General features: G+C 70.2%; 53 protein-coding genes and 1 pseudogene (2 of these 54 running past the window's edge). 21 read left to right on the forward strand and 33 right to left on the reverse strand.

Annotated features, from left to right (window positions below):
* Positions 1-424, forward strand: the 3' portion of a protein-coding gene (locus tag GCN81_RS29325; protein WP_231627064.1) for an ABC transporter permease. 137 nt of this gene lie to the left of the window's left edge; only the last 424 of its 561 coding nucleotides appear in the window; its start codon lies beyond the left edge, outside the window; the stop codon is at positions 422-424.
* A 215-nt stretch (positions 425-639) separates the two neighbouring features.
* Here GCN81_RS29325 and GCN81_RS29330 read toward each other — a convergent pair whose 3' ends face one another.
* From GCN81_RS29330 to GCN81_RS29340, 3 genes are all read right to left on the reverse strand, one after another.
* Complete coding sequence (locus tag GCN81_RS29330; protein WP_156727574.1) at positions 640-1659, reverse strand: hemolysin family protein; 1020 nt, start codon at positions 1657-1659, stop codon at positions 640-642.
* Positions 1656-3056 carry a hemolysin family protein gene (locus GCN81_RS29335; protein ID WP_156727575.1) on the reverse strand — a complete coding sequence of 467 codons (1401 nt, stop codon included), beginning with the start codon at positions 3054-3056 and terminating at the stop codon, positions 1656-1658. The genes GCN81_RS29330 and GCN81_RS29335 overlap by 4 nt, the downstream gene beginning before the upstream one ends.
* A 265-nt stretch (positions 3057-3321) precedes the next feature.
* A complete protein-coding gene (locus GCN81_RS29340) occupies positions 3322-4515 on the reverse strand; it encodes an acyltransferase family protein (protein WP_156727973.1) in 1194 nt (397 codons plus the stop codon).
* Between the two features lie 337 nt (positions 4516-4852).
* Here GCN81_RS29340 and GCN81_RS29345 point away from each other — a divergent pair, with 337 nt between their 5' ends.
* Entirely contained in the window at positions 4853-5074 is a 222-nt protein-coding gene (locus GCN81_RS29345; protein WP_156727576.1) for a hypothetical protein, read from the forward strand.
* Between the two features lie 52 nt (positions 5075-5126).
* Complete coding sequence (locus GCN81_RS29350) at positions 5127-6176, forward strand: sporulation protein (protein WP_156727577.1); 1050 nt, start codon at positions 5127-5129, stop codon at positions 6174-6176.
* Between the two features lie 41 nt (positions 6177-6217).
* Here the strand turns inward: GCN81_RS29350 and GCN81_RS29355 are convergent.
* Positions 6218-6678, reverse strand: a pseudogene (locus GCN81_RS29355) (histidine phosphatase family protein); the annotation flags it as partial.
* Between the two features lie 21 nt (positions 6679-6699).
* Between GCN81_RS29355 and GCN81_RS29360 the strand changes: the two are divergent.
* Positions 6700-6873, forward strand: a complete 174-nt coding sequence (locus GCN81_RS29360; protein ID WP_156727578.1) for a hypothetical protein — start codon at positions 6700-6702, stop codon at positions 6871-6873.
* Positions 6874-6999: 126 nt separating this feature from the next.
* On the opposite strand, the gene GCN81_RS29365 is transcribed toward GCN81_RS29360, so the two are convergent.
* The 3 genes from GCN81_RS29365 to GCN81_RS29375 form a co-directional block, all read right to left on the reverse strand.
* Complete coding sequence (locus tag GCN81_RS29365) at positions 7000-7782, reverse strand: alpha/beta fold hydrolase (RefSeq protein ID WP_156727974.1); 783 nt, start codon at positions 7780-7782, stop codon at positions 7000-7002.
* 122 nt (positions 7783-7904) lie between these two features.
* Positions 7905-8195 (reverse strand): excalibur calcium-binding domain-containing protein, encoded by a 291-nt coding sequence (locus GCN81_RS32100; protein WP_197287834.1) that lies wholly within the window; start codon positions 8193-8195, stop codon positions 7905-7907.
* A 490-nt stretch (positions 8196-8685) separates the two neighbouring features.
* Positions 8686-8823 (reverse strand): hypothetical protein, encoded by a 138-nt coding sequence (locus GCN81_RS29375; protein ID WP_156727579.1) that lies wholly within the window; start codon positions 8821-8823, stop codon positions 8686-8688.
* A gap of 408 nt (positions 8824-9231) precedes the next feature.
* Between GCN81_RS29375 and GCN81_RS29385 the strand changes: the two genes are divergently transcribed.
* The gene (locus GCN81_RS29385; protein ID WP_156727581.1) at positions 9232-10872 is read left to right on the forward strand and encodes a serine/threonine-protein kinase; all 1641 of its coding nucleotides are present in this window, start codon (positions 9232-9234) and stop codon (positions 10870-10872) included.
* Positions 10873-10912: 40 nt separating this feature from the next.
* Positions 10913-14671, forward strand: coding sequence for a protein kinase domain-containing protein (locus tag GCN81_RS29390; protein WP_156727582.1), 3759 nt, complete (start codon positions 10913-10915; stop codon positions 14669-14671).
* An 81-nt stretch (positions 14672-14752) separates the two neighbouring features.
* On the opposite strand, the gene GCN81_RS29395 is transcribed toward GCN81_RS29390, so the two are convergent.
* Positions 14753-15163 carry a Fur family transcriptional regulator gene (locus tag GCN81_RS29395; protein WP_156727583.1) on the reverse strand — a complete coding sequence of 137 codons (411 nt, stop codon included), beginning with the start codon at positions 15161-15163 and terminating at the stop codon, positions 14753-14755.
* A 308-nt stretch (positions 15164-15471) separates the two neighbouring features.
* Between GCN81_RS29395 and katG the strand changes: the two genes are divergently transcribed.
* Positions 15472-17700, forward strand: a complete 2229-nt coding sequence (katG, locus tag GCN81_RS29400; RefSeq protein WP_156727584.1) for a catalase/peroxidase HPI — start codon at positions 15472-15474, stop codon at positions 17698-17700.
* A 68-nt stretch (positions 17701-17768) separates the two neighbouring features.
* Here katG and GCN81_RS29405 read toward each other — a convergent pair whose 3' ends face one another.
* The 5 genes from GCN81_RS29405 to GCN81_RS29425 form a co-directional block, all read right to left on the reverse strand.
* Positions 17769-18704: a pyridoxamine 5'-phosphate oxidase family protein gene (locus GCN81_RS29405; RefSeq protein WP_156727585.1), complete on the reverse strand. Its 936-nt coding sequence runs from the start codon at positions 18702-18704 to the stop codon at positions 17769-17771.
* 50 nt (positions 18705-18754) lie between these two features.
* On the reverse strand, positions 18755-19225 hold the full coding sequence (locus GCN81_RS29410; protein ID WP_156727586.1) for a VOC family protein: 471 nt from the start codon (positions 19223-19225) through the stop codon (positions 18755-18757).
* A 157-nt stretch (positions 19226-19382) separates the two neighbouring features.
* The gene (locus GCN81_RS29415; protein WP_156727587.1) at positions 19383-20405 is read right to left on the reverse strand and encodes a hemolysin family protein; all 1023 of its coding nucleotides are present in this window, start codon (positions 20403-20405) and stop codon (positions 19383-19385) included.
* Positions 20402-21808, reverse strand: a complete 1407-nt coding sequence (locus GCN81_RS29420) for a hemolysin family protein (RefSeq protein WP_156727588.1) — start codon at positions 21806-21808, stop codon at positions 20402-20404. Before GCN81_RS29420 ends, GCN81_RS29415 begins: the two co-directional genes overlap by 4 nt.
* Before the next feature lie 232 nt (positions 21809-22040).
* On the reverse strand, positions 22041-24110 hold the full coding sequence (locus tag GCN81_RS29425; protein WP_156727589.1) for a TerD family protein: 2070 nt from the start codon (positions 24108-24110) through the stop codon (positions 22041-22043).
* Between the two features lie 219 nt (positions 24111-24329).
* On the opposite strand from GCN81_RS29425, the gene GCN81_RS29430 reads away from it, so the two are divergent.
* The gene (locus GCN81_RS29430; RefSeq protein WP_156727590.1) at positions 24330-24665 is read left to right on the forward strand and encodes a cupin domain-containing protein; all 336 of its coding nucleotides are present in this window, start codon (positions 24330-24332) and stop codon (positions 24663-24665) included.
* 55 nt (positions 24666-24720) lie between these two features.
* Here GCN81_RS29430 and GCN81_RS29435 read toward each other — a convergent pair whose 3' ends face one another.
* Positions 24721-25749, reverse strand: coding sequence for a YhgE/Pip domain-containing protein (locus tag GCN81_RS29435; RefSeq protein WP_156727591.1), 1029 nt, complete (start codon positions 25747-25749; stop codon positions 24721-24723).
* Positions 25750-25927: 178 nt separating this feature from the next.
* Here GCN81_RS29435 and GCN81_RS29440 point away from each other — a divergent pair, with 178 nt between their 5' ends.
* A complete protein-coding gene (locus tag GCN81_RS29440) occupies positions 25928-26965 on the forward strand; it encodes a rod shape-determining protein (RefSeq protein WP_156727592.1) in 1038 nt (345 codons plus the stop codon).
* Positions 26966-26989: 24 nt separating this feature from the next.
* On the opposite strand, the gene GCN81_RS29445 is transcribed toward GCN81_RS29440, so the two are convergent.
* From GCN81_RS29445 to GCN81_RS29455, 3 genes are all read right to left on the reverse strand, one after another.
* Entirely contained in the window at positions 26990-28516 is a 1527-nt protein-coding gene (locus GCN81_RS29445; RefSeq protein ID WP_156727593.1) for an alpha/beta hydrolase, read from the reverse strand.
* A gap of 111 nt (positions 28517-28627) precedes the next feature.
* A complete protein-coding gene (locus tag GCN81_RS29450; protein ID WP_156727594.1) occupies positions 28628-29083 on the reverse strand; it encodes an FxLYD domain-containing protein in 456 nt (151 codons plus the stop codon).
* Between the two features lie 41 nt (positions 29084-29124).
* The gene (locus tag GCN81_RS29455; protein WP_231627065.1) at positions 29125-29604 is read right to left on the reverse strand and encodes a DUF7144 family membrane protein; all 480 of its coding nucleotides are present in this window, start codon (positions 29602-29604) and stop codon (positions 29125-29127) included.
* Positions 29605-29740: 136 nt separating this feature from the next.
* Between GCN81_RS29455 and GCN81_RS29460 the strand changes: the two genes are divergently transcribed.
* Positions 29741-30121 carry a VOC family protein gene (locus GCN81_RS29460; protein ID WP_156727595.1) on the forward strand — a complete coding sequence of 127 codons (381 nt, stop codon included), beginning with the start codon at positions 29741-29743 and terminating at the stop codon, positions 30119-30121.
* Between the two features lie 3 nt (positions 30122-30124).
* Here GCN81_RS29460 and GCN81_RS29465 read toward each other — a convergent pair whose 3' ends face one another.
* Positions 30125-31042: a helix-turn-helix domain-containing protein gene (locus tag GCN81_RS29465; protein WP_156727596.1), complete on the reverse strand. Its 918-nt coding sequence runs from the start codon at positions 31040-31042 to the stop codon at positions 30125-30127.
* Positions 31043-31182: 140 nt separating this feature from the next.
* On the reverse strand, positions 31183-32289 hold the full coding sequence (locus tag GCN81_RS29470) for a helix-turn-helix domain-containing protein (protein WP_156727597.1): 1107 nt from the start codon (positions 32287-32289) through the stop codon (positions 31183-31185).
* Between the two features lie 692 nt (positions 32290-32981).
* Here GCN81_RS29470 and GCN81_RS29475 point away from each other — a divergent pair.
* Entirely contained in the window at positions 32982-33230 is a 249-nt protein-coding gene (locus tag GCN81_RS29475) for an SCO4226 family nickel-binding protein (RefSeq protein WP_156727598.1), read from the forward strand.
* Positions 33231-33443: 213 nt separating this feature from the next.
* Complete coding sequence (locus GCN81_RS29480; RefSeq protein WP_197287835.1) at positions 33444-34148, forward strand: response regulator transcription factor; 705 nt, start codon at positions 33444-33446, stop codon at positions 34146-34148.
* Between the two features lie 13 nt (positions 34149-34161).
* Here GCN81_RS29480 and GCN81_RS29485 read toward each other — a convergent pair whose 3' ends face one another.
* Entirely contained in the window at positions 34162-35001 is an 840-nt protein-coding gene (locus tag GCN81_RS29485; protein WP_156727599.1) for an NAD(P)H-binding protein, read from the reverse strand.
* Between the two features lie 92 nt (positions 35002-35093).
* Here GCN81_RS29485 and GCN81_RS29490 point away from each other — a divergent pair, with 92 nt between their 5' ends.
* The gene (locus GCN81_RS29490; protein ID WP_156727600.1) at positions 35094-35477 is read left to right on the forward strand and encodes a winged helix-turn-helix transcriptional regulator; all 384 of its coding nucleotides are present in this window, start codon (positions 35094-35096) and stop codon (positions 35475-35477) included.
* A 142-nt stretch (positions 35478-35619) separates the two neighbouring features.
* Here GCN81_RS29490 and GCN81_RS29495 read toward each other — a convergent pair whose 3' ends face one another.
* Entirely contained in the window at positions 35620-36459 is an 840-nt protein-coding gene (locus tag GCN81_RS29495) for a PGAP1-like alpha/beta domain-containing protein (protein ID WP_197287836.1), read from the reverse strand.
* Between the two features lie 293 nt (positions 36460-36752).
* Here GCN81_RS29495 and GCN81_RS29500 point away from each other — a divergent pair, with 293 nt between their 5' ends.
* Complete coding sequence (locus tag GCN81_RS29500; RefSeq protein WP_156727602.1) at positions 36753-37520, forward strand: hypothetical protein; 768 nt, start codon at positions 36753-36755, stop codon at positions 37518-37520.
* Between the two features lie 110 nt (positions 37521-37630).
* On the opposite strand, the gene GCN81_RS32800 is transcribed toward GCN81_RS29500, so the two are convergent.
* The 5 genes from GCN81_RS32800 to GCN81_RS29525 all read right to left on the reverse strand — a co-directional run bounded on the left by GCN81_RS32800 (position 37631) and on the right by GCN81_RS29525 (position 42154).
* The gene (locus GCN81_RS32800) at positions 37631-38416 is read right to left on the reverse strand and encodes a hypothetical protein (protein WP_156727603.1); all 786 of its coding nucleotides are present in this window, start codon (positions 38414-38416) and stop codon (positions 37631-37633) included.
* A gap of 111 nt (positions 38417-38527) precedes the next feature.
* Positions 38528-38785 carry a hypothetical protein gene (locus GCN81_RS29510; protein ID WP_156727604.1) on the reverse strand — a complete coding sequence of 86 codons (258 nt, stop codon included), beginning with the start codon at positions 38783-38785 and terminating at the stop codon, positions 38528-38530.
* 363 nt (positions 38786-39148) lie between these two features.
* A complete protein-coding gene (locus tag GCN81_RS29515; protein ID WP_156727605.1) occupies positions 39149-40189 on the reverse strand; it encodes a YncE family protein in 1041 nt (346 codons plus the stop codon).
* A 175-nt stretch (positions 40190-40364) separates the two neighbouring features.
* The gene (locus GCN81_RS29520) at positions 40365-41516 is read right to left on the reverse strand and encodes an NAD(P)H-dependent flavin oxidoreductase (protein ID WP_407698031.1); all 1152 of its coding nucleotides are present in this window, start codon (positions 41514-41516) and stop codon (positions 40365-40367) included.
* Positions 41513-42154, reverse strand: a complete 642-nt coding sequence (locus GCN81_RS29525) for a flavodoxin family protein (protein ID WP_156727606.1) — start codon at positions 42152-42154, stop codon at positions 41513-41515. The genes GCN81_RS29520 and GCN81_RS29525 overlap by 4 nt, the downstream gene beginning before the upstream one ends.
* Before the next feature lie 126 nt (positions 42155-42280).
* Here GCN81_RS29525 and GCN81_RS29530 point away from each other — a divergent pair, with 126 nt between their 5' ends.
* A complete protein-coding gene (locus tag GCN81_RS29530) occupies positions 42281-42883 on the forward strand; it encodes a TetR/AcrR family transcriptional regulator (protein WP_156727607.1) in 603 nt (200 codons plus the stop codon).
* A gap of 107 nt (positions 42884-42990) precedes the next feature.
* Here the strand turns inward: GCN81_RS29530 and GCN81_RS29535 are convergent, their stop codons facing one another.
* Positions 42991-44487, reverse strand: a complete 1497-nt coding sequence (locus GCN81_RS29535; RefSeq protein ID WP_156727608.1) for a SulP family inorganic anion transporter — start codon at positions 44485-44487, stop codon at positions 42991-42993.
* A gap of 429 nt (positions 44488-44916) precedes the next feature.
* Here GCN81_RS29535 and GCN81_RS29540 point away from each other — a divergent pair, with 429 nt between their 5' ends.
* On the forward strand, positions 44917-45324 hold the full coding sequence (locus GCN81_RS29540; protein WP_156727609.1) for a MerR family transcriptional regulator: 408 nt from the start codon (positions 44917-44919) through the stop codon (positions 45322-45324).
* Between the two features lie 50 nt (positions 45325-45374).
* Here the strand turns inward: GCN81_RS29540 and GCN81_RS29545 are convergent, their stop codons facing one another.
* Complete coding sequence (locus GCN81_RS29545) at positions 45375-46988, reverse strand: peptide chain release factor 3 (RefSeq protein WP_156727610.1); 1614 nt, start codon at positions 46986-46988, stop codon at positions 45375-45377.
* Between the two features lie 318 nt (positions 46989-47306).
* Between GCN81_RS29545 and GCN81_RS29550 the strand changes: the two genes are divergently transcribed.
* The 3 genes from GCN81_RS29550 to GCN81_RS29560 all read left to right on the forward strand — a co-directional run bounded on the left by GCN81_RS29550 (position 47307) and on the right by GCN81_RS29560 (position 49732).
* The gene (locus GCN81_RS29550; protein WP_156727611.1) at positions 47307-48338 is read left to right on the forward strand and encodes an Acg family FMN-binding oxidoreductase; all 1032 of its coding nucleotides are present in this window, start codon (positions 47307-47309) and stop codon (positions 48336-48338) included.
* Between the two features lie 246 nt (positions 48339-48584).
* A complete protein-coding gene (locus GCN81_RS29555; protein ID WP_156727977.1) occupies positions 48585-49124 on the forward strand; it encodes a hypothetical protein in 540 nt (179 codons plus the stop codon).
* On the forward strand, positions 49121-49732 hold the full coding sequence (locus tag GCN81_RS29560) for a hypothetical protein (RefSeq protein ID WP_156727612.1): 612 nt from the start codon (positions 49121-49123) through the stop codon (positions 49730-49732). The genes GCN81_RS29555 and GCN81_RS29560 overlap by 4 nt, the downstream gene beginning before the upstream one ends.
* Here the strand turns inward: GCN81_RS29560 and GCN81_RS29565 are convergent.
* Both GCN81_RS29565 and GCN81_RS29570 read right to left on the reverse strand, forming a co-directional pair.
* The gene (locus GCN81_RS29565; RefSeq protein WP_156727613.1) at positions 49725-50594 is read right to left on the reverse strand and encodes a cytochrome c biogenesis CcdA family protein; all 870 of its coding nucleotides are present in this window, start codon (positions 50592-50594) and stop codon (positions 49725-49727) included. The two genes, GCN81_RS29560 and GCN81_RS29565, sit on opposite strands and share 8 nt — an antisense overlap.
* Before the next feature lie 7 nt (positions 50595-50601).
* The gene (locus tag GCN81_RS29570) at positions 50602-51198 is read right to left on the reverse strand and encodes a TlpA family protein disulfide reductase (protein ID WP_156727614.1); all 597 of its coding nucleotides are present in this window, start codon (positions 51196-51198) and stop codon (positions 50602-50604) included.
* Between the two features lie 103 nt (positions 51199-51301).
* Between GCN81_RS29570 and GCN81_RS29575 the strand changes: the two genes are divergently transcribed.
* Positions 51302-51634: a putative quinol monooxygenase gene (locus GCN81_RS29575; RefSeq protein ID WP_156727615.1), complete on the forward strand. Its 333-nt coding sequence runs from the start codon at positions 51302-51304 to the stop codon at positions 51632-51634.
* Between the two features lie 6 nt (positions 51635-51640).
* Here the strand turns inward: GCN81_RS29575 and GCN81_RS29580 are convergent, their stop codons facing one another.
* Complete coding sequence (locus GCN81_RS29580) at positions 51641-52387, reverse strand: DUF4097 family beta strand repeat-containing protein (protein ID WP_156727616.1); 747 nt, start codon at positions 52385-52387, stop codon at positions 51641-51643.
* A 599-nt stretch (positions 52388-52986) separates the two neighbouring features.
* Here GCN81_RS29580 and GCN81_RS29585 point away from each other — a divergent pair.
* Positions 52987-54015: a PucR family transcriptional regulator gene (locus GCN81_RS29585; RefSeq protein WP_231627106.1), complete on the forward strand. Its 1029-nt coding sequence runs from the start codon at positions 52987-52989 to the stop codon at positions 54013-54015.
* A gap of 33 nt (positions 54016-54048) precedes the next feature.
* Here GCN81_RS29585 and GCN81_RS29590 read toward each other — a convergent pair whose 3' ends face one another.
* Both GCN81_RS29590 and GCN81_RS29595 read right to left on the reverse strand, forming a co-directional pair.
* Entirely contained in the window at positions 54049-55335 is a 1287-nt protein-coding gene (locus GCN81_RS29590; protein ID WP_156727979.1) for a CAP domain-containing protein, read from the reverse strand.
* Positions 55336-55378: 43 nt separating this feature from the next.
* Positions 55379-55450, reverse strand: the 3' portion of a protein-coding gene (locus GCN81_RS29595; RefSeq protein WP_156727617.1) for a response regulator. Its footprint extends 675 nt past the window's final position; the window shows 72 of its 747 coding nt (coding positions 676-747); the start codon falls outside the window, past its right edge — the gene reads right to left on this strand; its stop codon occupies positions 55379-55381.

Here is a 55450-nt window from a genome sequence, read left to right on the forward strand (position 1 = left end):
GCTGACGCTGGTGTGGGTGGTCCCGCTTGGCCTGCTGGCGACCCTGCCCGTCGGCGCGATCATCGGCTCGCTCGTCGACAGCCCGCGCACCATCGGGCTGTTGATGCTTCCGGTGATGGGGCTCGTCGTGATCTCCGGGATCTACTTCCCGCTGTCGAAGCTGCCCGAGTGGGTCCAGGTCGTCGGGCAGGTCTTCCCCGTGTACTGGCTCGGCCTCGGCCTGCGGTCCGCGCTGCTGCCGCCCGACGCGGTCGCCGCCGAGATCGGCGAGTCCTGGCGGCAGTTGGAGACGGCGGGGGTGCTGGGTGCCTGGGCGGTCGCCGGGCTGCTCCTCGCTCCGTCCGTCCTGCGCAGGATGGCCCGCCGCGAGTCCGGGTCCGCGATGGCGGAGCACCGCTCGAAGGCGATGCAGCGGGTCGGCTAGTAAGCCGGGCTCGTAAACCGGGCTCCTAAACCAGGCTCGCCGAGCTTCAGTTCCTCGTGCCAGCGGTGCACGACGCCGGTGTACGTCTCGACGCCGGGCACCGCCGCGTTGGCGCGGGCGAGCGCGAGGGCCGTGACGGCGAACCATCTGGCCTGGGCAGTCGCTCGGCGGCGTCCGGCCAGGGGCGGGGCGCCGCGGGCGCCCCTCCCTGATCCCTACGCCGCCTGGGGATGCATCAGTCGGGCCAGCAGGTCGTCGAGGGCGACCATGCCGGTGAACCGGCCGGTGTCGTCCCTGACGACGGCGAGCGAGGCACGGCACTCGCGCAGCCGCTCGATGGCCTGGCCGACCGTGTCCTGCCCGGTCAGTTCCGGCACCGGGCGGGCGAGGTCCCGGGCGGTGACCGCCCGGCCCCGGGCGCGGGCGATCAGTGCGTCGCGGGCATGGACGGATCCGACGACCAGCGGGCCGTCGAGCACCAGCAGGCGGCTGCGGTCGTGCTCGGCCGCTGTGGCGAGGATGGCGTCCACGTCGGCCTGGGCCGACACCGAGGTGATCCGCCCGACGGGCGTCTGGAGGTCGCCGACGGGCGTGTGCGGCTCGGTGAGGGAATTGGTGATCAGGTCGGAGTCGGCCTCGCTGATCAGGCCGAGGCGCTCGGACTCCTCGACGAGGTGCGTGAGCTGCTCGCGGTTGTGGACGGACGTGAGCTCGTCGCGCGGGGTGACCCGGCACATCCGCACCAGGGCGTTGCTGACCTTGTTGAGCAGCCAGATGAGCGGACGTACGACCTTGACCACCGCCCGGAAGGGCGGCGAGAGCAGCATCGCCGAGCGCTCGGGGTGGGCGATCGCCCAGGACTTGGGGGCCATCTCGCCGACCACCATGTGCAGGAACACCACCACGGCCATCGCGAAGGCGAAGGCGACGCCGTAGCTCAGCCCGCTGGGCAGTCCCACCTTGTGCAGCAGCGGGTCGAGTTCGTGCGAGATCGCGGGCTTGGAGATCGAGCCGAGGCCCAGGGTGCAGACGGTGATGCCGAGTTGAGCGCCCGCGAGCATGAGCGACAGCTCGCGCATCCCGGCCAGCGCGGCCTTGGCGCCGCGCTGCCCCTCGGACGCCGCCTTCTCCATGCGATGCCGCTTGGCGGCGACGAGAGCGAACTCGGCGGCCACGAAGAAGCCGCTGGCGATCAGCAGGACGACAGTGACGAAGAGCGCCATCGGGAAACTCATGCCAGCTCCTCCTTGCTCGAAGCGCTCCCGTTCGGAGCGCTCTCACTCCCGGCGCTCTCACTCGCGGCGCTCTCACTCGCATCGCTCTGAGCGGCCTGGCGCTCCAGGCGGATCTTCTTGGGTACGTGGCGGTCCAGGCCGCGTACGTCGATGACGGCCTTGCCGCCGTCGGGCAGTTCGACCGTGACGCGGTCGCCGACTGCCGGGAAGCGGCCAAGCTGGTCGACGATCAGGCCCGCGACGGTGTCGTAGTCCTCTTCCTCGGGCAGCTCGATGCCGGTGGCCTCGGCGACCTCGTCCAGGCGGCGTCCGGCGTCCACCAGCCAGCCGTCCCCGTCAGCGACGGCGAGTTCCACGACTGTGTCGCTTTCGTCGGCGATGTCCCCGACCAGTTCCTCGGCGATGTCCTCGTACGTGACGATGCCTGCCACGCCGCCGTGCTCGTCCAGGACGACGGCGAACTCGTCGCCCCGCTCACGCATCTGCGCCACCGCGTCCGGCAGCTCCAGCGTGTCCGGCAGCAGCAGCGGCCGCCGGGCGAGCGTGCCCGCCGTCGTACTGGTCAGGCTCTCGGCGGGCAGCCGCGTCAGCTCGCGGACGCCCAGCACACCGCCGACGTCGTCCGGGTGGTCGCCGAGGACCGGGTAGTTGGAGTGGCCGTGCTCGGCGATCAGTCTGACCGCGTCGGCCGCGCTCGCGCCCTTGCGGACGAAGACGGCGTCGGCGCGCGGCACCATCACCTCGTCCAGGGTGCGCTCGGAGAACTCCAGGGCGTGATCGAGGAGCGCCGCGGTGTCCTTGGGCAGCTCGCCCTGCTCGTGGGACTCGCCGATGAGGTGACCCAGCTCCTCCAGGGTCGCCCCGTGGTGCAGCTCCTCGACCGGTTCGATCCCGATGCGGCGCAGCAGCCTGTTCGCGGTGCTGTCGAAGATCCGTACGACAGGTCCGACGATCTTCAGATACGCGAGGGTGGAGGAGGCCAGGGACTTGGCGAGCCGGTCGGGCACGGCGAGCGCGAGGTTCTTCGGAGCCAGCTCGCCCAGGACCATCTGTACGACGGTGGCGAGGACGAAGGCGAGGACCACGGAGATGCCGCTGACGGCGCCGTCCGGGACACCCATCCCGTTCAGCACGGGCCTGAGCAGCGCGGACACGGACGGCTCGGCGATGAAGCCGACGACCAGACCGGTGACCGTGATGCCGAGCTGGGCGCCCGACAGCATGAAGGACAGCCGCTCAAGGACCTTCAGGGCGCGGGCGGCACGCTTGTCCCCCGCTTCGGCCTCACGGGCCAGGGCGAGGCGGTCCGCGGAGACGTAGGCGAATTCCTGGGCGACGAAATAGCCCGTACCGGCGGTCAGGACGAAGACGGCCAGCAGGCCCAGCACTGCGCTCATCGGCGCGTCATGGGAGAGCTGGCATCCTGGCGCCTGCCGCGATCACCGAGAGCGTCGAGGGCACGAGCATCGAGAGCGCCCAGGATCTGGCGGGGCGCGCGGAGAGGGCGAGGAGGGTGGGGACTGTGCCCCGGAGGGTCCGTCGGTCTGCCGGACAAGTGCTGGCTCCTTGTGAACTGGATCGGTTTCTGTGGAACGAGTCTCATGGCGGGTGAGTTCCTCCGCCACCGAGAGGCCCGTGCAGGTCAGCGCAGGTCAGCGCGGGTCAGCGCCGGGACGTGGCGCGTTCGCGATCCCTGGCGGGGGTGGCGGCGTCGGGTGTGAAGGCCCACTCCATCTTCGGCTCCATCGCGAAGCGGAACGCCCGCCGCACCGGTGGCGTACACAGCAGCGTGATCACCGTTGCGGCGATGAGCGTCACCACGATCTCGCCGAGCGGCTGGTGCACCCAGGCGGCGTCGTACCAGTCCCAGAAGCGGGAGCCCTTGGCCAGGAAGCCGTGTAGCAGGTAGCCGTACAGTGTGCCGGCGCCGAGCGCGGTGAACCACAGTTTACGGCCCGGGACCCAGGCGAAGAAACAGGCGACGAGAACCAGGGAGCAGCCGAACATCCCCAGCGTCATCACACCGCCCGCCCAGCCGGGCGCTGCGAGCTCCTGGGCGCTGTCGCGGCGGTAGAACCAGGCCGTGTTCATCCGCTCGGTCGCCCAGTACGCGAAGACCAGCGCCGCCGCGAAGACCGGGACCGCCAGGACCCGTACTTCCTTGCGGCGCACCAGCTGGAAGTGCTCCGGCTTCAGGCGGAGCCCGAGGACGAAGAAGGGCAAGAACTGCAGCACCCGTTGCAGGTCGAGGTCGTCGCCGATGTCCGGGGACACGGACGCCAGGACGGCGATGGCGACGGCCAGCGACAGCGGCCAGCGCACCATCTTCCACAGCGGGGTGGTCAGCCGCCAGATGAACAGCGCGGCCAGGAACCAGGTCAGGTACCAGGGGTCGAGCAGGCTGATCGGATACGTCGGGTCGTCATCCGCCCACCGTTTGAAGAAGGTGTACGCGACCTCGAAGATCACGTACGGCACCGCGATCCCGGTGACCAGGCGCTTGAGGCGGTCCGGGCTCGCGTCGAAGCTGCGCGAGAAGTAGCCGGAGATGACGATGAACGCCGGCATGTGGAAGGTGTACACGGTGATGTACAGCGCGGCCGCGGCCCGGCTGTCGTCGCGCAGCGGCTCCCACGCGTGCCCCAGCGCCACCAGGACGATCGCGAGGTACTTGGCGTTGTCGAAGAACGCGTCCCGCTGCTTGACCGGCCTGTCGGCACCCGTCGCTCGGTCGGCACCCGCCGCCGACTCGCCCTGGGCTGCCCAGTCCTGAGCCGCCCCGCCACCGGAGTCCGTGTCGGGGGCAGGCCACTGCCGGGGAAGCGGCGGCGCGTGGCGGCGTGTCAGCCGCAGCATGTTGCTCACGATTGCTCCTGTGGGGAACCTCGGCGCGGCCGTCCTCGTCTTACACGGGTTACGGAGTCGCGTCGCAGCAGAACATCCCCAGCACCCTAGCCACACACCTACAGCCCCGTAAAACCCCCCTCCCGGTCATCACAAATGACCGGCAAAGCTTCCAGGTCAAGCCCGCTGGCGGCCTGAATGGCGACGGTTTTCGGACGTTCCCGCGGCAGCTTCTGGAGGAGGGCCTGGACCGGCCCCGGCAGCTCTAAGCTGCTAATCGCCTGGGGAGAAACCGGTCCCTTTCCCCTCCACCTTCACCACCTCACCTCACCTCACCTGGAGCAGACGCATGGCTTCGATCGACCTGGACAAGGTGCTCGACAAGGCGTGGGCGGACAAGAGCCTGCCCGAGATACTGGCGGCTCCGGCCTCGGCCCTGAAAGGGGTGTCCGACCGCGATGGAGAGCTGCTTCAGGAGGCGTTCGGGGTCAAGACTGTGGCCGATCTTGCCGAGTTGAAGTACGTCCGATGGGCCCAGGCACTGGCTGCCCTGGACACGTCAGCGAAGTAACCGAACCAGCCCAGTCACAAGAACCACACGCACGTAAGGGGTGAACGCCACGATGGTGTTCAAACGGCTGCTCGGCTCGCTCGGCGTCGGCGCACCCACGGTCGACACGGTCCTCGACCCGGGTGCGGCCCTGCCCGGCGGCACGCTCTCAGGGCAGGTCCGCCTCAAGGGCGGCAGTGCCGACTTCGACATCGAGCACATCACCTTGGAGCTGGTCGCCCGGGTCGAGGTCGAGCACGAGGACGGGGAGGGCGAAGGCGCCGTCGCCTTCGAGCGGTTCGTCGTCGGCGGCGGGTTCCGGCTCGCCGAAGGCGAGGAGCGCGGCATCCCGTTCGGTGTGACGCTGCCGTGGGAGACCCCGGTCACCGAGCTGTACGGCCAGGGCCTCGGCGTCGTCCTCGGCGTGCGCACCGAGCTGTCGGTGGCGGGCGCCAAGGACAAGGGCGACCTCGACCCGCTCACCGTGCGTCCCCTGCCGGTGCAGGAGGCGATCCTGGAGGCCCTGGGCCAGCTCGGCTTCGGCTTCACGTCCGCCGACCTCGAGTACGGCCGTATCGGCGGCACCGGCCAGCAGCTCCCCTTCTACCAGGAGATCGAGCTCGCCCCGGCCCCGCAGTACGCCCACGCGGTGAACGAGATCGAGGTGTCCTTCCTCGCCCACCCCGGCGGCATGGAGGTGGTTCTGGAGGCCGACAAGCGCGGCGGATTCCTCTCCTCCGGCCACGACGCGGTCACCCGATTCACGGTCACCCATGAGGAGGCGGGGCGCCCGGACTGGTACGCGGTGGTCGAGGGCTGGGTCCAGGCTCTGGTCGAGCACCGCGCGTCGGACGGCTCGTACGGCTCGTATGGCTCGTATGGCTCGCACGACGCGTACGGCCATGGCGGTCCCTACGCCGCGGGGCACGACCACCACGGGCACCACGACCACCACGGGCACGAGGGCCACCACCGCTCTGGCCCCGGTATGGGCACCGTGGTCGCCGCGGGCGCGGCCGGGCTCGCCGTCGGTGTCGTCGGCGGCATGGTCGCTGGCGAAGTAGTCGACGAGGTCGGCGACTACTTCGAGGGAGACGAAGGGGACGAAGGGGATGAAGAGTAAGCAACGGGCCGCCACGAACCCCCCGCTCTGTGACTGAGCCCTCAGTTCAGGTGGTGGGTGTCGTTGAGGGTCCGCACCGTGGCGGTGCCGTCCTCGTCGTACGTCACCGTCGACAGGGAGGCCGCCCCGGCCTCCATGCGGAATAACGTGTGCGGTGGGGCCTGGAGGGCGAGGCGGAGCACGCCTCCAGGTCGTCCGGGTAGCGTGCGCGGATTTCGGCGAAGGTCAGACCATCCCAGGCGCCGAAGTCCGCTTCCCGCAGGTCCCGGTCGATCTGGACGCTCAGGCCGAGGCGTGCGGCCACGGCCTGAGCGGTCTCCCGGCAGCGACGCATCGGTGACGTGACGACCGCCTCGATGTCGCCGCGGTGGGCGACGGCGTCCGCTGCCGCCTGGGCTTGGCGGCGTCCGACCGGCGAGAGGCCCGGGTTGGAGCCGCCGCTGCCGGAGAGCCGCCGCCCAGGCGTGAGCAGGGTCTCGCCGTGCCGCAGCAGAACGAGCGTCGTCACGTCGCTCCTCACTTCGTGGTCGTCGCGAAGTGGTCCCGTACGGCGTCGGTCTGCTTCTCCATGACGTCGATGATGGCCTCAACCACCTTCAGGTCCGCGTCGTCGGCGATCTCCAGGATCCGGGACCACTCGAAGAAGCTGCGGGCCGGGTCGTTGGTGGTGGGGCGTACCCGGATGGTGGCCTCGTAGCTCTGGACTCCGCTGGTGGGGGCAATGGCCCGGTAGGACTGGGCGTGACCTTGGAGGCTCTGGTAGGGCAGGGACTCCCACAGGGCGTCGGCGAGTGCCGGGTTGCGGTCGTCAAGGTCGGCGGGCTCAGGAGTGGGCGTGACAGAAGGCGCGCACGGCGCGGTTGAACTCCTCGGGCCGTTCCAGGTTGCTGAGGTGTCCCGCGCCCGGGATCACGACCAACTCGGCGTGCGGGATCGCGTCCTGGAACTGCCGTGCGACGGCCAGTGGCGAGCGCACATCCTGTTCGCCCCAGAGCAACAGGGTGGGCACCGACACAGTGGGCAGCAGATCCCGCTGATCGGTCTCGGCCATCAGCGCCAGCTGCTTCCGCATGGCCTCCGGGCGTACGACGGCCGCCATCGCGTCCAGTAGCGGTACGTACGCCGCGGGCGGCTCGCCAGCGAACAGTCCGGGCAGGGTCGGATCGAACTCACCGCGCGGCGCGTCCAGCATCTGGCGCGCGCCCTCGACCCGGGCTCGTACCTCCTCCGGGGGCAGGGAGCCCTTCCAGCCCGCGTAGGAGTCAGCGAGAATCAACGTCCGTACCAAGTCCGGATGCCGACGGTAGAACTCCAGGGCGAGGGTGCCGCCCCACGAGAGACCGGCGATGTGCGCCGGACCAAGTCGCAGCGAGTCCACGACCTCGGCGAGACAGCGCGCGTAGTCCACGAGGCCGAACGACTCGGGGACATCGGCGGAACGGCCCGCTCCTGGCTCATCCCAGGCCACGGCCGTGAACTCATCTGACAGCACGTCACATTGCGTCCGCCAGACGCGGGCGTCCTCCCCCGCGCCGTGCAGGAACACCACGGGCGGCCCCTCGCCAACCCGGTCGTAGACGATCTCCAGACCGTTGACTCGCACCATCGCCACGACTCCAGGCTAGGTCCGCCCACCGCCGCTGTCGCGGTGGCAGCGGGCACACCGGCCCGGGCAGGCGGGCTCCCAGGGAGGGCCGGGTAGCCGCACTGGTTGGTTGCGGCGCGCTCTCAATTCCCTTCGCAGCCGATGCCGTCACCATCGGCGTCGAGGTTGTGAGGGTCGCCGCCGCTGACATCGACGGGGCCGGGCAGGTCCGAGCAGTCGACGTCGGGAACGCCTGCGGGCGGTCCCGGTGGGTAGCTCTGGCGGGGCTCCGGCGCCGGGCTGTCCACACGTCGAATATCGGCGTCGACTATGACCCCACTCTCGACCGTGTATGTGCCGGCGAAGGAGTGCACGGTCCCGTCTGTTTGCAAGGCGTCGAGCGTGACCATCACGACGCTGCCGCGGACATCCACGATCTGGACGGTGTCATGGACGGTATCGGCGAATCCTGCCGCGAAGGACGCGTAGGAGCGCTCAAGGTTCTTTCCTCCCAGGTCCCACGCCCGACGGTAGTCACCTGCGTTGATCGCCGCGAAATACCTCTCGACGGTGGTGGCGGCATCAGCGGTAGGTGCGGGCGGCGGCTTGGGCGTCGGGGACGTCCTGGGTGTCGCGGGCTCCGCAGGCTCCGCAGGCTTCGTGGGCGCCTTCGGTGTGGTGGGAGCGGGCGTCGGCTCGACAGTGAAGGTTTCGGTACTGGTGACGGTCGGACCCGGCCTGTTCGGCCCCGGCTCACCGGAACCGCCACAAGCGGCGGCTCCCCCCCCAGCGCCATGGCTCCCGCTAGGAGAACAACAGCAGCCTTGGAGAGAACCTGCATCATCGGGCATCACCTCGCCGATTTCCCCCTCACTCAAGTGTGCGACGCAGCGAGACTGGCGAACAAACGCCTCCGGTGACGTCTCAGCCGACGAACGTGGAGTGGCTGGGGGTGAGGTTCAGGTAGCCGGCGCCGGTGCTGAAGCGGCGCATCGCGGAGGCGAAGACGCGCCCGGCCGTGATCGTCTGCTCGTCGTCGGACGGGTCCGCCAGGACTGCCATGCCCAGGACCGGTCGGCCGCGCAGTTCTCGGGTGCGGCGTCGGCGCAGTCCCGCCAGCCGCGCAGCACCTCGGCGCCACGTTGCATCGGGAACATCGCCAGCCCCGCGAGGACCGTCGGGCCGAGGGACGCAGCCGGAACTCGAACTCGGTGACGTACGGCCTGGCGGGAATGAGGGAACGAGTGGCCCTGCTGTCAGCAGCGCGACCGCCAAGACCTATGTGACCCGGCTGCTCGCCAAGGTGGACTCCCGTGACCGCGTACAACTGGTGATCATCGCCTACGAGGCGGGCCTGGTGTCCCCTCGTCTGCACCCGCCCGCTTAGGCTGTTTCCCCTGGTCACCTCATCAGTTGAGCACGGATTCAAGGGTGCGGGGGGGTGCAGGGGATTCAGGGGGAGACGGGGCGATGAACCACGCGACTGAGGTGTTCCAGCCACTGCAGGCGGACGATCCGCCGCAGGTGGCTGGCTACCGCCTCGCCGCCAGGGTTGGCGCGGGTGGCATGGGCCGGGTCTACCTGTCGCACACGCAGGGCGGCCGACCGGTCGCGATCAAGGTGGTACGGGCGGAGCTGGCCGACGACCCGGACTTCCGGCGGCGGTTCCGCCGTGAGGTGGAGGCGGCCCGGCGGGTCCGGGGCGCGTACACCGCCGAGTTGATCGACGCCGACGCGGATGGCGTACCGCCCTGGCTGACCACGCTGTACGTACCCGGGCCATCCCTGGCGGAGGCCGTCGCCCGGCGCGGGCCCCTGCCGGTGCCCGCCGTGCTGTGGCTGATGGCGGGCGTGGCCGAGGCGCTACAGGCGATCCATGGCGCGGGCATCGTGCACCGTGACCTGAAGCCGTCGAACGTCCTGCTGGCCGCCGACGGGCCGCGGGTCATCGACTTCGGTATCGCCCTGGCCTCTGACGTCACCTCACACACCGCCACGGGCGCTGCCGTCGGCACGCCGTCGTTCATGGCTCCGGAACAGGCGTCCGCGGGTGAGATCACCGCGGCGACCGACGTCTTCGCGCTGGGCCAGACGGCGGCGTTCGCGGCGCTGGGCAAGCCGCTGTACGGGGACGGCTCCGCGGTCGGCGTGCTGTACCGGATCGTGCACTCCACACCTGACCTGTCCCCGCTGGCCGCCGAGCTCCGCCCGCTGATCGCCCGATGCCTGGCCTCCGATCCAGCGGAGCGGGCCACCCTGGCGGAGGTCGTCGAGTGGTGCCGTCAGCGACTGGGGCGGGACGCCGACGCGGGTGCGGGCCCGGCCGTTTGGAGGGAGGTGGCTGGACCTGAGGTGACTGTCCCGCCTCCGGTCCCCGACCCGATCCCGGTCCACACGCTGCCGTTGGTCGCACGGCCGCGGCCCGAAGCGCCCGAAGCGCCCGAAGCGCGGCGCAAGCGAAGACGGCGTACCGCACTGGTCACGGGCGCGGTCGTGACCGCGGCGACGCTGCTCCTGACCGGCCTGACGTGGAGCGTGATGGACGCGGCGAGCCGACTCCGCGACTGGAGTACGGCCAGGACATCGACGCCTGACCCGACAACGTCCACGCGGCCGTCGGCACCGTCATCGTCATCCGCCCCGGCCTCGGGGACCGAAGGTCAGGCACAGGGGACCCCGAAGACGTCCGGGCCGTCCGCTTCCGGACCCACGGCACCCACGGCACCCGCGGCTCCGCAACCCGTCCCCTACCCCCTCGTGTGGCTGGACGAGAAGAACTCGATCAACGTCAAGGAACCGATCCGACGCGAAGACCACAAGGGAGACATCCGCTTCGCCTGCACGGACAAAGGCTGTGCGCTGGAGAGCGACACTAGCGTGATCACCATGCTGTACGGCAAGCCGGGGGCGTCCCTCGACGGGTGCCGTATCGCCCTCAAGGGCGCCGACAGCCGCCGCCTCCCGCTGGCCGCCGCGGCGGCCGGCAGTGAGATCTGCGTCAAGCACCCGTCCGGCGACATCGCGCTGCTCGTGGTCCAAGTGAAGTCGACCGCGCTACCGGACAGCGGGGTCAGCTTTGTGTACGCGGACATGACGGTGTGGCGGGCATAGGATCTTGCGGACGGCGGGTTCGAACCGGGGGGCGTGATACGTGAGTTCGGTGCTGACGGCTGACGATCCGGAACGGATAGCGGGATACTGGCTCGCGGCTCGGCTCGGGGCCGGTGGGCAGGGTGTGGTCTACGAGGCGTACGACGCGTCCGGTGACCGATACGCGCTCAAGACGCTGCACCGGGGCACCGACCCCGCGGACACGTTCCTCCGGGAACGGTTCGCGCGGGAGGCCGAGGCGGCGCGGCGGGTGGCGGCGTTCTGCACCGCGCGCATCCTCGACTCCGGCGTCGACGGGGATGTTGCCTATCTGGTCAGCGAGTACGTTCCCGGGCCGACCCTGTCCTCCCGGCTGCGGGCTCAGGGGCCGCTGGAGCCCGGCGCCGTACTGCGGCTGGCGACCGGCGTGGCGACCGCGCTGGCCGCCGTCCACCAGGCGGACGTCGTACACCGTGACCTGAAGCCGTCGAACGTCCTGCTGGGGCCGGACGGGCCCCGGATCATCGACTTCGGCATCGCCCGCGCCTCCGGCATGTCGCTGACCGAGACCGGCGCGATTATGGGGACCTTCGGCTATATGGCACCGGAGGTACTGTCCGGGCAGCGGGCCACCGAGGCATCGGACATATTCGCCTGGGCGGCGGTCGTCCTGTACGCGGCGACCGGCACCGAGCCCTTCCGTGGGGAGAACATCGGCGAGGTGGCCCATCGCACCGCCTCGGTCGACCCGGATCTCAGTGCGCTTCCCGCGCGGGTACGGCCCCTCATGGCCGCCGCTCTGGCCAAGGACCCGCGGCATCGGCCGACGGCGGGCGATCTGCTACTGGGGCTGCTGGGCGCTCCCGTACAGGCCGCCGACCCTCGCACCGCGCTGATGAAGGCGGGCGCGCGCAAGGCGGCGGAACCGGACCCGGACCCGGACCCGGAGTCGGGGTCCGGCCCCGACGCGGACCCGGACGGCGCGACACCGGGCCACCCGCCCACCGTCGTCGAGCCACCCCTCGGCGAGCGCGCCGAGACCGCGTTCGCGGCGCTCACCCCAGCGGCCCAACTGGCCGCCCACGAGCTCCTGCTCCGGCTCACCGTGCCCGGCTCCGCGGCCGACGGTTCGCAGGACTCCGTCCGTACCGCCTCACCCGCCGAGGTGTTCGCCGGGCGGCCCGACAGCGAGACGGCGGCCCTCACCGAAGCCGCCACGTCGCTCACGGCGGCCGGGGTCCTGATCACCGACGCCGACGGCTCGCTCCGGCCGGTCAGCGCGGCCCTCGTACCCGCCTGGCGGCGGCTGCGCGCCTGGGTCGACGCCGACCGCACCGGCATCACGCGCCTCCAGCGGATCAGCGCCGCCGCCCGGCTGTGGGAGGCGCACGGCGAACGGGCCGAGGACCTGCCGCGCGGCACCGAGCTGCGTACGGGCCTGGAGTGGCTGCCCACGGCTCCGTACCACCTGCGGCCGAGCCCGCTGGAGCTGCGGTTCCTCACGGCGGGCCGCACGGCGGCCGCCCGCAGCACGCGCAGACGCCGTCAGCTGCTGGCGGGCCTCGCCGGTGTGACGGTGCTCGCGCTGCTCGCGGGCGGCGTGGCCTGGACCCAGAACCAGGCGGCCGAGCTGCGCCGTTCCCAGGCGACGGCCCGCGCCGTCGCACAGGCGGCGACGGCTCTGCCCGGTACGGAGCCGGAGACGGCGATGCTGCTCGGACTCGCCGCGTGGCGGATCGCCGAGGTCCCGGAAGCGCGGGCTGCGCTCACCGCGGCGGCGGTCCAGCCGGAGCGCGCGGTGCTCGACCTGCCCCCGTACAGCGGCGACCAGAACGGCGGCGAGCAGGACGACGGCATCCTCACCCCGGACGGGCGCCGTCTGATCACGCACTCGGCACGGGGAGTGCACACCTGGGACCTGACCAAGGGACGCGGGGGTTTGAAGAAGCCGCTGGCGGCACTGTCGCCCGACGACTTCGACCTGGGCGACAGCCGCCGCGTCTTCAGCCCGGACGGTCAGCTCGTACTCCTGAAGGGCAAGGACCAGACCTTCCGCCTCATCAACACCAAGGACGGCACCCCGGCCGCGCCCCCGATCGACGCGCCCGGCCACACCTGGGGATCGAGCATCTCGAACCGCGGTCACCTAGTGCTGACCAAGACCGAGACCAAGAACAGGGTGAGCACCGTGTTCGACCGCTCGGGGCGCGAACTCGACTCCCTGCCCTCGCAGTCCTTCATGCGGCAGTACGCGCTGTCGTCTGACGGCACGTACCTCGCCCAGTGCGTCGGCGACCGGCTGGTCGTCGGAGCCGTACGGCCCGCGAAGGAACCAGCGCGGCCCGTCGTCGACGACACCGGCGTCAGCGACCGCCTCAGCGAGTGCCAGTTCCAGTTCAGCCCGGACGGTACGCACCTGGCCGTCGACGCCCGCCCCATGTCCAAAGACAGCACGGTCACCCATGTCTACGACCTGGCCCGCGGCAAGAAGGTGGCGTACCTGGAGCACGGAGGTTCCGCCCTCCGGTTCAGCTCGGGCGGCCGGTTCCTCGTCGGCTGGTCCGCCGGCCGTGACGTGGTCGAGGTCTGGGATCGCGCCGGTGCCAGGAAGCCGCTCTTCGAAGTGGCCGTCCCCACCGACAAGGGCCAGCAGGACCGCACCGGTGCCGCACGCGTCAGCCTGGACGAGGACGGCGAAGTCCTCCGGTACGTGGCGGACGGCACCGGGCAGTTCTACGAGATCGACCTCGCGGGCGCCCTCACCCGCAGGGCGACCGACCCCGCGACCGCCGCGATCTCGCCCAACGGGGACTTCGGGGTCGTCCGCGACGAGATCACCGAGACACGGAAGTACCCACGCCTCCAGCCGGTCGACCTGCGCGCCGACACCGACAAGCCCGTAGGCCCCTCGGTCACCCAACGCACCATCGACGGGGCGGACATGGGCACGGACCGCTACAGCGCCATCGACAACGCGGGCCGGATACTGGCGTATTCACACAGCGAGGGTGTGACGCGCGGGCCGGAGCAACAGGTCCGCAAGGTCGTGGTGCGCGACCTCAAGAGCGGCAAGGACGTCCACGAGGTCCCCGTACGCGGCGGCTACCACGTCCGCCATCTCGGCGTCTCCCCGGACGGCCGCCAGCTGTCAATAACCACGGCGGAGTCCCTGCCGACCGACGGTCCTGACTGCTACGTCGAGATCTGGGACCTCCGGCAGCGCGAGAAGGTCCGGCAACTCGACGGCAACTGCGGCAGCGGCGTGTTCAGCCAGGACAGCCGACGTCTGCTGACCACCACGGGCGTGGAGGTCGACCTGGACACCGGCACCGTACGCAAGGACCTGTTCGGCCCGGGGCCCAACGCCGACCTGGCCTTTTCTCCCGACGGCCGGTTCGTCGCGGTCCTCAAGGCGTCCGGCTGGGTGGAGCTCTGGGACGGTGCGGTGCGCGAGCGCGCGGCGCTGATGCCCAGCGGCCTGGTGCCGGGAGCGGCACGCTTCGGCGAGCGGCTGGGGGCGATGACGTTCTCCGACGACGGGAGCCTGCTCGCCGTGGTCGTGAACGACGACTCCGTCCAACTCTGGGACACGGCGGCCCGGTTGCCTCTCGGGGAGCCCGTGGCCTTCACCGGGCACCGGCTCGACGCGTTGTCCTTCGACGGCAGGACCCTGCGGACCGTCACCAGCGGGCGGGTCCACACCCTCGACCTCTCGACGGAGCGACTCGCGGCGGCCGTATGTCGACGGGCTGGTCGCGACATCACCCCGCGGGAGTGGCGCACGTATATCCCCGACGCGCCCTACCGCAGCTTGTGTTGAGGCCGCCCGGACCTCACGGCAAGGCACAGCCGGTCACGGCCCGGCACGGCCCGGCACGGTTCGCCAGCCCGGCACGGTTCGCTAGGCGCAGTCGGGGCACAGCCCGCGGTAGGTGACTTCGGCCTCGGTGAGGGTGAAGCCGAACTGTTCCGCTGGTGGGAGGTCGGCCAGTGGGTCGCCGGTCGGGTGGACGTCGCGGACCGTGCCGCAGCGGGAGCACACCAGGTGCTGGTGCGGGTGGTGTGCGTTGGGGTCGTAGCGCTTGGCGCGGCCGATCGTGGAGACCTCGGCGATCTCGCCGAGTGCGGCCAGCTCGCCCAGGGTGTTGTAGACGGTCGCCCGGGAGATCTCGGGCAGCCGCTCGGCCGCGCGGGCGTGCACCTCGTCTGCCGTGAGATGTACATGGTCGCCGTCGAGGACCTCCGCGACGACCCGGCGCTGCGACGTCATCCGCCAGCCACGGCCGCGCAGGCGGTGCAGGAGGTCACTCATATCGGTTCACCTGGTCACGTTCCGTTCCGCTCGATGGCATGCCGCAGCGCGCCAGAAGTTCACCTGTCGATGTTTCGCGTACTTCTTGACTTGGACTGTGTCCATCGTAGGATCAGTTCCTGTAGTAGCCAAGGGACAGGAAGACTCCAGCAGGGCAGGAAACAGAACCGTGACGAGCGACGTCGCGGTGATCGCCTCGCATGGACAGGCTGCGAGCCCCTGCCTGCCCCGGCTGTTCCACACCCCCCAGTACCGGGGCACCGTCCAGTACCGGGGCACCGTGATCCGCTTAGTCCGGAAGGATTCCCATGGCTGAGAACCATGACGCGATCGTCACCGACGCCAAGACGGAGGGCGCCGAAGGCTGCCCCGTCGCGCACGGGCGCGCCGCGCACCCGACGCAGGGCGGCGGAAACCGCCAGTGGTGGCCGGATCGCCTCAACGTGAAGATCCTCGCCAAGAACCCCGCCGTGGCCAACCCTCTCGGCGAGGAGTTCGACTACGCCGAGGCGTTCAAAGCCCTCGACCTCCCGGCCGTGAAGCAGGACATCGCGGAGGTACTGACCACCTCGCAGGACTGGTGGCCCGCCGACTTCGGCCACTACGGCCCGTTCATGATCCGCATGGCCTGGCACAGCGCGGGCACCTACCGGATCAGCGACGGCCGCGGCGGCGCCGGAGCCGGCCAGCAGCGCTTCGCGCCCCTCAACAGCTGGCCGGACAACGGCAACCTCGACAAGGCCCGCCGCCTGCTGTGGCCGGTCAAGAAGAAGTACGGCCAGTCGCTGTCCTGGGCCGACCTGATGATCCTCGCCGGAAACGTCGCCCTGGAGTCGATGGGCTTCGAGACCTTCGGCTTCGCCGGCGGGCGCGCGGACGTCTGGGAGCCCGACGAGGACGTCTACTGGGGCCCCGAGACCACCTGGCTCGGCGACGAGCGCTACACCGGCGACCGCGAGCTGGAGAACCCGCTCGGCGCGGTCCAGATGGGCCTCATCTACGTCAACCCGGAGGGCCCGAACGGCACCCCGGACCCGCTCGCCGCGGCCCGCGACATTCGCGAGACCTTCCGCCGGATGGCGATGAACGACGAGGAGACCGTCGCCCTGATCGCGGGCGGCCACACCTTCGGCAAGACCCACGGCGCGGGCCCCGCGGAGAGCGTCGGCGCCGACCCCGAGGCGGCCTCCATGGAGGAGCAGGGCCTCGGCTGGAAGAACAGCTACGGCACCGGCAAGGGCGCGGACGCCATCACCTCCGGCCTGGAGGTCACCTGGACCACCACGCCCACCCAGTGGAGCAACAACTTCTTCCAGAACCTCTTCGGCTACGAGTGGGAGCTGACCCAGAGCCCGGCCGGCGCCCACCAGTGGAAGCCGAAGGACGGCGCGGGCGAGGGCACGGTGCCGCACGCCCACGACGCATCGAAGAAGATCGCTCCGTCGATGCTCACCACGGACCTGTCGCTGCGCTTCGACCCGGTCTACGGGCCGATCTCGCGCCGCTTCTACGAGAACCCCGACCAGTTCGCGGACGCCTTCGCCCGCGCCTGGTACAAGCTGACCCACCGTGACCTGGGCCCGAAGTCACTGTTCCTCGGCCCGGAGGTCCCGGCCGAGACGCTGTCGTGGCAGGACCCGCTGCCGCAGGCCGAGGGCGAGACCATCGACGCCACGGACATCGCGGCGCTCAAGGCCAAGCTGCTCGACTCCGGCCTGACCGTCTCGCAGCTGGTCTCCACCGCGTGGGCGTCGGCCTCGACGTTCCGCGGCAGCGACAAGCGCGGCGGCGCCAACGGCGCGCGTATCCGCCTGGAGCCGCAGCGCGGCTGGGACGTCAACGACCCCGCGCAGCTCGCGACGGTGCTGCGCACCCTGGAGAGCATCCAGCGGGAGTTCAACGCGGGCTCCGGTGCCAAGAAGGTGTCGTTGGCCGACCTGATCGTGCTCGGCGGCGGCGCGGCCGTGGAGAAGGCCGCCAAGGACGCCGGTCACGACATTGAGGTGCCCTTCACGCCGGGTCGCGTCGACGCGACCGATGAGCACACCGACGTGGAGTCCTTCGCGGCGCTCGAGCCGTCCGCCGACGGGTTCCGCAACTACCTCGGGAAGGGCAACCGGCTGCCGGCCGAGTACCTGCTGCTCGACCGGGCGAACCTGCTGACCCTGAGCGCTCCGGAGATGACAGTCCTGGTGGGCGGCCTGCGCGTACTGGGCGCGAACCACCAGCAGTCGGCACTCGGCGCCTTCACCCAGGCTCCCGGGACGCTGACCAACGACTTCTTCGTCAACCTGCTCGACCTGGGTACGACGTGGAAGTCGACGTCGGAGGACCAGAACACCTTCGAGGGCCGCGACGCCGCCACGGGCGAGGTCACCTGGACCGGCACCCGTGCCGACCTGGTCTTCGGATCGAACTCCGAGCTGCGCGCGCTCGCCGAGGTCTACGCGAGCGACGACGCGAAGGGGAAGTTCGTGACGGACTTCGTCGCGGCGTGGGACAAGGTCATGAACCTCGACCGGTTCGACGTGGCCTGACCCTTTCGATCTCGCCTGATCATGATGCCCAGGTCGGCCGATACCGGCTGACCTGGGCATCTTCGCGTCTAGGCGTTCACGGGTGGGTTGAAGCGCGAGTACTCGGGTGCGGCCCAGCGCAGCGGCGAGGCGTGCGGGATCTCCACGACGTGGTCGACGGCGAACTCGACGAAGCGCTCCGCGCCGGGTACGGCGGCCGCGTGGTCGGCGTCCCAGTCGATGGCCGCGGTGCCGGTGAGCTGGAGGGTGGTGCCGGTGGTCCAGTCGGGCAGCAGCAGGCCAGCCCGGGGATTGACCTCGATGTTGCCGAGCGTGTTGAACATCGCGTTGCCGACGTAGTCGGGCCAGCGGAGCCGGGTGGGGCTGAGGAGCTCGACGAAGCCTGGGTTGCCGCCGCGGTGGGAGGCGTCGGCGTTGCCGTCGCGGTCGGCGGTGGCGACGAAGAACGTGTCCGTCTGGGTGATGAAGCGCTGCTGGTCGGCGGTGAGTTCGGCGCTGTGCTGGGGGGCCGCGGGCTGGGTGGGCTCGATGGACTCGGTGGGCTCGATGGCGTACTCCCGCTTCTGGATGTACTTCGGGCAGTTGGCGTAGACCTGGTCCAGGTCGACGTCCCAGCCGTGGGGCCGTCGGCGGGCGATGCCGTTCATCCGCATACGGCGCCGGGCGGCGGGATCAATGGCGATCATGCCGAGACGGGCGGGGCTGATGGGGCTGACGGGGCTGGTGAGCGTCTCGTACAGGGGGTCGCCGGGTGACGGGGCCGCGTCGATGGAGAGCGAGTCGGGCCCGGTGGCGGTGAGGAAGCCCGGGGCGCCGGTCAGCAGGGAGGCCCAGATGTCCCCGCGCGCGTCGGTGGCGCCGATGACGAGCATGGGCTGTCGGGCCAGGAAGTCGGCGGCGACGCGGGGCATTTCGGCTCTGATGGCCGCCGACGTGTGGGCGGCCTGCTCGGACACGCCAGCTCGCCGCTGCACGCTGAGCTCACCGCTGTGGTAGACGGCCATGTCCGGCTCCTTTCGGGGTGGTTGAGGGGCGGGCTACCGGAGGGCCGTCCTTAGAAGAAGCCGCAGGTCGGGGCGGCGCCGCTCGGCGCGGGCGCTTCCTCGGCTCCGGTGGGGGCGTAGATCTCCAGGCGGATGCCGTCCGGGTCGGCGAAGTAGATGCCGCCCGACCCGGCGCCTTCGCCGTGCGCGACAACGCCCTCGTAGGCGAAGTCCGCGCCGCGTTCCCGCAGTACGGCCTCGACGGCCCGCACGTCGTCCTGCGAGTCCACCTGGAACGACAGGTGGTGCAGGCCCGCGGTCGCGGTGGAGAAGGAGCTGTCGCTCTGCCGCCAGAGGGTGATCACCAGCTTGCCGTCGCGGGCGAGGAAGGCCCAGCGCTGGTGGTCGTCCTTGCCTTCGGCGGCGATGTCGAACCCGAAGACCTCGCGGTAGAAGGGCAGCGACTTCTCGATGTCGGTGACATTCAGGCCGACGTGGCCGGTCTGCAGGGACGTGGCGGCGAGGGTCTGAGACTGCGTCATCGGAATGCCTCCGTCTTACGGAGCCGGGCACCTCCCGGCCTAACCGTTGTCCTGAACTTTAGTGGTTGAGGCGAGGCGCGTCAACCACTCAAGTGACTTTAGGAGGTTAGAGGTTAGGGGCGGGAGGTGAGAGGTGACCTTTAGGTGGAGCTGACCCTCAGGCGGTCGCCGGAGACGGGCCGACCAGCTCGCTCAGTACGTCCTCCATCGTGACGAACCCGAGTACGACCCCCTTGTCGCCGGTCACCGCGGCCAGATGCGTCCCGGCAGCCCGCAGCGCGGTCAGGGTGTCGTCCAGCGGCGTGTCCAGGCGGACCTGGGTGACGGGGTGCAGGGCGCCGCGCGGGAAGGGCTGGTCGCGGTCGGTGGCACCAAGGGTGTCCTTGATGTGCAGATAACCGAGCAGCGCCCCGCCCGCGCCGGTGACCGGGAACCGCGAGAAGCCCGCCTCGGCGGCCATACGCTCCAGCCGCGCGGGCGTGATGGTGTGGTCGACGGTACGCATCCGCTGCGCGGGCACGAGGATCTCGCCGACCGGGCGGGTGCCCAGTTCCAGGGCGTCGCGCAACCGCTCGCTGTCCGCGGGCGAGAGCAGCCCGGCCGCGCTGGAGTCGACGACCATGCGGGCCAGTTGGTCGTCGGTGAAGACGGACTCCACCTCGTCCTTAGGCTCCACCCGAAGCAGCTTCAGCAGGGCGTTGGCGAAGGCGTTGATCCCGAAGATCACCGGGCGCAGGGCGCGGGTCAGGGCGACGAGCGGCGGTCCCAGCAGCAGCGCGGTCTTCTCTGGCGCCGCGAGCGCGATGTTCTTCGGGATCATCTCGCCGATCAGCATGTGCAGATACGTGGCGACCGCGAGCGCGATGACGAAGGCGATCGGGTGCACCAGGCCATGCGGGACATGCGCCGCTTCGAAGCCGGGCTCCAGCAGATGGGCGATGGCCGGTTCGGCGACCGCGCCGAGCACCAGCGAGGAGGCGGTGATGCCGAGTTGGGCGGTGGCCATCATCGCGGAGATGTGCTCGATGCCCCACAGGGTGCTGCGGGCTCGCTTGTCGCCCTCGCGGGCGCGGGGTTCGATCTGGCTGCGGCGTACCGAGATCAGGGCGAACTCGGCGCCGACGAAGAAGGCGTTGGTCAGGAGCGTCAGGGCACCGATGACCAGTTGCAGCGCGGTCACCGGCTCGCCTCCTGCCGTACCTGCACGCGGTCCTGCACGCGTTCCCGCTCCTGCTCCCGCACCTGCTCCCGCTCGCGCTCCCGCTCCTGCCGCGGCAGCGCGGCGGCGGGCTCGGTCAGGCGGATGCGGTCGGCCCGGTGGTGCGCCACCTCCAGGACGTCCAGCCGCCAGCCGTCGAGGGTGAGCGTGTCGCCCTTGGCGGGGATACGGGCCAGGCGGTTGGCGACGAGTCCGGCGACGGTCTCGTACGGGCCTTCCGGAGCCCGTAGCCCTATCGCGGCGAGCTGGTCGATACGGACGCTGCCGTCGGCGTCCCAGGCGGTGCGCCCGTCGTCATCCGCGGCGACCGGCAACAGATCGGGGACCTCGACGGGGTCGTGCTCGTCCCGTACCTCGCCGACGACCTCTTCCACGATGTCCTCCACGCTGGCGACGCCCGCCGTACCGCCGTACTCGTCGATGATCACCGCCATCGTGCGGGTGGCCCGCATCCGCTCCAGGAGCCGGTCGGCGGGCAGGGTGTCGGGCACCAGCAGGGGTTCGGTGGCCAGTTCGGTGACCGGTGTACGGCCGCGCTGCTCGGGGGCCAGGGCGAGGACGTCGCGGATATGGACGGTGCCGATGACCTCGTCCAGCGTGTCCCGGTACACCGGGAAGCGGGACAGGCCGGTGGCATGCGTCAGGTTGGCGGCGTCCGCGGCGGTGGCGTGCGCCTCCAGGCCGCGTACGTCCACGCGGGGCGTCATCACGTTCTCGGCGGTCAGCTCGCTCAGGTGCAGGGTCCGGACGAACAGTTCGGCGGAGTCCCGCTCGATGGCGCCCTCGGCCGCCGAGTGCCGGGCCAGCGCCACCAGCTCCTCGGGGCTACGGGCCGAGGCCAGCTCCTCGGCGGGCTCCAGGCCGATACGGCGGACGAACCGGTTCGCGGCGTTGTTCAGATGCCGGATGAACGGCCCGAAGGCGGCGGTGAAGCCGCGCTGCGGACCCGCGACCACCTTGGCGACGGCCAGCGGCCGGGAGATCGCCCAGTTCTTCGGCACCAGCTCACCGACGACCATCAGGATGACCGTGGACAGCACCACCCCCAGCACCGTCGCCACCGACGAGGCGGCCCCGCCGAACCCGACCGCCCGCAGCGGGCCACGCAGCAGCACCGCGAGCGACGGCTCGGCGAGCATGCCGATCACCAGTGAGGCGACGGTGATGCCCAGCTGAGCACCGGAGAGCTGGAACGTCAGCTTCCGCACGGCCCGCAGGGCGCCGGCCGCACCACGCTCCCCCGCCTGCGCGGCGCGCTCCAGCTCGGCGCGCTCGACCGTCGTCAGGGAGAACTCGGCCGCGACGAAGACCGCGCAGGCCAGAGTGAGGAGCAGGGCGAGAAGCAGCAACAGGACTTCGGTCACCGTGCCACCCCCGTTCCCTCACTCGCTGAAGGCCATCGGGGCGTGGCACGGCTGGTACTGGGAGGCTCACCCATCGGGGGTCCGTCGCTCCTTCTCGTACGCGTACCGGTACGCGTACACAGACAGTGGGTCACACAGGGTCGCTGCGTTCCCCGCCACTGTAAACGAGCCGCAAACACCATGACCAGGTACGCCCGGCGCCCGACCACCGCCCCGTAACGCCGCTGCCCGGCTAGCCGACGGTCGCTGGGGCGGCCTGCTGCCGACGCGACGACGCGCTGTCCAGGTGGGCGACGACGTCGGTGTGGAAGCGGTCCACGGCCTCGTCGACGCTGCGGATGAAGCCGGTCTCGGCCTTGCCGCGACCGCCGCCCATGCCCTTGAAGAGCGACAGGCGGAAGCCGGTGATCTCCGCCCCGTCCTTGGGCAGGATGTCGGCGGGTTCGGGACGCAGCCGCTCCAGCGTGCCGCGCGGGCCCCCGCCCTCGCCTGCGACGAGCGTCTCTACGTGGAGGTCCGCCGGAGCCGCGGCGAGCTGCCGGATCAGCCGCTTGACCCGGGTGAGGGGATGGCCGCCGTTCTCCGCGGCCGGGAGCTCGATCGACGTACGCAGTTTCCCGGTCCGCAGATCCGCGGTGATGGCCAGCACTCCGGGGGTCGCCTCGATCCGCAGTTCCGCGTGCAGACGGCCGTCCGCGCAGAGCTGGTCGGCCAGCGCGGCGCGGCGCTGGGACGGGTCCGCTCCCCGCTTGGCGCGTAGCACGGGCAGCACTTTCTGCCCGAGCTCTCCGCCGAGTCGCAGACAGACCTGCCGCATCAGCCGCTCCCAGCTCTCGACCACGTCCACAGCCCGCCGGTCCCCCTGGGACAGGGTCTCGTCGTCGATGCCGTTACGCACCGGGACCCAGGCGGGGCCCATGTTCTGGAAGCCGTGACAGCCGGAGTTCTCGTGCTGGAGGTAGTGCAGCAGCTCCTGGAGCAGCCAGGCGTGGGCGGCGTTACCGACGCCTTCGTGGCGGATCAGCATCTTCGCCTGGTGTGTCACCTCGGCCCAGGACAGCGACCTGAGGGCGACCTTGTGCTTACGACGGCCGTCGATCCTGACGTCGACCAGCGGGGTGCCCTCCAGGGCCACGTCGTTGGACAGCGTGATCACGGCCTCGTAGCCGCGCCGGGCCGCGATGTCCATGTAGTCCTGGACCTGTTCCGCCTTGAGCGGGTTGCCGTTGGTCTTCGTCTCGACGAGCGCGGTCCAGAGCTTTCCCGCCCGCTCGACGCGGATGACGCCGTCGGGGCGCTTGGGGGAGTCACCGTGCGGGAGGGACACCTCGGTGTACGTCTCCATGCGGCCTGCGGGTGCGCCGAAGGCCGCGGTGAGTCGGCGGCCGAACTCCGGGACCTGCGCCATGACCGACAGGAGCACCGATGTGGCGCGCACTTCGCGCTCCCTGTCGCTCTTGAGCACCGGCACCGGGAACAGCCTCGCCGTCCGCCAGTTGTCGTTCTCGGCGAGGGACCTCTTCGGGGCCTTGGGCAGCTTGACCTTCTTCCTGGCCGTACGGGGCCGGGTGCGGGGGCCCGTACGGGGCACGGGGGTTGCCTCGCCGTCGCCCTCGCCCTCGCCGGTGGCCTGGGCGGGGATCGCCGTCTGGGCCGCCTGGGCCGCCTGGGGTGCGGCGGCTTGGGGCGCGCTGGGCTGGCCCTGCTCGCTGGCGGGGGCCGCGCCCTGTTCGCCCGCCGCGTCCTCGTCGCCCGCCGCGTCGTCATCGATCTCGACGCCGAAGTCCGTGGCCAGTCCCGCGAGCCCGGTCTCGTACCCCTGGCCGATGGCACGGAACTTCCATTCCCCGCCGCGCCGGTACAGCTCACCGAAGATGAACGCGCCCACGTCTCCGGCGTCCTCGGTGGAGAACTGGAGCAGGCTCTCGCCGGTCCCGTCGGCGAGGGTCATACAGAGGTCGTTCAGCTCCCCGAACCGGCATCCGTACCGGCTCGCCGCGACAACGATCCGGTCGACATCGGACGGCATCGCGGTGAGATCGAAGCCGATGCGGTCCTCGTTGCCGTCAGCCGTCGGCGTCTTGCCAAGGAGCTGGACACTCCCGTCCGGCGCGACGGGGTTGTTGTAGAAGTAGAAGTCGGCGTCGCTCCGTACCTTGCCCTTGGCGTCGAGGAGCAGTACGGAGACATCGGCGTCCCCCTCCCCCGTAGGACTGCTCCAGCTCAGGCTGACAAGTACGGACCCGGCATCGTCCAGCAGCTCTGCCAGGCCGATATTGGCGCCCTTGACCAGTTCCTGCATACGGCCCCCAGCGTGAAGTGATGTGACGCAGTGCACATTTTGTGCGTCTGGGAACCCTAGTAGCCGAGGTCACCCACCCGCGGGGAAGTGCGAGAAGTGACGTTTGAGCGAGAGCCCGATGCGACCCGGAGTTGCGCCTGGGCGGACAAGCGGGACGCTTGATAGGGGTTGGTTCCGAGTGTGCCGAGTGTGCCGAGGTCGCGGTCAAGGGAGCAGGACATGGGAGACCCCATCGAATACCTCACGGCCGTCGTCGACGAGCACCTGGCCAACGCCCGGCTTGCCGAGCACGGGCGCAGTGCGCAGCTGCTCGTGCACGACGACGCCCTGCGGCAGAGCGTGATCGCGCTGACGGCGGGTACCGCGCTCGACGAGCACAACGCCCCGCTGGCCGCGAGCCTGCTGGTGCTGCGCGGCCGGGTGCGGCTGACCCCGGCCAGCGGCGAGGGGGCGGAGCTGTCGGCCGGGGAGCTCTGTCCCCTGCCGAAGGAGCGGCACGGGCTGACGGCCCTGGAGGACTCCGCCGTACTGCTGACGGCGGTCACCGCCGTATAGCCACCACGGGGCGCCCCTCCTAGCCACCACAGGGGGCGCCCCTACTGACTACTGGCTACTGGCGCACTTCGCTCGCCTCGACCGCCTCCCGGCCTCTGCGCAGCGAGGAGAACAGCAACGTCAGCAGCGCGCCGCCCACGCACCAGGCCGCCAGGACCAGCAGCGGCCCGGTGATCGCGTGGCCGCCGAAGTACGCGATGGAGCGTGCCGTCCAGGTGCCCGCGCCCGGTGGCAGGGCGGGCCCGATCTCCCGCCAGAACGGGGGCAGCAGCGGGTACTGGTAGGGGCCGCCCGCGCTGGGGTTGCCCGCGACCACTAGGACCAGCACGGTCAGGCCGATACCGACGATCCCGGCCAGCCCCTGGAGGGCGAACGTGGTGGCCCCGGCCGCGAACACCACCAGCGCGCCCAGGCCCCCCAGACCCAGCACGCTGCCCGGCAGCGCGCCCAGGACCGGGCCGATGACGACCGCCCCCAGCAGCCCGAGAGCCACCGAGAACACGCCGAGGGCGAGCAGCCGGATCGTCGCCCGCATCCGGTTGGCGGGCCGCGCCCCGTAGCTGATCGCGAGGATCGCGGCGCACAGATAGCCGCCCACGGACCAGCCGACCACCAGGTAGAACGCCGAGAGCCCCCGCGAGTCGCTCGCCTCCATGGGGAACACGTCCTCGGTCTCGACGGTCCGCTGCTGTGCCGCCTCGGCCTCGTCGACGATCTCGGTGAGCGCGTCGGCTACCGCCGCGCCGCCGCCGCTCGCGAGCAGCAGCCGGTCGGTGGTGGAGTTCGGGTCGATCACCAGCGCGCCGTAGATCTCGCGGTCCTTGAGCTGCTCGCGGGCGGCGTCCTCGGAGATCAGGGCGCGCGGGTCGAGCGGTGAGCCCGGCAGTTGCTCCAACTGGCGGATCGTCTGCGCGCGCGTCTGCTCGGGGGCCACCACGCCGAGGGCGATGTCCTTGGGCTGCTGCTGGTGGAACGCCCCGGCGTACGAGGCGATGAACAGGACGCCGAGTGCCAGCACTCCCAGCATCAGCAGCGCGGCGCGCGGCCGTACCGCGTCCTTGATCTCTCCCAGGAACAGGTGCATACGGCCAGCATCGGCGGGACCGCGCGGACGCGCTGGCTGGACACGGCCGATCGGTGCGCCACTCCAAAGCACCTCAGCGCTCGCCGAGGTGATCGCGGGGTGCCAGGATCGATCCGGGGCGGGGACGTGAACCAGCGGGGGGGACGTGAACCAGCGGGGGCAGGAAAGGGAGCGGCCCATGCGCCGAATACAGCGGATCTTCGCACTGGACCTGGGCAGCTCGGTCCTGCGCCTGTGCGTCGACGGCGAGGAGCAGGTGACCTCGGTGCCGTCGGTGGCCGCCGTGAACAGTTCCGGGGCCGTGGTGGCCCGGGGCGCCAGGGCCCACTCGATGCGCGGCCGCGCTCCCGCCCATGTGGACATCGTGCATCCGATAGCCCGCGGGGCCGTGGTCCACCAGCAGCTCGCCACCCGGCTGCTGTACGCCAGCCTCCGCGACAGCGGCCCACGACACGCCCTGAAGGACTGCTACGCCGCCGTGTGCGTGCCGGACGAGGCAACGCCTCTACAGCGGCGGGCGCTGGCCGAGGTCTGCCACGAGGCGGGACTCAGCCGGGTACGGCTGATACCCAAGTCCCTGGCCGACCTGGTGGGCCTGGGCCTTCCGATACACGAACCCACCGGGGCGCTGCTGGTCGACGTGGGCGTCGACCGGGCCTCGGTGTCCATGATGAGCATGGGACACGCGACCCTGACCCGTACGGGCGAATGCGGCGGCCGGTCGGTGAACCTGGCGCTCATCCGCCATCTGCGCACCGCCCACGGCCTCACCGTCGGCGACGAGGCCGCGGAGGACGCCAAGATCCGGCTCCGCGCCCTGACCAGCGCGGACGAGCACATCCTCGTACGCGGCAAGGATCTGACCGACCGGGCGCCGCGCTCCCAGCTGCTGCCGCTCGACGAGGTCGCCGTGGTGACCGGAGCCGTCTGCGACGAGGTGGCCCGGCTCGTCCAGTCGGCCCTGGAGGACAGCCCGTCCGAGCTGGCCCACGACGTACTGGACCGGGGCATCCTGCTCATCGGCCGCGGCGCCCTGCTGCCCGGCCTCGCGGGGCGGCTCCGCGAGGCCATCGACATCCCCGTACACCAGGTCGGCCTGGACGGGACGACCGGTGTACTGGGTGCCCACCGACTGGCCCAGGGAGCGGCCCAACACGAACGCGAACGCGGACACGCGGACGAACCCTCCGACTACGTCCCGCTGGCCCTGACCTGAGAGCCTGCGCCGCGCGGAACCAGGTCAGGCGCAGTGCTGATCCCTCGCCGGTCGCCGCCCCTCGGTGAGGAACTCCGTCACCGCGCGGTCCCCACAGGCGTTCCCCTCGCCCAGATAGACACCGTGCCCGCCCGGCCCGACGGTGACCATGCGCGCCCGCTGCCCGAACGCCTCACGCATCTTCAACGCCCCGAAGTACGGCGTAGCGGGATCCCGCAGGCTCTGGATCATCAGCACGTTGGACGGGCCGTCGGAGGTGATCCGGGTGGGCTTCTCGGACGGCGCGCCCTTCCAGAAGGCGCACGGCGTGATGTTCACCGACATCCCGGCCGTCAACGGATACCGCGCACGGTCGGCGGCGACAGCCCGCGCGTAACCGGGCACGGCCCGAGGCCAGCGCGCGTCGTTGCAGACGACGGCCATGGTGACGGCCGCGTCCTGGTCACTCATCGGCCCGGCCAGCGCACCGGGCAGCACCGGCTTCCTGTCCAGGTCCGGGTCCAGGTCCGGGTCCTGGGCCGCCCGCACGAGCCTGGCCAGCTCAGGAAACGCTGCATCGCTGTACAGGGCGTTCTGGACCGCCTGCCGCAGCACGTTCCCGGTCAGCGGAACACCCGCCGTGGTCGTCTCCTTCGGCGCGCGATCCAGCCGCGCCGCCAGCGCCAGCACCAACGGCCGTACATCCGCCGCTCGTTCCGCCAGCCGCAGCCGCTCGCCCTCCGCGTCACGGGCCGGGTCGGCCGCCCAGGCCGCGAAGTCCGGGAACCGCTCCTCGGCCCCCGCCGACATGTTCGCCAGCCACCCACGCGCCACCCGCTCCGGGTCAGGGTCACCGCTGCTGTCCAGCACCCAACGATCCGTGTGCTGCGGATACTTCTGCGCGTACACGGCCCCGACATACGTCCCGTACGAGATGCCCCAGGCCGACAGTTTCTCCTCACCCAGCGCCTGCCGGAAGCGGTCGATGTCGCGGACCTCGTTCGCGGTCGAAAGGCTGCGCAGCACCGCTCCCCCGTGCCGCGCACAGGACCTGGCGACCCGCTGCGACCGGGCGACGTTCTCGCCGATCTGACCGTCAGCCCCTGGCCAGGGCCGCAGGTTCACCAGCATCCGGTCATCCGCACGCAGCCCGCAGCGCGCCTTCGTACTACCGCCCACACCACGCGGGTCAAAGCTGACGATGTCGTACGCGCCCCCCATCTCCGCCCGCAGTGCCGCCCCTTTCTGGCGCAGCTTCTGTATCCCCGAACCGCCCGGCCCACCGGGGATCACCAGCAGCGTCCCGCGCCGCGCGTCGGGCCGATCGCTGCGCAGCCGGGTCACGGCGAGGGTGACGTGCGGGCCATCGGGGTCGCGGTAGTCGAGCGGTACGGGCAGGTCCGCGCACTCCTGTCCGTCGAGGCCGCCGCCCGGCTGAGCGCAATCGCGCCAGTCGAGGCGCGGGACGCCGCTTTCCGTCGTACGGGACGCTGGGGCGGCGCCGGTCAGGGTCGCGGCGACGGCTGCGGCGGACAGTGTGGCGAGGAGGGCCTTGGAGGCGTAAGTACGCATGAGCCAAGGGTGGTTGACCCAGCCCCGCCCGCCCATCCGGCGCACACGAGTGACGAAGGTAGGGCTACCCCCCGCCCGAAACCACGCTCACCACCGCGCTCACCACCACGTTCAGTACCGCACGACCCTCCCCACCTCCGCCTGCACCTCACCCGACAACGAGCGCGAACTACGCGCCGTGCCCTCACCCGACTGCCCCGCAGGCACGTCCGAGACGGTCACGACGACCACGTCCAGCAGGTTTCCGCCTTCGTCGCGGAAGTTGACCCGCACCGCGAACGACTTCTCGGACCCCTCGGTGTTCTCGACCGTCACCGGCACGGTGGCCCGTCCGTCGTCGTCGGTGGTCGTACTCCCAAGCCGTGCCGCGTCCTTGACGTTGACGCCGTCCGTAAGCTCATCCAGCTTCCGGTCCGCACTGGAAGCGGCGTCCGACGCGGCCGACGCCACTCTGCTCGCCAGGTCCGACGGGCTGACCCCGTCCTCGTCCGTGCAGCCGACCACCCCCAGACCGACAACCGCCGCCAGAGCAACGGCCGCCGCCCCACGCCTGACGTCCTCCCGCATCACACACCTCCGCAGTTGCGCCCTCAGCCCCAACCGCCCCATCACATATGGGGCGATGCCTGGGCGCCGGTACCAGTACCGGTGTCCGTACCCGTACCCGTTCCCGTGCCCGCACCGCCGCGATCCGAGGTATCAGTGCACAGCGCCCAGATGACGAAGACGCCGATGGCCACCGAGATGAGCGCCCAGATCGGCTGATACGGCAGCCAGATGAAGTTGATGATCACCAGGAGAGACGCGATACCGACGCCGACTCCCCTCGCCCAGTCCGCTCCCTTGAGGATGCCCCAGCCGACAAGGGCGACCAAGACGCCGAGGACGAGGTGAATCCAGCCCCATGAGGTCAGATTGAACTTGTAGACGTAGTCGCCCAGCCGTGCGTACACATCGTCCTTGGCGATGGCCGCGATGCCGTGCAGCACGCCCAGCACACCGTTCACCATCATCAGCACACCGGCGAACAACGTCCCACCGGACGCCCAAGCCGCCTCGCCGCCACCACCGGTTGCCTTGTCCGCCATGACCACGCACCCTTCACTCGCAGAGAACACCGAGCCTGCGGCCATACGCGACACGAGGCGACCAGAGCCCATCCATTCGAGTGACCAACCGTCGCCCCACACCCCACACCCACGCCTCACGGAGAGCCCCACCACGATGCGCATCGACCGACTCGACCACCTCGTCCTCACCGTGGCGGACATCGACCGCACCATCGACTTCTACACACGCGTCCTCGGCATGACGCCAGTGACCTTCAAGGGCGGCCGCCGCGCCCTCGCCTTCGGCCAGAGCAAAATCAACCTGCACCAGGCAGGTCACGAGTTCGAGCCCAAGGCAGACCGCCCCACACCGGGCAGCGCGGACCTCTGCCTGATCGTCACAGACCCGCTGACCACCGTCCTGACCGAACTGGCCGAACACGGAGTCCCGGTGCTCGAGGGCCCAGTCCCCCGAACCGGCGCGCAGGGCCCGATCACCAGCGTCTACCTCCGCGACCCGGACGCCAACCTGATCGAACTCAGCAACGAGACGTAACCCTCAGGCCCCCGATGCCCCGAAGGCTGCGGCGACAGACACACGCCCACCCCGCACCAGAGCCTCCCGTACGCGCGCGGCTCCAGCGGCGGCGATGGAGTGCCCCCCGTCCGGCGACTGCGAAGGCACACCCGCACAGGCCGCACAGAGACCCGTGAGCTGGCCACGCGGGAGCGGACCACAGCAGTCCGCGCACTCGACCAGCGGCTGGACCGGCTCTCGGGGCGCGGGAATCCGGTTGGTCAGCCGGTACGAGAGCAGGGCCGCCGGGGCACGTACGGGCTGGGGAAGATCAGCAGTCAGAGCCTGCCGGAGATCCGCCTCCGTCGCCCCCAACTCCAGCCACCAGGCGGCCAGCGGCGCCAGCCGCACGATCTCGGGCACACCGAGCCGCAGCGCGGGCGCCCGATCCCCGATGCGACCGAGGAACGCGGTCGCACGCCCCAACGCGCCGTCCAAAGCTGTCGGGTTGGGGGTGTCGCCCCCCATCTTCTCCCCCTTGGGGGATGCGCCGACGGCCTGACCGTCCTGCTCTCCGGCGGCCGGGATGCGGTCACTCGGGGGCGGCTGCTCGCCCCCGCGCCCGCATCCGCCCCCGAAGGCTGCGGCGATTTCATCCTCGGTCGTCAACGCCACGTTGGAGACCAACACTTGCGTGGTCCAGCGCCCAGTCTCCGGCGCCTGGGCACGACGGGTGTGCAGGTACCCCTCCCGCTCCAGCTGCTGCCGCGCCTTCCTCACCGCCATCCTCCCTTCGGGCATCTTCTCGCCGATGGACGGGATGGTGTCCCTCGACCCGTCGGGGAGGGACAGCGCCCACTGGAGGAGGCGTACGGCGGTGCCGTTCAGGCGGGGGTGCCGAATGATGTCGTTCGGCGTCTGGGAGAAGAAGCGGGTGGGCGAGATAGCATGCTTGAGCATCGCGGGTGGAGGCCTAACCACTCGTAGGTGAAGGCCCTCAGTCGGTGGTTGCACACCACTGGGGGCCGCTCCGTAGTTGCATACGAAGCGTGATGACACGACTACTGTACCGGTGTACGACCCTGGGGTTGGGCGCTGCGTCAGGACTGCTCTACCTCGGCCATCAGCAAGCGCAGCGTCAGCGAGTGCTTCTCGGGCGGCAGCGCGTCCAGCGCGGCCCGCGCGTAGGCCACCCCGCCGGACACGTCCCCTGAACGGGCCAGCATGAGCCCCCTGTGCATCTCCAAATGGGTGGCGAACCGGGGGAGTTCGCTGGGCAGCTCTCGCCGCGCCGCGTCCTGTGCGGCTACCGCCGCGCTCTCGTCTCCCAGGCGAGCGGCCAACAGTGAGGCGAAGACGTTCACGCGCCACCACGGCACGGCGTAGTCGCTGGTCTGTTCATGTGATCCGGCCTTGTCGAAGACGCGCCGCCCGTCGTTCATGAGCTTCCGTGCCGTGTCAACGTCACCCCGGATCGCTGCCGCGTGCGCCTTGCCGAAGATCGCGTTCAGCAGCCCCAGCGACGGCTTGTCGCTGATCGCCATCGCCTGATCGGCAAGCACATCAGCAACACCGAGTGATGCCCCCTCGTACCCCAGCGCGATAGCCGCCCGCCCCCGAACCCACACCCGAGCGTCGTCGTCACCGGACTCGTCCGCCGCCTGCGCTGCCAGGCGGTACCAGTGCACCGCCTTCGCCCCGTCCGACCCGGGAAACGTCTTCGCGTACAGGGTCATGAGCCGGGCCGCCACCGACCAGAGCTGGGCATTACCCAACTGCTGTTGCACCAGCACGAGTTCGCCACTCACGCGCCGCTGAATGTCGGCAGCGCCAAGGCTCATGTACTCCGTGCCGTACGTGGCCAGCTTGGCTTCCCACGCGTCCACGGACGGGCCACCCTGTAGCCGTGCGGCGAATCCCGCACTGAGGAGGTCAGAGGCGACCACGGGCGCTATCGCCGCCCCGGCTGCGTCGGTCAAGAACGTACGGCGCTTCACTTCACCCTCTAGAGCGGCTAGGGGCACGTCCAGGACGGCCGACAGGCACCGGAGGTAGAACGGCCCCGGCGTCACCTTGGAACGCTCCCAGCGGCTGAGGTACTCCCGGTCGAGATTCATCCCGAAGGCGTTGTTGATCTCCGACGCTAACCGCCCCTGACTCCAACCGCGAGCGTTGCGCAGATCCCTGATCAGTGCCCCGATGGCCATGGGCCCATCATGCCCCTACCTCTGCCACTGGGCAGGCCAAGATACCTCTGCCACTGGGCAGGCCAAGAAAGGTCAATCAAGGGCAACTTGCCCCTACCGATGCCCCTACGCCACACCACCACCAGGCGAGACGCTCCCTGAACGACCACGCGAGGGGACGCCTGGACATGATGGCAAACGAAACTGAGACGGTCGCGGAAGCGTGGGAGTACGTGACCTACGCGCCCGCTGGTAGCCGCTGCTCCGCGTGCACGCAGCCGATCAAGACCCTTGAAACCGTGCGCCGGGGCTCTATGAAACGCGCGTCGGATGCGCCTGCGGTGATCTACCGGCACACCAACAACTGCCCGAAGGCAACGCGGTGAGCACGCGGAGCGCCGCTGAGTACTCGCTGATGACGATCCAGGTCTCCCGGGACAGCGGGCGCACCTTCACCCCTGAGCGGACCATCCTCAGCTCAGACAACCTGCCCCCACTGCTGTCGTCCGAGTGGCCCCCGTGCCGGTGCGCCCGTTGCGGCGCCGCCCGAAGCCCGGCCCGGCAATCTGGATCTTTCGGGCGCGAGCGACTGGTACGAGATTGAGGAAATCCACCCACCCGTCGACCGGTTGCACGGGGGCGGTGCCGGGCGGACGATGGTGGAAGCAAGACTCCCACGACCTCGACAAAACCGGACCGGAGGTGGCGGGGCTATGACCATGTTCATGGACGTCCACCACAACATGCAGGGCATCACGGCCGAGCAGCTCTCTGAGTCGCACCGGGCGGATCTGGCGATCGAGGCGGAGGAAGGAGTCCACTTCGAACGGGCCTGGGCCGACCCCGACGCGGGAGTCGTGTACTGCCTGTCCGAGGCCCCCTCCGCAGACGCCGTGCAGCGCATTCACGAGCGCGCGGGTCACCCGGCCAACGAGATCCACCCCGTGCCGATCTCCGTCTGACCGGCACACGGACTCGCCGCAGCCTCACTGCCGGGTCCGTTGACTCTTGGCTGATGAAGCTGATGAAGCTGATGAAGTGGAGGAGTCGGTACGGGGTGGCGCCCTCTTCTTGAAAATTGCAGTAAAGGCCCGTCCTGCTACCTGCCAGTACATGTCAGGATGCCGGTGCAAGGGGGAAGCAACGTTCCCGACAGGCACTAAAAGGCACAGGACATGACCACCCCCGCCGCTGTATCCCCTTCCCTGCTCGTCGTGGACGACGAGACGGGTGTCCGCGAGATGCTGACCATGGCCCTGGAGTTCGTGGGCTTCGATGTGAGGAGCGCGGCGACGGGCAGTCAGGCCCTGGAATGTGCCACCCGTTATGCGCCCGATCTGGTGCTGATGGACGTCAACCTTCCCGATCTGGATGGGTTCGAGGTGTGCCGCATGATGCGCGAGCGCGGCATGGCCATCCCGGTGATGTTCCTCAGCGCCCGCTCGGGGCTCGACGACCGGGTGCGCGGACTCGATCTCGGTGGCGATGATTTCGTCACCAAGCCCTTCGAGCTGAAGGAAGTGACGGCCCGCGTCCGGGCGATACTGCGGCGCTGCGACGACGGGGGGCGGACCGCGGCCAAGCGGCGGCGGTTCACCGTCGGGGACATACGGCTCGACCCCGACAGCCACCAGGTGTGGGCCGCCGAGGTCCCCGTACACCTGACCAACACCGAGTTCGCGCTGCTGCGGTACCTGATGGAGAACCCGGGGCGCGTGCTCACCCGCGCGCAGATCCAGGAGCGGGTCTGGAACCACCAGGTCGACGCGTCCGGGAGCGTTGACACCTACATCTACTATCTGCGGCGCAAGCTGGGTGACCAGCGGCAGTCGCCGATCCGCACGGTCCGCGGCGTGGGCTACCTGTTGTGCGCCGACTGATCTGAGTTGTGCCTCAGCGAAAAGCGGCGATGTTCCGGCCGACCCAGTCGTTGAAGGGGCGCGGGGCGCGGCCGAGGACGCGTTCCACGTCCGAGCTGATCCGTAGTTCGGCCGGGTTCGGTGCAGCGATGATGTCCAGGGTGTCGTCGGCGAGCTCCGGCGGCACGAACTGGACCATCGCGGCCTTGGCCTCCTCGCGGGTGAGTTCGCGGAACCGTACCGGCGAGCCGAGCGCGGCGGCGATGGCCTCCGCCTGCTGACGCGGCGTGATCACCTCGGGTCCGGTCAGCTCGAAGACTTCCCTGGTGTGCCGGTCGTCCAGCAGGCAGGCCGCCGCGACCTCGGCGATGTCCACCGGGTCGACGATCGGAACCCCGACGTCGCCGAAGGGTGCGGCGACGGTCCCTTGCGTGCGGACGGACTCCGCCCAGGCCAAAGCGTTGGAGGCGAAGCCGCCCGGTCGCAGGACGGTCCAGTCCAGGCCGGACTCTTTCAGCGCGTCCTCCACCGCGCGCATCGCGATCCGCGACGGGCCGAGCGGCCTGGTCGCCACGCCCTGCGAAGACAGCAGGACGACCCGGCGGACCCCACTGGCCGCGGCCATGTCGATGATGTCGGTCGGCCTGGCCTCGGGGGCGTGCAGGTCGCCGGACAGCAGGAAGAACAGCGCCTTCGCCCCGTCCAACGCGGGGGTGAGGCTTGTCGGCTCGGCCAGGTCGGCCGCCACATGCCGGACTCCGTCCGGCACCGTCGCCGCGTGCCGTGACACCGCCGTCACCTGCCCGCCCGCCCCGGCCAGCGCCTGCGTCAAAGGCCGGCCCACATTCCCGGTAGCCCCGGTCACCACGATCATGTTCAGCTCCTAGTCCGTTGTGCACTACGGCAATTGACGCTAGGAGGTGGGCTTACTTTTCGTAAGAACATACCTAAAGGTAAGCTCCGGACATGAGGGAAGGCTCGCAGCTGACACAGGCCGAGGCGGGCCGTCGGTATGAGGTGTTTCACACCGACTGCCCCGCGCGTGACATGGTCGACCATGTGACCAGCAGATGGGGTATCTGGGTGCTGATCTCGCTGCGGAGCAACGACCTTCGGTTTTACGAGCTGCGCGACAGCATCCAGGGCATCAGCGAGAAGATGCTCGCTCAGACACTGCGCGCACTGGTCCAGGACGGGTTGGTCTGGCGGCAGGTCGAGCCGACGACGCCACCCCAAGTCACCTACGGGCTCACGGAGTTCGGCCAGGACATCGGTGAGCCGCTGACGGACCTGTTCGACCGGATCACACAGCGGCTGGCGGCCGACGGCCGCGGCACGTCCGCCACGTAGCGGCTGAACGCGACAGGCCGGCGCCGCCGGGACGGAGGGGTCCCGACGGCGCCGGAGTCAGTGGTGATGGGGCAGCTGAGGTGATGGGTCAGCTGAGGTGATGGGTCAGCTGAGGTGATGGGTCAGCCGAGGTGAGGGGCCGTCACCACGACGAGTGGTAGTACAACGAGGAGGCGGTCCAGACGACGGGCGAGTTTCGCTTCTTCCAACTGCTCGCCTTGGAGGGCGAGTTGCGGTACTGCATCTTGTAGGTTCCCGTCCGGACCTTCTTGAGTGCCGCGTGGTCGTCCACCCCCTTGAGATTGTCGTAGCGCACCCAGTGCTTGAAGCCGCCCGCGGTCGCCGACGTCTCCGAGACGATGGCGTCGCTGTTGCTGCCGATCGCCGTCCAGTCGGTGCCCTGGGTGGACTGCGGGTTGTTCCTGAGCCACTTGATCAGGGAAGACTTCTTCCGCATGTCCTTGGTCTGCTGGTAGGAGTGGCCCCAGCCCCAGTTCGTGCCGGCGTGCGGCGTTCCCAGCGTCACCACGTCCTCGACGAACAGCTTCTTCGGGAACCCGGACTCCTTCTTGGCGACGCCGGTCAGTGCGGCCTGGATGATGAGCCCGCCCATGGAGTGCCCGACGAGGTCGACGGACTTCCCCTTGGAGGTGTAGTCCTTGTAGATCTTGTTGGCGAGGGCCTTCCCCAACGTCTTGAGGCCGGTGTCTCGACTGCCCTTGGAGATCCTGAAGTCGCAGTTCCAGTCATCCTTGTAGAAGGCGACCCCGCGGATCTTCCCCTTCCAGTTGGCCTTCTTGAGACCCGTGATGACGTCCTTGAAGTAGTCCTTGCAGTCGAACTTGGCCGCCCATACCGGGTCGTAGCCGTGGACCAGCAGCACGTCTTCGTTCTTGCTGTTGTTCCGGCTCGGCGTTGACGCCGCCTGTGCCGGCGCCACCGCGCCGAACAGGATGGCCCCCGCCGTGAGCGCTGACACCACCAGCGCTTTCCCCCGCTGTCCTCTTCCCACTTGCTCCTCTTCCCCGTGCGTCAAGTTGGTTACTGCTGACGCAGAGAGTCCCACCACGAAGCGCCAAAGGGTCCCTGGAACATTGCAGGGTAGGCGCCTGGGGCCCTGAGGAAGTCTGATCCGATCCTGTCGCCTCTCTGAGCGAATCCTGATCTTCGGGTGGTCCAATCGGACCCGATGACCAGCAAGTTCACTCTTCAACTACTGGGGGTTCGGGTTCAGTGATATCCCGCTCTACGATCCAGCGTGCAGGGGTCGCCACGGTGCTGAGTTTCGCCGCGGTGATGGTGTCCGGCACATCGGCGAGTGCCGCGACCAACATCCGCGGCGCGGAGCCGTTCAACACCGACCGTCTGCTGATGACCCTGTGCAACGGGAACACCGGTACGCAGGACAAGCTCATCAACATCGACACCGGCGAAGTCAGGAATCACAACAACTGGAACGACATCCGGGGCAAGTGGGAGCGCGTCAGGGGCCACTGCTCCTACCCCAAGGCGTCCAGCTGGACCTGGACCGGTCCCGAGAGGACCGTCAGTGACGAGGAGCTCGTCAACTGCGGCACGCGGTCCACGCTGAGACAAGACATCACGTCGAGCGGCAGCACGACCAGCACCACGTCCCACAGCGTCAGCGGCTCGGTCGGCGTCAACTGGACGGCCATCAAGGACGTGTTGTCGTTCCAGGCGGGGGCCGAGTACTCGCACTCCTGGTCGTACGCGAAGACGCGCGGCTGGGCCAAGACGAGCAGCCTCTCGGTTCCGCCTCGCGCGGTGGGGTGGATGGCTCAGCGCCCGAAGATGCGTACGGTGCGCAGCAACCCGGTCTTCCACGTCGAGTCCTACACCTGGAACACGCTCCCCTTCGCGAAGTGGACGACCGTCAACAGTTGGCGTGGCCGCGGCTACCGCGACATCAAGTCGCACGGCGCCTACTACGACGCCAAGGCCAACGTGACGGACAGCAGCGGCGCGCCGACCGGTCAGATCGTGGCCCGCGACCGCGCGGTGAACAGCAGCGACGACTGCTGAGGCCACCACCGCAGAGCCAGCCCACTCCCGCCCCGGCCCCCTCCGGCGGGAGTGGGCTTCCGCGCGTCACCTGGGCCCTCAGCCGTTCCCGTATTCAGCCGCTCAGCCGTTCAGCCGTTCAGCCGCGCTGCCGGGTCCGTGGTCAGCCAGCCCTGCGCGCCCCAGAAGGCCACGGCCCGGCAGATCGTGCCGAGGGCCCGCTGCGCGGCGTCCGTGCCACGGTCGGGCCAGTGGCCGTCGCACCACTCGGCTAGGCGGTCGGCGGCGCCGGGCTCGTCCAGTACGCCGAGGCGGTTGTGCGAGCCGAGATGGGTGCCGAGCAGCAGCATCGCGGTGGAGTCGGCCTGCCCGGAGGCCTCGCCGAGGAACGCGGCGATGGCCTGACGGACGGTCGGCACGGTGGTCGGCGTCGGTGTCGCCTTCTGGGTCGCCTTCGGTGTGGGCTGGGGACGGGTGCGGCGGGGGCGCGGAGGCGCGGGCTTGGCCTCCTGCACAGGTGCGGGCGTGGGCGCGGGCGCGGGCGTGGGCACCGGAGTCGCGGCGGCGGGCGACGTACGGACGGGGCCCTCCCCGTCGCCGTACAGGCATACGGAGACGTAGTCGCCCGGCACGGGGACGTTCTCGTCGATCGACGTTGTGACGGCGTCGGCGTCGCAGACGCGGCACAGCGGGGTCTGGCGCCAGCCGATGATGGAGAGTTGTGTACCGCGTGAATGGCGGGTCATCGCCTGTGGGCGCTCCACGATGTCGTCGCCGCCGCAGCCCGCGCAGCGCGTTGCGCCGCGCATCCACTGGGCGCCGCAGCTCAGGCAGCTGACCCGGATGTCACCGCCTTGCGGCTCCCCGCGCAGTTCGTCCCGCTCCCCACACGACGGGCACCGCGTCACGTTCGCCATCGACGCTCACTCCTCACCGGCGAAACCTTCCCTGGCGTCAGGGTAGGTCGCACGCGGGGCGGCGCGCCGTCGAACAGCGCGCCGCCCCTGCGGAGATCTGGCCCTTACGGCTCAGAAAGTTCCCTGTGACACAGACCCCCAGCTGAATGAGGGGACATCGACGGGCGAGTTATCCCCGGACGTGTTGTTGGTCGAAATGTGGGTGATGTACACGGGCTTGAGCTCGAACATCATCTCCGCGCCTCTGGCGTCTTCGACCACGATGTTGTTGATCTGCTGGTTAATGACCACCACCGGCGCATCGTCCGAGCCAGCCGCCGAAGCAGGTGAGGCGGCACCCAGCAGCACCGCGCCTCCCACCGCCGCCACACCCGCCAGACCTCGGAGCCGCCGACGCCACGCGGGCGAACCCTGCCGCGCACCTGGGACTGCGTACATCGCACCTCCTGTTCGGCCCGCCGCGCCCTGTAGCGGCGGGCTGCCTCGGCACGATCCTGGGCGACCCGCGCGCCGGGCCCTGGCGGGCGCGCCGGGCGCCCCACGCGCCACCACCCGACCGGATCAGTAGTTCATCGCACCGGATGCATCGGATGCACCGGATGCACCGGATGCGCGGCTCGGCCGCCCGGTCCCGGTACGCACGGCGGCGGCGCACCTGCCGGGTGCGCCGCCGTTCCTGTTCCTGTTCCTGTTCCCGTTCCTGTTTCCTGTTTCCTGTCTTCAGGCGTTACGTCACAGCCTGGCCACCGCGATGGAGACCGGCCCGTCACCGGCGGGGATGGTGGCGATCACGTTGTGGGTCTGGGGGTTGACCACCGACACATCGTCCGAGGTCGCGTTGCCCACGTAGACGCGATCGCGGAACGGGTCCACCCCCACCGCGCGAGGCCCGTCCCCCACCGGGACCTGGGACACAGTGCCGGTCGCATCGTTGATGATCGAAATGTCATCCGAGTTCTGGTTCGCCGAAAAGACCTGCCGCCCCTTCGGGCCCACAGCCACATCCCGTGGGAACTCGCCCACGGGGACCGTGGCGACCACGGTGTTGGATTTCGTGTCGAGCACGGAGACGCTGTCGGGACCACTGCTGGTCACATACGCACGGGCCCGGGTCGGGGACTCCGCCACCCCGAAGGCGCCGGGCGGCACGGCGACGGTGGTGACGACCGTGTGCGTGTTGAGGTTGATCACCGATACGGCGGCCGAGCCGAGGTTCACCACCGTGGCCCGAGCACGGGAGGGATCGACATCGACCCTGATCGGACCGTTGCCGACCGGGATGGTGTCGATCACCGAGTTGTCTTCGAAGTCGATCACCGACACCGTGTTGTCGTCGAAGTTGGTCACGTAACCGCGGTCGCGGGTCGGGTCCACCGCCACCCCTCGGGGCACATTGCCCACGTCAATGGTGTCGATCACGGTGTTGGTGGTGGTGTCGATCACCGACACATCGTCGTCATCGGCGTTGGCGACCAGCGCACGGTTGCGTACCGAGTTCACCGCTACGCCGCTGGGTTGGGCACCTACCGCGATGGTGTCCACCACGGAGTTGTTGGCGGCGTTGATGACCGTCACCGTGCCCGATTCGAGATTGGCCACGTAGACCCGGGTGGGCGGCGGGGGATGCGCCTTGCCCGCTGCCGCTTCCTCCGCCGGTTCCTCCGCCGCTGCCGCCGCCGCTGCCTGCGGGACGGCGCCGAGCAGCAGGGCGGCGCACGCCACCAGCGCGCCGATGAGGGATCTGGCCCGCCGCGTCCATGGGGCAGAGTGCATCGCAGCTCCTGACCGCCCGCCACGGCCGCGCTCGGCGGGCTCACGCCGTACCGGCCGCGCGCCGGGCTCACCCGGTACGGCCGACCTGTCGACACGATCATCAGGCTCGGGGCTCCGCGCTCCCCGCAGCTCCGCCGCCCCCCAGCGGGGGGTTCACCCGTCAGTGGGAGCCCTTTCAGGCCATCTGGTGCTTGTGGAAGTCGTCCATCAGCCAGGTGAGGTAGTCCTGCGCGCCACGGGAGCCGACGGTGAGCGCTGCGGCCTGACCGGCCCACAGGCTGCTGAGATCCGCCTGCTCTCGCGCGTTGGCTTCGCGGCGGATGGGCTGCATCAGGGCGCTCTGCACGGGGTACGGGGGCACGGTTTCCTCGTACGGGTTCAGGTCACGGACGAACCGGTTGGCGATGCCGCGAGCGGTGCGGCCCGAGAAGAGGCGGGTGAGGACGGTGGTGCGTGCCTCGGGGGAGCTCAGCGCCCGTTTGTGGGCCGCGCTCGCCCCCGATTCGCGGGTGGCGAGGAAGGCGGAGCCGATCTGGACGGCGTCCGCGCCCAGGGTCAGGGCGGCGGCCATCCCCCGGCCGTCGGCGATCCCGCCCGCGGCGATGACGGGGATGCTCACGGCGTCGGCGACCTGGGGGACCAGGGAGAAGGTTCCGACGAGCGACTCCCGTACGGGCCGCAGGAAGGCGCCCCGGTGGCCACCCGCATCGGCGCCGGAGGCCACGACGGCGTCGATGCCCGCGGTCTCCAGTGCGACGGCCTCGTCCACGGTGGTCGCCGTGCCGATCACCGGAATGCCTCGGCGGCGGGCCTGGTCCATCACCCTCTTCGGCGGGAGTCCCATGACGACGCTGATGACCGGGGGTGCGGCTGCCAGCAGCGCGTCCACCTGGGCGTCGAAGTCCGGCCCCGGCGTGACGTCGTCGGCTTGCGGCGCGGGCAGCCCGAGTTCGTCGTAGTAGGGGCGAAGTCGCTGGATGTGCGGGGCCAGTTCGGCGGCGCCCGGCCACGGTCGGGCCTCGTCCTCCAGGGGGACCCAGAGGTTCACGGCGAACGGGTGGCTGGTGCGGGCCTTCAGCTCGCCGACGAGATCCGTGATCTCTTCCGGGGTCAGGATGTGTGCCCCGTACGAGCCCAGTCCGCCTCCGTCGGACACGGCGGCCGTCAGCGCGACGGAGGACAGACCCCCGCCGAACGGCCCCTGCACGACGGGGCGGGAGATACCCAGCAGATCGCCCAGGCGCCCCGCGCTCATGCCGCTCATGTCGTTGATGGCGTTCATGCCGCTCATGCCGCTCATGCCGTTCACGCCGTCGCCGCCGCTCACGCCGTCACCGCCAGGTCCGCCGCGACCTCGCGCCCGTACACGAACTGCAGCGCGGTCCGCGCGACATGCTCGCCCAGATGCCGCGCGGTACGCAGGTCGGCGTCCGTGGGCGCCTGCTCCGGTCCGAGATCGGAAGGCGACTGCGCCATGGCCCCCACGAACGAGCCCAGCCGGTTCAGGTCCTCAGAGCTGCCGCCGGAGCGGTAGATCCAGCCGGGCAGCAGGCCGAGCGGCACCCAGTTCATGCCGTGCTGGGCCGCCAGGACGGTCATCGAAAGCAGTGCGTTGTCCTTGTTGCCGTTCACTCCGGCCGAGTTGGTGAACCCGGCCGCGAGCTTGCCCTGCCAGCCGCGCGCGGCCCAGACCGGGGCACTGGCCTCCGCGAAGCGCTGGAACACCGCCGAGGTGGCGCCCATGTAGGTGGGGGAACCGAAGACGATCGCATCCGCATCGGCCAGGGCCGTCCACAGGCCGTCGTCCAGCGTGGAGACATCCCGCAGATCAGCCTGGACACCGGGCACCGAGACGGCACCCTCCACCACGGCCGCTGCCTGGCGGGCCGTATGCCCGTAGCCACTGTGGTAGGCGATGACGACGGAGATCGAGGGGGTGAGCGAGGGGGAGCGCGGTACGGACACGGGAGGCCTCCAGAAAGGGGTGTACACCGGAACGAGGGTCACACTAGACGACCGGTCAACTAACGCGCTACCCACGTACCCCGCACGTCACTCCCGGATTAGTTGACCGACCGTATACTCATGCCCATGGGACGGACCAGCACCGCACGCGAGCGGCTCCTGCACGCCACCGGCACCCTGATGCAGCACCGGGGGTACAGCAGTCTGGGAGTGGCGGAGATCTGCGCCGCGGCGGAGGTCAAGAAGGGCAGCTTCTACCACTTCTTCGCCTCGAAGCAGGACCTCACGCTCCAGGCGATCAACGCCTACTGGGCAGAGCAGCATCGCTCCTGGACCGCCGAACTGGACGGCCCAGGACCCGCCCTGGCCCGGCTGCGCCGACTGCTGGAGGGCATGGCGCTGATCCAGCGACGCGGGAAGGAGACCTGCGGCACGGTCGACGGCTGCCTGCTCGGGAACCTCACCCTCGAACTCAGCACCCAGGAACCGGAGGTCCGCGCCAGGCTGGAGGAGATCTTCGATGAGCAGATCGCGCTGGTCGCCAGGGTGCTCGACGAGGCCGCGGCCGACGGCGCCATCCCCCGTGCGCACGCCGAACCGTCGGTCGCGCGCACGGTGATCGCTCAGCTGGAGGGGCTAGTCCTGTTCGCCAAGCTCAAGAACGACCCCGCGGTCCTCGACACGCTCTGGCCCCACACGCTGCTCCTCCTCGGCGCCGAACGGCCATAGGCCAGTCGCAGGCCAGTCGTAGGCCAGCCGGAGGCCATGGGCCGGTCGCAGGCCATAGGCCGGTCGCAGGCCATAGGCCGGTCGCAGGCCATAGGCCGGTCGCGTGCTCAGTGGCCCGCCGTGAGCTGGCCCGCCAGTTTGTCGTGCATCTCGGCACTGGGCTCGTTCAGGCCGATGATGGTGACCTTCTTGCCCCGGGCCTCGTACTTGGTCTCTATGGCGTCCAGCGCGGCGACCGAGGAGGCGTCCCAGATGTGGGCGTCGGTGAGGTCGATGACGACGTCGTCCGGGTCGTCCTTGTAGTTGAACTGGTAGACGAGGTCGTTGGAGGAGGCGAAGAAGAGTTCGCCGGTGACCGCGTAGACGACCTGGTTGCCATCCGGGTCGACGACACCCGTCACCTGGGCCATGTGCGCCACCCGCTTGGCGAAGATCACCATCGCGGTGATGCAGCCGACTACCACGCCGATCGCCAGGTTGTGCGTGGCCACCACGAACGCGACGGTCACGACCATCACCGTGGTCTCCCCGATCGGCATCCGCTTGAGCGTCTTCGGCTGGATGGAGTGCCAGTCGAAGGTGGCGACCGAGACCAGGATCATCACGGCGACCAGCGCGGCCATCGGGATGTCGGAGACGACCGGCCCGAAGGCGATGCAGAGCACCATCAGGAACGTACCGGCGAGGAAGGTGGACAGCCGGGTGCGGGCGCCGGACGTCTTCACGTTGATCATCGTCTGGCCGATCATCGCGCAGCCGCCCATGCCGCCGAAGAAACCGGTGATGACGTTGGCGATGCCCTGACCCAGGGACTCGCGGGTCTTGTTGGAGTGGGTGTCGGTGATGTCGTCCACCAGCTTGGCGGTCATCAGCGACTCCATCAGACCCACCAGCGCGAACGCGAAGGCGTACGGGGCGATGGTGGTCAGCGTGTCCATCGTGAACGGCACATCCGGCAGGCCCGGCACCGGCAGCGAGGACGGCAGCTCACCCTTGTCACCGACCGTCGGCACCGCGAGCCCCGCCGCCACCGTGATCACGGTCAGGATCACGATCGACACCAGCGGGGCCGGGATCACCGTGGTGATCTTCGGGAAGAAGACCATCAGCGCCAGGCCACCCACGATCAGCGGGTAGACCGGCCACGGGACCTTCCACATCTCCTCGATCTGCGCCATGAAGATCAGGATGGCGAGAGCGTTGACGAAGCCGACCATCACGCTGCGCGGCACGAACCGCATCAGCTTGGCCACCCCGAGGGCGCCCAGGATGATCTGGAAGATGCCGCCCAGGATGACGGCGGCGATCAGGTATCCGAGGCCGTGGTCGTGGTTGAGGGGGGCGATGACCAAGGCCATCGCGCCGGTCGCGGCGGAGATCATGGCCTTGCGGCCACCCACGATGGAGATCACCACGGCCATCGTGAACGACGCGAACAGACCGACCGCCGGGTCGACCCCGGCGATGATCGAGAACGAGATGGCCTCGGGGATCAGCGCGAGGGCGACCACCAGACCCGCCAGCACCTCGGTACGGAAGATCTTCGGCGAGGCCAGCCAGTCAGGGCGTGACAGGCGCGGGGACAAAGACAGCGGTGAAGACATGCAACCGTTTCCGTTCAGGCGCACACGTCACCCCACTCAGGCACGCACACGCGCAAGTACACGACTCTCAGCCCACTGGCGGGTGGAGTCCCCGGCGGCCCGGCCACATCGGGGGCCCTGCCGGATACCCGGCGGCCCCAACGGGCCACCGATCGGGCATCATTGCCCGAAAGTTCTCGATCGCCGCCGGGCCCGATCGGGGCCCTCTGTGCGGCGGTGCCGCCGCTGCCAGAGCCTTACGGCGGAGGCGAATACGTCAATACTTTACCCTGACGTGAGGGCAGGGTGCGGCGTACAGCTTGTGAAATGCAGGTAAAGAGGCCTCAAGATCCTGTGATTCATCTCACGCGCACCGACGTCCGGCACGGATTTGAAAAAGCTGTGGAAACCAGAAGAACCCAAAAAAGGCCCAAGGGAGACGACCAGGCGATGGCTGACCAGCGGCAGATGCAGATCGGCGAAGTGGCCGAGCGGACCAGTTTGTCGCTGCGCACCATCCGCCACTACGAGGAGGTCGGCCTCGTCATCCCCTCCGCCCGCAGCAAGGGCGGCTTCCGGCTCTACACCGAAGCCGACGTCGAACGCCTGACGGTGATCCGTCGGATGAAACCCCTGGACTTCTCCCTCGAGGAGATGCGGGACCTGCTGGAGATCACCGATCAGCTGGCGGCGACGGGCGACGAGGCTCCCACGGGTGCGGAGCTGGCCCGGCTGCGGGAGCGCCTGGACGCGTACCGCAAGGTGACGGACGCGCGGTGCGAGAAGCTGCGGGCGCAGTTGCACGCGGCGGAGGATTTCGCGGCGACGCTGCGGACGCGCCTCGGCGCTGACGTGTAGGGGCGCGCTGGGCGCCCCTACACGTCAGCGCGGGCTAGCTAGCTGTCTGTCTACTCGTGCGCGGCCAGCAGCGGGTCGAGCCGGGCGTCGGGGAACGCCCGCTCGAACGACGCCGCCTGCCAGCGGTCCGGGAACACCGCGAGGAGTTCCTTGTCGCGGACCCGGGTCAGGACCTCGCCCCGGATGATCCGGGAGCGTCCAAGCCCCTCGGCTCCGGCCGCGTCCGTGGCCCGCGCCAGGTGGTACGGCAGCATCTCCAGCCGTACGGGCGCGGAGAACTCGCCCGCCATCCGGTGGCTGACCACGTCGAACTGCATCGGCCCCACCGCCGCGAGCACCGGCGCCTGGTCCCCGCGCAGGTCGGAGACCAGGACCTGGACCACGCCCTCCTCGTCCAGTTGCGCGATGCCGCGCCGGAACTGCTTGGAGCGGCCGATGTCAGCGGGGCGTACGACCGCGAAGTGCTCCGGCGCGAACGTCGGCATCGGCGGGAAGACGGCCGGGGTCCCGGCGTAGAGGGTGTCGCCGACCCGCAGCGCGCCCGCGTTGCCCAGCCCGACCACGTCGCCCGGGTAGGCGATGTCGACCGACGAACGGTCCTGGCCGAAGACGCTGTTGGCGTACTTGGTAGCGAAGGGCTTGCCGTTGACCGCCCGGGTGACCGTGGAGCCGCGCTCGAAGACGCCCGAGCACACGCGCAGGAACGCGGTCCGGTCGCGGTGCGAGGGGTCCATGTTCGCCTGCACCTTGAACACCAGCCCCGAGAACGGCGCGTCGACCGGCCGCGCGCCCCCGCCCTCAAGCTCACGCGCGCCGGGCGCCGGAGCCAGCTGCACGACGGCGTCGAGCAGCAGCCGTACGCCGATGTTGGAGACGGCCGCGCCGAAGAACACCGGCGTCGACTTGCCCGCCAGGAACGACTCCTCGTCGTACTCGGCGCCGTCGGCCTGGAGCAGCTCCAGCTCCTCGGTGGCCCGCTCCCAGTCGGCGCTTTCCTCGTTCGCCGCCTGCTCGGCGGTCAGTACCTCCTCGATGGCCTCGTGGGCGCCGCCCGGCGTACGGGTGTAGCGCAGCATCCGTTCCGGCTCCCGCGCGTCGACCAGGCCGCGCAGATAGCCCGCCTCACCGACCGGCCAGGTCACGGGCGTCGGCTTGAGCCGGAACTCGGTCTCGATCTCGTCGAGCAGCTCCAGGGCCTCGCGCCCGGGCCGGTCCCACTTGTTGATGAAGGTGATCACCGGGATACCACGGTGGCGACAGACATCGAACAGCTTCCGCGTCTGCTCCTCCAGCCCCTTGGCCGCGTCGATCAGCATCACCGCGCAGTCCACCGCCGCCAGCACCCGGTAAGTGTCCTCGGAGAAGTCCGCGTGACCCGGGGTGTCCAGCAGATTCAGCACACACTCCTGGTGCTCGAACTGGAGCACCGCCGAGGTGACGGAGATCCCCCGCGCCTTCTCCATCTCCATCCAGTCCGACGCCACCCCACGCCGACCGGACTTCCCATGCACCGCACCCGCCTCGGTCAGCGCGTGCGCGTGCAGCGCCAGCGCCTCAGTCAGCGTCGACTTACCCGCGTCAGGGTGGCTGATCACCGCGAACGTACGCCGCCGCGCCGCCTCCGCAGCCGCCGTCGTGGCCGCCGTCGAGCTCGCCGCGCTCATCGAGCCGCCAGCCCTTCGGCCCGCACCCTGTACTCCCGCACCTTCGCCACCGTTCGTCGCCTCGTCGTCGCCTGCCCCACCGGCGCGATACACGCCGACTCCTCATGATGGCTGATCATCCGGTGGGCCCTTCCCACTGCCCAACCCTACCGTGACGTGAGAGTAGGTGTCAGCTGGCCCAGACCCCGCTGGCCCTCGTCCCGATGGCCGCCGTCCAGCTGGCCGCCTACCGTGGAATCCCGGGACCGGGACCTGGGGCCTGGGACCTGAGACCTGAGACCTGAGACCTGGGAACCGGGCCCCCGAGAGGGGACGCGCATGCCACAGCCACCGGTCATCGACGCGACGCTCGCCACGGCTCTCGTCGCGGACGCCACCACCGCGCCGTCCCTGCACAACGCCCAGCCCTGGCGTTTCCGGTACGTGACCCGGACCGCCACCCTCGAGCTGTACGCGGACCGGCGCCGGTCCGTCCCGCACGTCGACCCGCTGGAGCGTGCCCTGCACCTCGGCTGCGGGGCCGCCCTGTTCACCCTGCGGGTGGCCGCCGCCCACGCGGGCCTGGCGGCTGAGGTACGACTCCTGCCCGGCCCCGACGCGGAGTCCGGGCTCTCCGACGCGGGGCGGGACGAAGCCCCGCTAGCCAGAGTCACCCTCACCGCACCACCCGACCCACTCACCACACCCGACCCACTCGCCGCGCTCTACCCGGCCATCCGGCGTCGCCACACCAGCAGGCAACCCTTCGACGACACCCCCGTACCCCCGGACATCAGAGAAGCCCTCCGCGAAGCCGCCGCCCAGGAGGGGGCCACACTCCTCTTCCCCTCCCCTTGGCACGTACAGCACCTGCTGAACGTCATCCGGGACGCGGAGTGGAGCGACGCCGAAGACGAGGGCCGCCTCGCGGACCTCGACGAGTGGACCCATACGGGCCCCGATGCCGACTCGGCCGCCGACGGCATCCCCGAGTACGCCTTCGGGCCGCGCAAGCGCAGCGGCGGCGCGCCCGTGCGGGACTTCGCGGGCCGCCACCACCCCGCGGCCGAGCAGGATTCCGTCGCGTTCGAGTCGCAGCCCCAGCTCGCCCTGCTCGGCACGCCCGAGGACCGCGCCATCGACTGGCTGCGCGCGGGCCAGGCGACACAGCGCGTACTGCTCCTGGCCACCGCCAGCGGCCTGGCCACGGCCCTCACCTCACAGGCACTCGAACACGAGGACCTCCGGTGGGCCGTCCGCGATCCGCAGTCGGCGATGGGGCAGGTTCAGCTGGTCTTGCGGCTCGGGTACGGGCCCGCGGGGACCAGTACGCCACGGCGGCGGGTGAGCGAGGTGCTCAGCATCGAGTAACCGTCAAGCAATCGGCGAGCAATGTCCCTGCCAACGGTCCAGCGTGGCTGACGGCGAACTGCCATACTGCAGGTGTAGCCCTTCGCGCATCCCCCGTCGCGAAGGGCTACACCCCGTTCACCTGGTCAAGGGGCAAGCGTCAACCTGGGCAAGGGACTCCCCTCGTGGCCCCTTGCCCATGTTTTTTTGAGTTAACAGTGACGTAGAGTGCCCACGCAAGCTGGTTTCGCGCACCTGGGGGACGGGATGGACGCCAGCGGGGAAGAACGGGAAGCAGAGGACGGGTGCGGCGGCGCACGCGAACCCGAGCTCAGGACCTTGCGGCAGAAGGTCGAGTACATGGTCGAGAAGAACTTCCCCGGCCAGCGGATCTCGGGGCGGTGCTTCGCGGAGCTCGTCCGGGAGCGTGGGGGCTCCCTGTCGCACAGCTATTACTCCAACATCCTCGCGGGGAAGGTCACCGACCCGTCCGAGGAGATCCTGAAGGCGCTCGGGCTGGGTTTCGGCGTGGACTGGCGCTTCTTCAAGGAGGAGTCCGAGGTCGTCGACGACGTGCTCGCCGGGCTTCGGTTCCTCGCACAGCGCCGTACGGGACAGCTCAGCGGCCTGGCCGCACGCGGCCTGGACGACGGCACACTCCCCCCGGAACTCGTCCAGTTCGCCCTCTCCCTCCTGGCCGAAGCCCAGGTCGCAGCCGAACAGCACGCGCAGCACCCCCAGAACCCGCACAGCCCCCAGAACCCGCAGAGCTCCCCGGACACCGACAGGACCCCACCCCAACCGTGAGCCACACCACCACCGCCCGCGCCGCCCGCGCCGCCCGCACAGCGACGGCTCGCGCCGTCACCGACATCCTCCAGCCCCGGAACGTCCTCCTCGTCGGCATGCTCGGCATCGGTGTAGCCGCCGCGGGTGACTGGACCGGTCTCCCGTGGGGTCTGCTCGGCGCGCTGTGCGCCGGGCTGATACCCGCGGCGTATATCGAGTGGGAGCGCGGGCGCGGGACCTGGGGCGACCGGCACGTCGTCGACCGCACCCAACGCGCCCCGATCTTCCTCGTCATTCTCGCCTCCCTGGGCGTCGGTTCGACCGTCATGGTCATCGGCGGCGCCCCACGCGGCATCCTGCTGGCGATGCTCACGCTCTGGGCGATGACGGTGGTGCTGCTGACCGTCAACACCATCTGGAAGATCTCGGTGGACTCGGCTGTCGCCGCTGCCGTGGTGTCCCTGCTCGCCGCGGTGCACACCCCCTGGTGGCTGCTCGGCACACCCCTGGCAGCCGCCGTGTGCTGGTCACGGGTCGCGCTGCGCTACCACACCGTCGCCCAGACGCTCGCGGGAGCGGCGGCCGGCGCGGCCACCGGAGCCACCACCGCGCTCCTGCTCACCTGACCCCGCGCCCGCCCGCGCGGCGGTGTCGGCGTCGGTTCAGCAGCAGGACGAAACTCAAGCCCAGCAGCGCCGCCAGTACCGCCGCCACCGTCGTGACACCGGCCGTCTCCAACGCGTCCGCCAGCCAGCGTTGAACCGAACCGGCCCCGTCGATCACCGGGTCCTCGACCACACCGCCGCGCTGGACGCGGAGTTCGTACCAGCCGTAGTACGCCACATACACGCCGACCACCACCAGCAGGGCCCCGCCCAGCCGGGACGCCGTCGCCCCCAGGCGGCGGATCGCGGAGACCCGGGCCGTACGGGTCAGGGCCACCGTCAGCGCCGCCGCGCCGACGATCGCGCCCATCCCGGCCGCGTACGCGGCGAACAACACCACACCCTCACCGAGCGAGCCACTGCGGAACGCGGTGACCACGATCGCCAGGAACGGGGCGATCGTGCAGCCCAGCGAGGCGATCGCGTACGCCCCGCCGAACAGGCCCATCGACCACACCGACCGCGCGACGCTGGGCGCCCGCCGCAGCTTGGGCAGCAGCGCGGGCAACGTGCGCCCGGTCAGCAGCCAGCCGCCAACCAACGCGAGCACCAGCCCGAACACCACCGTGAACCACGGCAGATGCTGCTGCACCTGGTTCGTGACCGGCGCGATCGCCAGCCCGAACAGGGCGAAGACGGCGGCGAACCCGATCGTCATCGCCGCGGTCGCGCCCAGCGCGCGCCCAACGGCCACCGCCCTGCTGGGCGAGTCATCCCCGAGTACGAGGAGCGAGAGGTACGCGGGAAGCAGGGCGAAGCCGCACGGGTTCACCGCGGCGAGCATTCCGGCGGTGAGCGCCAGGGCGAGCGGGAGATCGGACACCGCGGCGTCAGCCCAGCAGTCCGTCGAGCTTGTCGGCCAGGCCCTTCCCGGCCGGGAGTACGCCGGTGAAGGTTTCCTTACCCTCCTTGTCGAGGATCACGTAGACGCTCTGTTGAGTGATCTTGAACTTCTTCCACACGTCGCCCTTTTCGTCGGCGAGCTGCGGGAACCCATCGGTCTTCGTCGACGCGACGAAGTCCCGCATCGCGTCCTTCTTGTCCAGGCCCGCGACCCCCACGATGTTCGCCTTGCCCGCGAAGTCCTTCGCGACCTTCGCGGTCTCCGGCGCCTGTGCCCGGCATGTGGGGCACCACGGCGCCCAGAACCACAGCACGGTGGGCTTACCGGCCAGCGTCGCCCCGTCGAAGGGCTTGCCGTCGATGGTGGTGCCTTTGAAGCTCAGCGTGCCGGGCACCGGCAGGTCCTGCCCCGTGGCCGCCGACGGCGTCTGTCCCGGGGACGAAGGGGCGGAGGCCGCGGGTGCGGACTCCTTCGGAGACCCGCTGTCCTCGCTCTCCGTACCGCAGGCGGTCAGGACCAGCAGGGCGGCGGCGGCCAACAGGGCCCCACAGGTGGCGGTCGCTCGGGATCGTGGCGTGGTCACAGGGGAACCGTATGCCGGTGCGCGTCAGCACGGGATCGCTGTCGCCCTTACGATTCCGTGACGGACGCAGCCGGACATTCAGTAGGAACAGGACTCCTCTCTCATGATCTTCATCACCGTCAAATTCCACGTACGGGCCGAGTACGCCGACAAGTGGCTCGACCTCGTCGACGACTTCACCCGCGCCACCCGCGCCGAGCCGGGCAACCTCTTCTTCGAGTGGTCCCGGAGCGTGGACAACCCGCACGAGTTCGTGCTCGTCGAGGCGTTCCGCGACAGCGAGGCGGGCAAGGCCCACGTCGAGGCCGAACACTTCAAGGCGGGCACCGAGGCCATGTCGTACGCCGTCGCCGAGACCCCACGCATCGTCAGCACCGAGATCCCGGAGATGGACGGCTGGGGAGCGATGGGCGAGGTCACCCCCAAAACCGCGTAAGCCTGCTCAGGAGTCGGTGGGCTGGATGGATATCGCGCCGTTGCCGGTCGACAAGTTGAGGCTGTGCGCGGCGTCCGGGGCGGTGTCGACGCCTATCTCCTTGCTGCCGTTGCCGGTCTTGGTGGTCACCCGGTAGGTCTCGTTGGGCACCCTGAGCGTGACGCTGCCGTTGGACGTCCGGGCCCGGATGTCCTGCGCCTTGGTCGCGGTGAGGTCGACCTTGCCGTTACTCGTGTGCACCCGTATGTATTCGCCCGCCAGGCCGCGTCCGGTGACCTTGCCGTTGCCGGACTTCACATCGACGGCGCCGGAGACCGACTTCAGGTTGATGGCGCCGTTGCTGGTGGATACCCCCACCGCGCCCACTCTGGACAGGGTGATCTTGCCGTTCGACGTCTCGCCTCGTACCGGGAGTCCGTCGGGCAGCTCCACGGTGTACCGCACCGTGCAGTCGCGGCCGCAGCCACCCAGTACCAGCACGCCGTCCTCGATCCGGTGGGACGCCCCCTGCGGCTTGTCGCCCCGGTAGTCGATGTCCCGCCGGATGGTCGCGCCGTCGATGTCGTCACGGCCGCGCAGCTCCACGGAGCCGTTGCCACTGTCGATCCGTACAGAGGTGATCTTGGCGGTGTCCGCCTTCGACACCGTCCTCTCGTCCTCGAAGGTCTTCCCCGTCACCACGCCGCAGGCGCCAAGTCCGATCACACCCGCCCCGGCGAGCGCTACAGCTGCGAGAACCCGAAGCTGGCGCATGAATTCCTCCCCCTACGACGGAAGTTACGGACCGCCCTGACTGGGATGACCTGCTCCAAGGCTAGGGAGAGTCGCCGCGGCGGGGCATGGGGGAAACCCCCGACTTCTCCCTGAGGCCCACCCTGACACCCGGCATCAGGAAGACGTTAAACATTGCCGAGTTCCGGCAATGCGACCAACGTTCACCCGCTGCCAGAATGAAGCCACGGGGGAAACCGAGGGGGGACACGGGGGAAGAGGGGGGAACCCTGGGGGGACACGGGGGATACGGGGGGATGGGGGGGACACGGGGGAAGGTCCCGGTGTCGACTACCGGCAACGGTATCGGCACCGGGACTCCTACTGGACCACCTCACCTGCCGCATCCCGGCATCGCCGCTTCCCGCCCCGAATCCTGGCCGGTCACGGTCGCGATTTGCCCGAGCTGCCGAAGCCCGGCAGTCTTGACGCGTTGCTGACACCGGGAATCAACCCACCGGTGTGCCGAGGGGGAACGCGTGACAGAGCATCAGATACCGACGTCCCGAGCTGGCCGTTCCCGCGAGGGCTCACTCGCGGGCTCATTCGCGGGCTCCGCTGACGGCTCGCTCGACGGCTATCTGGACGGGTACGCCCAGATTCTCGCCGAGGCCTCCGCCACCGGCAGGCGGCTGACCCGCGACGAACTCGACTCCCGGCGCCGCTTGGGCGAGCAGGCCGCCGAGGACGGCCACGGGCTGCGCACCCTGCTGCTGAGGCACCTGTCCGCGACCCGCACCACCTGGCCGGGAGCCCCCGGCTCAGCCGACAGCGTGCTGGCGGCGGTCGAGCAGGCCGTGGACGCCTTCGCCGAGGGGTACGAGCGGGCCCAGCGCATCGCCGTACGCCGCGAGGAGGCGGCCCGCCGCGAGTTCATCGACGACCTGCTGCACGGCCGCAGCGACCTGGGCCGACTCGCCGAGCGCGCCGAACGGTTCGGGCTACGGCTCTCCCACGCGCACGCCGTCGCGGTCGCCACCGGCCCCGACGCGTACACCGAGACCGACCCGGTCGCCCGTGGCGTGGAAGCGGCGCTGATCAACCGCTTCGGGGACCGCGCCATCATGCTCACCACCAAGGACGGCCGGCTGATCTGTATCGCCCCCGGTGACCAGGGCAACGTCCTCAACTACTTCGCCAAACAAGCCCACGCCGCCACGGACGGCGGCCAGGTGGCGATTGGCCGCGCGCATCAGGGGGCCGGGGGCGTCGTCCGCTCCTACGAGGAGGCGCTCGGCTCACTGGACCTGGCTGAACGCCTCGGCCTGGACGCGCCCGTGCTGTTCGCCGCCGACCTGCTGGTCTACCCCGTGCTGACCCGGGACCGCGAGGCGATGGCCGATCTCGTACGGACCGTGCTCGGACCGCTCCAGCAGGCGCGCGGCGGCGCCGAGCCACTACTGGACACGCTGGTCGCGTACTTCGACGCGGGGTGCGTGTCGGCCGCCGCTGCCCGCCAACTGACCCTGAGCGTACGGGCACTGACCTACCGCCTGGAGCGCATCCGCCAGCTCACCGGCTCCAACCCCGCTGACCCACTGCACCGTTACACGCTGCAGACGTCGGTGATCGGGGCCCGGCTGCTGGACTGGCCCGCGAAGGAACTCTGAGGGGATCTCTGAAGGGATCTCTGAAGGGATCTTTCAAGCCGACCCGAACAGTTGGGTCCAGTACGTGCCCGCCCGTCCCCCGCCCGCGAAGCCGATGCCGATGTCGGTGAACTCCGGCTTCAGGATGTTGGCGCGGTGGCCGGGGCTGTTCATCCAGCCTTCGACGACTTCGGCGGGAGAGCGCTGACCGCAGGCGATGTTCTCGCCTATCCCCCGGTGCGGGCAGCCCGCGGCGGCGGCGCGGTGCCAGGGCTCGCTGCCGTCGGGAGCCGTGTGGGCGTAGAAGTCACGGGCGATCATGTCCGCGCTGTGCGCCTGGGCCGCGGCCGTCAGCCGCACCTCGCCGGACAGCGGCCGCAGACCGGCCCGTGCCCGCTCGGTGTTGGTGAGGGCGACCACCTCGGCGGCGGTCCGCTCCAGTCCGGACGGGGTGAAGGGACTGGCCCACAGCGCCGTCCAGTAGACGTCGCCGGAGCGGGCGTCCACCACGTGCGCGATCCCGGCGTCGGTGACGGTGGGATCGCGCAGCGGGCGGCGGTTCCGCTCGTCTCCCAGGCAGTAGTCCAGGAATTCGGCCGGAGTCCGTGGCCCGGAGACGAGATGCTCGGCTATCGACAGGTAGGCGTAGCCCGCGGCGGTGGCGCGCTGGTAGACGGAGGTGCCGTCGGCGGCCTCCACGCCCAGACTGCCCCGCGCCGCCATGCTCGCCGCGTGCGCCCGCGCGGCGCCGGTCAGCCGGGCGTCCAGCGCTACGGGCGGGGCGCCCGCCCTGCTTCGTACGGAACTGAGCAGCCCCGCGAGCCCGTCCGGTGCCGCCGACGGCGTCGTCTGCGTCGTCGGCTCCTCCTCCGCCACCTCGATCCCGAAGTCCCGTGCCACCCCCGCCAGTCCGTCCGCGTACCCGTGCCCCAGCGCGCGCAGCTTCCAGCCCGCACCGCGCCGGTAGACCTCCGCGAGCAGCAGCACCGTCTCATGCGTCGGCCGAGGCGGCGTGAAGCGCGCGACGAGCCGCCCGCCGCCGCTCACCGACAGCGTCGGCGCGGGCAGGCGCCCCAGCGCCGTACCTGGATCGGCCGGGCTGACCACCACCGTGACCCGCGTCGCCCCTGGCCTGAGCCTGGCCGGGTCCACGGTGAGGGCGTCGCCCGCGAGACGGGCTCCGGAGGCCGACGGTTGGTTGTAGAAGACGAAGTCGGCGTCGCCCGCGACCTTGCCGTCATCGCCGGTGACCAGCACCGACAGGTCGTACGGGCCGGGCACGCGCAGCGTCAACTCACCGCCCGGCAAGGGCAGATTGCCGCCAGCGACCAACTCGCTCACCATGTCTCATGAACGCCGCACGCCCGCCCTGGGTTCCCGCCGCTCAGCTCGGCTCCGACGGACCGTTCCAGTGGTAGACATTCTCCGGACGTCCCTGGCTGCCGTACCGGGGCCG

Origin of the sequence: Streptomyces apocyni (assembly GCF_009739465.1) — a bacterium.
GTDB classification, from domain to species: Bacteria; Actinomycetota; Actinomycetes; order Streptomycetales; family Streptomycetaceae; genus Streptomyces; species Streptomyces apocyni.

What these genes read in the sequence shown, in the direction of transcription:
- GCN81_RS29330 (WP_156727574.1), bottom strand. Translation starts at nt 1,659, where the DNA reads ATGAGTTTCCCGATGGCGCTCTTCGTCACTGTCGTCCTGCTGATCGCC.
- GCN81_RS29335 (WP_156727575.1), bottom strand. Translation starts at nt 3,056, where the DNA reads ATGAGCGCAGTGCTGGGCCTGCTGGCCGTCTTCGTCCTGACCGCCGGT.
- GCN81_RS29340 (WP_156727973.1), bottom strand. Translation starts at nt 4,515, where the DNA reads ATGCTGCGGCTGACACGCCGCCACGCGCCGCCGCTTCCCCGGCAGTGG.
- GCN81_RS29345 (WP_156727576.1), top strand. Translation starts at nt 4,853, where the DNA reads ATGGCTTCGATCGACCTGGACAAGGTGCTCGACAAGGCGTGGGCGGAC.
- GCN81_RS29350 (WP_156727577.1), top strand. Translation starts at nt 5,127, where the DNA reads ATGGTGTTCAAACGGCTGCTCGGCTCGCTCGGCGTCGGCGCACCCACG.
- GCN81_RS29365 (WP_156727974.1), bottom strand. Translation starts at nt 7,782, where the DNA reads ATGGTGCGAGTCAACGGTCTGGAGATCGTCTACGACCGGGTTGGCGAG.
- GCN81_RS29375 (WP_156727579.1), bottom strand. Translation starts at nt 8,823, where the DNA reads ATGGCAGTCCTGGCGGACCCGTCCGACGACGAGCAGACGATCACGGCC.
- GCN81_RS29385 (WP_156727581.1), top strand. Translation starts at nt 9,232, where the DNA reads ATGAACCACGCGACTGAGGTGTTCCAGCCACTGCAGGCGGACGATCCG.
- GCN81_RS29395 (WP_156727583.1), bottom strand. Translation starts at nt 15,163, where the DNA reads ATGAGTGACCTCCTGCACCGCCTGCGCGGCCGTGGCTGGCGGATGACG.
- katG (WP_156727584.1), top strand. Translation starts at nt 15,472, where the DNA reads ATGGCTGAGAACCATGACGCGATCGTCACCGACGCCAAGACGGAGGGC.
- GCN81_RS29405 (WP_156727585.1), bottom strand. Translation starts at nt 18,704, where the DNA reads ATGGCCGTCTACCACAGCGGTGAGCTCAGCGTGCAGCGGCGAGCTGGC.
- GCN81_RS29410 (WP_156727586.1), bottom strand. Translation starts at nt 19,225, where the DNA reads ATGACGCAGTCTCAGACCCTCGCCGCCACGTCCCTGCAGACCGGCCAC.
- GCN81_RS29425 (WP_156727589.1), bottom strand. Translation starts at nt 24,110, where the DNA reads ATGCAGGAACTGGTCAAGGGCGCCAATATCGGCCTGGCAGAGCTGCTG.
- GCN81_RS29430 (WP_156727590.1), top strand. Translation starts at nt 24,330, where the DNA reads ATGGGAGACCCCATCGAATACCTCACGGCCGTCGTCGACGAGCACCTG.
- GCN81_RS29435 (WP_156727591.1), bottom strand. Translation starts at nt 25,749, where the DNA reads ATGCACCTGTTCCTGGGAGAGATCAAGGACGCGGTACGGCCGCGCGCC.
- GCN81_RS29440 (WP_156727592.1), top strand. Translation starts at nt 25,928, where the DNA reads ATGCGCCGAATACAGCGGATCTTCGCACTGGACCTGGGCAGCTCGGTC.
- GCN81_RS29445 (WP_156727593.1), bottom strand. Translation starts at nt 28,516, where the DNA reads ATGCGTACTTACGCCTCCAAGGCCCTCCTCGCCACACTGTCCGCCGCA.
- GCN81_RS29450 (WP_156727594.1), bottom strand. Translation starts at nt 29,083, where the DNA reads ATGCGGGAGGACGTCAGGCGTGGGGCGGCGGCCGTTGCTCTGGCGGCG.
- GCN81_RS29455 (WP_231627065.1), bottom strand. Translation starts at nt 29,604, where the DNA reads ATGGCGGACAAGGCAACCGGTGGTGGCGGCGAGGCGGCTTGGGCGTCC.
- GCN81_RS29460 (WP_156727595.1), top strand. Translation starts at nt 29,741, where the DNA reads ATGCGCATCGACCGACTCGACCACCTCGTCCTCACCGTGGCGGACATC.
- GCN81_RS29465 (WP_156727596.1), bottom strand. Translation starts at nt 31,042, where the DNA reads ATGCTCAAGCATGCTATCTCGCCCACCCGCTTCTTCTCCCAGACGCCG.
- GCN81_RS29470 (WP_156727597.1), bottom strand. Translation starts at nt 32,289, where the DNA reads ATGGCCATCGGGGCACTGATCAGGGATCTGCGCAACGCTCGCGGTTGG.
- GCN81_RS29475 (WP_156727598.1), top strand. Translation starts at nt 32,982, where the DNA reads ATGACCATGTTCATGGACGTCCACCACAACATGCAGGGCATCACGGCC.
- GCN81_RS29480 (WP_197287835.1), top strand. Translation starts at nt 33,444, where the DNA reads ATGACCACCCCCGCCGCTGTATCCCCTTCCCTGCTCGTCGTGGACGAC.
- GCN81_RS29485 (WP_156727599.1), bottom strand. Translation starts at nt 35,001, where the DNA reads ATGATCGTGGTGACCGGGGCTACCGGGAATGTGGGCCGGCCTTTGACG.
- GCN81_RS29490 (WP_156727600.1), top strand. Translation starts at nt 35,094, where the DNA reads ATGAGGGAAGGCTCGCAGCTGACACAGGCCGAGGCGGGCCGTCGGTAT.
- GCN81_RS32800 (WP_156727603.1), bottom strand. Translation starts at nt 38,416, where the DNA reads ATGGCGAACGTGACGCGGTGCCCGTCGTGTGGGGAGCGGGACGAACTG.
- GCN81_RS29515 (WP_156727605.1), bottom strand. Translation starts at nt 40,189, where the DNA reads ATGCACTCTGCCCCATGGACGCGGCGGGCCAGATCCCTCATCGGCGCG.
- GCN81_RS29530 (WP_156727607.1), top strand. Translation starts at nt 42,281, where the DNA reads ATGGGACGGACCAGCACCGCACGCGAGCGGCTCCTGCACGCCACCGGC.
- GCN81_RS29535 (WP_156727608.1), bottom strand. Translation starts at nt 44,487, where the DNA reads ATGTCTTCACCGCTGTCTTTGTCCCCGCGCCTGTCACGCCCTGACTGG.
- GCN81_RS29540 (WP_156727609.1), top strand. Translation starts at nt 44,917, where the DNA reads ATGGCTGACCAGCGGCAGATGCAGATCGGCGAAGTGGCCGAGCGGACC.
- GCN81_RS29545 (WP_156727610.1), bottom strand. Translation starts at nt 46,988, where the DNA reads ATGAGCGCGGCGAGCTCGACGGCGGCCACGACGGCGGCTGCGGAGGCG.
- GCN81_RS29550 (WP_156727611.1), top strand. Translation starts at nt 47,307, where the DNA reads ATGCCACAGCCACCGGTCATCGACGCGACGCTCGCCACGGCTCTCGTC.
- GCN81_RS29555 (WP_156727977.1), top strand. Translation starts at nt 48,585, where the DNA reads ATGGACGCCAGCGGGGAAGAACGGGAAGCAGAGGACGGGTGCGGCGGC.
- GCN81_RS29575 (WP_156727615.1), top strand. Translation starts at nt 51,302, where the DNA reads ATGATCTTCATCACCGTCAAATTCCACGTACGGGCCGAGTACGCCGAC.
- GCN81_RS29580 (WP_156727616.1), bottom strand. Translation starts at nt 52,387, where the DNA reads ATGCGCCAGCTTCGGGTTCTCGCAGCTGTAGCGCTCGCCGGGGCGGGT.